Source organism: Vibrio viridaestus, assembly GCF_003856525.1.
Taxonomy (GTDB): domain Bacteria; phylum Pseudomonadota; class Gammaproteobacteria; order Enterobacterales; family Vibrionaceae; genus Vibrio; species Vibrio viridaestus.
This window is the reverse complement of sequence record NZ_RJVQ01000010.1, coordinates 1-57,671: the sequence shown is the minus strand read 5'-3', so window position 1 is coordinate 57,671 and position 57,671 is coordinate 1. Positions and strand designations below refer to the sequence as shown.

The following is a 57,671-nucleotide window of genomic DNA, read 5'->3' as shown; positions in this document are numbered from 1 at the left end:
CCTTTAACTCGGGGGATATCGAAACAGCTTGTTCCTATCTACAACAAGCCAATGATCTATTATCCGTTATCTACACTGATGCTCGCGGGTATCAAAGATGTATTAATCATAACGACGCCTGATGATAACAGTGCATTTCAACGGTTGCTTGGTGATGGCTCAATGTTCGGTATTAACATTGAGTACGCGATACAACCCAGTCCAGATGGCTTGGCGCAGGCTTTTCTGATTGGAGAAGAGTTTATTGGTGACGATTCTGTTTGTCTGGTTTTAGGCGATAATATTTTTTATGGTCAGCATTTTACCGGTCTATTAAAAAGTGCAGCCTCAAGAGAGGTTGGCGCAACAGTGTTTGGCTATCAGGTTAAAGATCCAGAGCGCTTTGGTGTTGTCGAGTTTGATGAGCAGATGCGGGCTATATCAATAGAGGAAAAGCCAGAGGTTCCAAAATCGAACTATGCCGTAACCGGATTATATTTTTATGATAATCGTGTCGTTGAGTTCGCTAAACAAGTGAAACCATCTGTTCGTGGTGAGTTAGAGATTACCACACTCAATGAAATGTACCTCTGTGATGGATCTCTGAATGTTGAGCTCTTTGGGCGAGGATTTGCTTGGCTAGATACAGGCACTCACGAAAGCCTTCATGAGGCATCATCTTTTGTTCAAACCGTTGAGCATGTCCAAGGTCTTAAAGTGGCTTGTCTAGAAGAAATATCATGGCGTAGTGGTTGGCTAAGTGATGAAGATGTATTAGAGCTCGCTAAGCCAATGATGAAAAACGACTATGGCCAGTATTTAGTGAGACTCATTACTGAATCACAAAGTAGAAAAGGTTTGTAATCGGATGAAAGTACTAATTACAGGCAGCAATGGCCAGGTTGGACACTGTCTCGTAGAGCAAGCCTTAGCCAAAGAAATTGACGTATTAGCTTTGGATCGTAAAACGTTAGATATATCAGACCAAGAGCTAGTTATGTCTAAAGTTATGTCATTTAGGCCCGATATTATCATCAACGCTGCTGCGTATACTGCAGTTGATAAAGCGGAAGATGAGGATAGCTTAGCATACGCTATTAACCGTGATGGTCCAAAGTATCTTGCTCAAGCCGCAGCATCCGTAGATGCGGCGATTTTGCATATATCTACTGATTATGTTTTTTCTGGCGATGCTGGAGGAATATATCAGGAGTCTGATAGTACCGAGCCTCAGGGGGTTTACGGGGCAAGTAAGCTAGCCGGTGAAGTAGCGGTAGCTGAGAATTGTAAACGCCATATTATTATGCGTACGGCATGGGTTTTTGGTGAGCACGGTAACAACTTTGTGAAAACGATGCTTAGGCTCGGATCTCAAAGAGATTCGTTAGGTATCGTTGCTGATCAATTTGGCGGACCAACCTATGCAGGTGATATCGCTGCGACACTTATCACTGTGGCAGAAAAAATAGTATCGGGTGAAGCTGTAGAGTTTGGCGTGTATCACTATTCAGGGCTTCCTCATGTGAGCTGGTTTGATTTTGCGAGCAAGATTTTTGAGGTTGCATGTGAAAAGGGGCTGTTAGAGACCATCCCTAAACTATCTCCAATCACGACCGATATGTATCCAACGCCGGCAAAACGCCCTGCCAACTCACGTCTTTCAACTAGCAAAATCGAAGAACAATTTAAAGTTAGAGCGAGTGATTGGCTAGAAGCACTAAATAACCTAGATAAATACTGTAGTTAAAAGGTTAACTATCATGAAAGTTATAGATACTAAAATTCCAGAAGTTAAGATTATAGAGCCGGCAGTTTTTGGTGACGAGCGTGGTTTTTTTATGGAAACCTGGCAGCAGAAAAAATTTGAAGAATTAGTAACTGGGAAGCCAACAACATTTGTTCAGGATAACCACTCAAAGTCTAAGAAAGGGATTTTACGTGGATTACATTATCAAACTGAAAATACGCAGGGCAAACTCGTTCGGGTCGTTTCTGGTGAGGTATTCGATGTCGCAGTAGATATACGTCAAAATTCGCCAACTTTCGGACTATGGGTCGGGGTTTACCTCTCCGCAGAAAATAAGCGCCAGCTTTGGGTACCAGAAGGATTTGCACACGGCTTTTATGTGACGTCTGATGAAGCGGAGTTTGTTTATAAATGTACTGACTATTACAACCCGAAGGCAGAGCACTCGATTTTATGGAATGATATTAGTATTAGTATTGAATGGCCTCTATGTAAAAACGAAGAAGTTTATTTATCTAAGAAAGATAAGGATGGTATGGATCTAGCAAACATAGAACCTCTATCAATTTAAATTATTTAAAAGAAATTTATATATGAAATTTATGCATACGATTAACTTGATTTTAGTTAAAGCTAGTTTGAATCTCAAATCTGAAGCATCGGTTAATTACTTAAGTTATACTTGGTGGGTAATAGAGCCTTTAATGCATATGAGTGTTTATTATCTAGTTTTTGCGTTTTTTTTGCAAAGGGGTGATGAAAATTATGTCGTATTCCTTCTTACCGGGCTCATACCTTGGCTTTGGTTCTCAAAAACTGTGAACCACGCAATGGGGAGTATTATTCAAGGACGTTTTCTTATGAATCAATTGTTTATACATAAGATATTTTTTCCTATGACTTTCATCATTCAAGATGCTTTGAAACAAATAATAGTATTTTTAATTTTAGTTTTATTCCTTATTGCGTATGGAATTGATATTAATACTGAATGGATATATTTATTGCTAATAATAGCTATACAATTTATTTTTACTACAGCATGTTCTCTTTTGGCTGCATTGATTACCCCCTTTATTAGAGATATGTCTTATATTATTCCAACGACTTTACAGTTTTTAATGTTCACATCTGGAATATTTTTTAATTACAAAGATATTCCAGTTCAATATCAGAGTTATCTTTTTTTTAACCCAATAGCCGTGCTTTTGGCGTGTTACAGAGATGTGTTGTTAGATAATAATATTGCACATCTATATGAGCTGATTTCAGTAGGCGGTGTGGGTGTATTATTAATATTAGTATCAATTGTATTGTATCGAAAACTAGAATATAAACTGCCAAGAGTTGTTTTGGAATGATTGAAGAAAAAATCTTAGAGATAAAAAACGTTGGAGTTGATTATAGAGAAAAAAAATCTTTATTCAAAATAAATAAATATTCAGCGTTAAAAAATGTGTCCTTTGATATTTATAAAGGCGAAAATTTAGGAATCATAGGACGAAATGGAGCAGGAAAGTCAACGTTGCTTAGATTACTCGCTGGCATTATAAAACCTGATAATGGAGAAATAGTATATCACACAAAAAGTATCTCATTAATGTCATTATCTGCTGGTTTTGATCCTAATCTATCAGGCAGACAAAATGCTATTATAAGTGGTATGCTAATAGGGTATAGTAAGCAATTCATATTAAGTAAAATTGAACAAATAAAAGAATTTTCAGAATTAAATGATTTTTTCGAAAAAAATGTCAAATCTTATTCTTCGGGTATGAGAGCTAGATTAGGATTTTCAATATCTATGTATGCCAGTCCTGACATTTTATTAATTGATGAGGTTTTAGGTGTTGGAGATATAGGTTTTAAAGATAAAGCGGAAAGAGAAATTAAGAAGAAAATATCATCCCAAATGACTATTGTTATTGTTACTCATTCTGAACGGCAGTTAGAAAAAGTAGTAGATAGAGTCGTCTGGATAAACAATGGTATCGTTCGTAAAGATGGTAGGAAGTCCAAAGTTTTATCTGAATATAATATGGAAATTAAACTTAATATGTTCCAGTTAACTATGGAGAAGTTTGAAATAATAGATGGTTTTATTTTAAATGTAGAAAAAATTACTATAGAAAACGGTAAAATAAATTTATCGATTATTATTATAAATGAAACAAGTAATGTTTTTGATAATTTATGTATTAATAATAAGAGTTTAGATGGTCCAATGAAGACTCCTGGATATGCTGAAAAATACCCCAAAAGTATAAATTCATCTGCAGCTAGATATTCCTGCAAAGGAATTGAGTGGGACCGAGATATAATATTATCAGCAGATTTTTCAAAAAATAAATCTTTTCGTATTGCAGAGTTTATAATTAGGGAACGATAAAATAAAAGGTAAGTTATGATTAATTTAAATGATGAAAAAGTTAGATATAAAGATATTAAAGACTTACTCAAAAAAAATCTTATTGAAGATTATGAGATTTTTGATAATGCTCAAATGAGTTTACAGCTAGCCTCAATGGTAAATTATAAGAGCATTCTGTTTCCTTTATTAAAAGCTATCACCCAGAAAGGAATTGTCGAAATTGGTGGATATCAAGGTAATCATTTGAGAGAGCTTGATACATTATGTTCAGACTTAGATGTCACATTACACTCTGTAGATCCTGCTTATCAGGAATTCGATGATAGTGATTTTGTTAAAGTAGAGTTTTTTAAGAAGACATCTATTGAGTATTTAAAAGAAAACAAAGATTCGTTACAAGATGTTTTTATTATTGATGGTGACCATAATTATGAAACAGTGATTGATGAGTTAGATGTGCTCTTTTCATCACCGAATCCTAAAATTATCATTATGCATGACACTTCTTGGCCATGTAATTATGTAGATACATTTTATAGTATCAATGATATGAAGAACAAAAAGGAAGTTGATATATCTTATATGAATTTAAGTAAGGATAGAAATGAGATTGATATGCCATTTTTTTGGCCAATTCATTATGACGTAAAATCATTCCATAATGATAGTTCATCTTGTAAAAGTGGTGTTTATAAAGCTGTGAAAGATACTATAAATGACGATTGGTCTTACTTAAATATAGCGTCATTGTTTGGCTTGACAATTATATATAAAAATGAATTAAATAAAAATGAATCGTTTTCAGATATAATTAAACATTTTAGTTTTTTTAAGCCATTTTTAGATCTACTTGAATTAAATAGATTAATGTTAATATCACAAACTCATAAACAAGGAATTATTTGGGAGCAGGATCAAGAAGAAATTAAGAATTTGTTAACACAAACTCATAAGCAAGGAATCATTTGGGAAAAAGATCAGAAAGAAATAAAAAGGCTAACTGATCTCCTTAATAGTAAAAATAAAAATCATGAGAATAAGTACTAATGAATAAAGTTTCTATTATTACTAGAACAAAAAATAGACCAATACTTCTACCAAGAGTTTTAGAGTCACTTGAAAATCAGAAGTATAAGAACTTTCAGTGGGTTTTGGTGAATGATGCTGGCATTAGGGAGCCAGTAGATCAAATAGCAGAATTGGCAAGAACTAAAGGTATTGATGTCGCTGTTATTCATCGAGAAAAATCTGTAGGTATGGAAGCTGCGTCAAACAATGGTATTGAACATGCTAAAGGAGACTATATTCTTATTCATGATGATGATGATAGTTTATATCCCGAGTTCCTAGATATTACTACCAAATACTTAGATTCTAATAATGATCAAGTTGGTGTTGTAGTTCAGTCAACGATGGTCATTGAGAAAATATCTGAAAAAGGTGTTCAAATCCTTCATAAAAGACCTTATAACAATGGGCTATTAAACCTTTGTATGTCTGATTTACTCATGCATAATCAATTTCCTCCTATTTCTTTTTTATTTCGAAAATCAGTATATGATGAAGTAGGTGGGTTTAATGAAGATTTACCAGTATTAGGTGATTGGGACTTCCATCTTAGATGTTTATTAAACGGAAACATTGGCGTAATTCCGATGGAATTAGCATACTATCATCATAGAGAAGATAAAAATAATAGCGTGTATTCTAATTCTGTTGTGGGTTCAATAGATAAGCATGCTCATTATGAAGCAATTTTTAGAAATAATTTATTAAGAGAAGATATTATTAATAATCAAATCGGATTAGGAGTTCTTCTTACCTTAGGCCGACAATTCCAGAGCATTCATCATAGATTTGGAGTGGTAGATATGTTGATTGGAAAGGCTAAGGCAGTTATTATTAAACTTAGATTAGGTAGGTTTATCAAATGAAGTGTTATGATGCATACTTCAGGGATAAGACATACGATATTTATTCTGTCGATATTTTTGATACATTACTACTTAGAAAATATCAATGTGAATACTATAGGTTTCTAGAAATTTCAAAGATTTTCAAAAGAAAATTAAATATTAAAAAGTGTGTGAATTCAATTTGGCTTGCGCGAATTGAAGCTGCTCGAATTGCATATTATACATTTGGTAATGACCAAGAGAAAGAACCAAATATAACATACATATATAAATTAATGTTTGATATTCTAGATGTGAATTATGATGATGATTTTTTACATAGTGCTTTAGAATTAGAGTTAAGCTACGAGTCTTCAGTATTAAGCCCTAATTCAAATTTAGTTAGTTTTTTGAGTGATAGAAAAAAGAATGGTAGTTCAGTTATTGGAATTTCTGATATGTACCTCACTTCAGATAGTATATCAAGACTAATTAGTAATATTCTTAGTGGATTTCAGCTAGACTATCTTTTTTCTAGCGCTGATTTGAACAAAAGTAAGAGAAAAGGTTCATTATTTCCTTACGTTATTGATAGACTCGGTATTGAAGATAAAAAAGTGATTCATTGTGGAGATAATTACCATTCGGATTACAGTATGCCAATTAAATTCGGTATTATAGGTATTTACACACCGCGTTCTAGATTATGGCAAGCTGCAAATAAATTGAGTAATTATAGAGTTATGAAAAGATTGGGTGTTTTATGATAGAACAGTATGCTTATCTATTTAAAATATATAACTCTTTTTTATATGCTACACTAAAAAGTAAAAATATCGATAATATACTATTTTTAGCAAGAGGTGGTATAAGATTACGAGCTGTTTTCTCTAAAACACATTCGGATTATCTTTTATCCGTCAAATCAAATGTTTGCTATACAAGTCGATTAGCTGCGATTAAAGCATGTTCTTATGTCGCACCTGATATTACATCATACGATTTAGCAAAAGAATACTATGGAATGAGTTTATATAGTATGCTTCAGTGTTTCTTAGGAAGTCATTCTTTTGGCGAGTATAAAGCTTGTACTAGTACAGATAAATTAGAGAGACTCCATAATACTCAGGTCTGTTATTCGAGTGTTAATGATCTATTGTCAATCGAGGATGGCGATCTTTTTTTAAGGGAGTATGTTTTTAATCAATATAATCTATTTTTTTCATATTGGAAGCAATTAGTAGATAAAAAAGATAAAATTGCATTAGTTGATACTGGCTGGTCTGGAAGTATTGTTTTTTATTTAAAAGTACTGTTCCCTAACTATAATATAAATGCATTTTTTGTTGGCAAAAGTACGTACGGAGGTCCTGAGTTTAACTTCCATAAATTTGTACATGGAATAATGTTCGATTCTTATCAAGAAAATATAAGTCAAGGATTTTCATATATAATCGAGAATAGACATATCATTGAAATGTTATGCGAACCTGAGCATCCAAGTACTGAGACATATATTAAAGTTGAAGGCCTAATTACCCCTGAATGTGGCTTTATCGACGATTCTAATGTGTTGGGTGATATATCTTCTATATTTTATCAAGTATATAATAAGATTGATGATATAGATGATGAGTTATCAACTTTATATCTTGGAAAATTAAGAAAACAAATATTGTGGCCTTCAAAAAATGAACTTTTCAATTATTTAAGTATATCTCGTAGTGCGGATTTTGGAAAAGACTTGAAAGTAAATATGATATTAGATAAAGAAATAAACTTGAAAGGAAAATATATTAATATAAAAAGATCATTATGGAAACAAGGACAAATTGTTCAGGAGTTTGGAATGTTGGGTAGATTTTATTTACGTTTTAAATACAATCTGAAAAAAAGAATTTTCGCGGTTATCAATATTATCTTATAACTTGTTAGTGATATGGAAAGAAGAAAGCTTTATATACATATAGGATTTCATAAGACTGGGACAACATCGATACAAACTTGGTGTTTCAATAATAGAATACTGCTTTTAAATTCTGGTATTGACTATGTTGATTGTCATTGTGTTGAGAAAAATCATGCGATGTTTGCATTGACTTTGAATCCAACCTTAGTCTCTAAATGCAGATCTAGTGGTTTTTTTAAGGGCCTTAACGAAGTAAATAGATATAAGTATGAAAATCAGGATAGTCAACAGGTCTATTCTGATTTGAAAAATTATATCAATAATAGTCCATTGAATAATTTCTTGATCAGTTCCGAATGCTTTCTCGAAGGTATTGACTATAACCACTTATATCATCATTTAAAAAATATAGATAATCTTGATATTAAAATTATAGTTTATTTAAGACCTCAAATATCTTGGTTGAAGTCTGTATATAAATACGTTGTTATGGATAAAGACCTTCGCTTTAGTGGACATGTAGGTGATTTGCCTCAAATCGAAATGTTAAACTATTTTAATACATTAGAAAATATTACGAGTGTATTCGGAGAAAAATCCTTAATAGTTAGAAATTATATTCAAGAGGAAAGTGGTGATTATCTAATTAAAGATTTTATTAACCATGCCTTAAATATTGATATAACGTTGTATAATGATAATGTTGTCAATGAAAATGCATCACTCAATGATTTTGAAATTTCTATTTTGAACTATTTATGGATGCTGGAAAAAAATACTGGGGTTAGAAGTTTTTTTATTGAGAATTTTATTTACTCTCGATATTTTAGTTGGTTATCATTTTTGAAATGTAACAAAATAAAACTAAGTAAAAAAATTAAGAATAATCTAGAATCATCAAACTTATTACTTTTTAAAAAATACCCAAATCTAAAAAAATTTAATTTAACTAATGTGATGGATGACAAATGAAATTGATATTTCATATAGGTACACACAAGACAGGAACATCTTTCATTCAAAGATATTTGAATTTAAATAAGTCAAAGCTAATGTCTAGCGGTATATTATATCCGACTTCAATTATTTCTGGTGACAACCATGGTGATTTTGCTAATAGTTTTAAATCTAGTGATGAGAAACTTTCTTTAAAAATGCTTTTAGACTTGAAGAACGAAATTGACACTTCAAAATGTGACACAGTATTAATTAGTTCAGAATGTTTCTTAGAAAATAAAATTATACCTTCAAATCTTAGCGTCAGATTATCAAAAGTTTTTTGTAATAAAGATTATGATGTGAGTTTTATAGCTTTTATTAGACCCCAGTTTGATTGGTTTACATCTTTGTATAATGAAATAATTAGAGATCCATATAGACGATTTACAGGAACAGTAGAGACCTGTCGTGAATTTGAGTTAAAATATTATGATTATGATAAACTTTTTGAACCTTGGAATAAAGAATTTCAAAAAGTAGATACGTTATTATACTCGTTAGATCATAATATAGAAATTGAGCTTTTAAAAAATTACTTACTTCTTACTGATGAAGATATTAGTTCTTTATCAAAGGTAGATGAACGTGTTAATACAACGTTGAAACCACCATATTTACATTTTCTAAGAAAAGTTAACCAAGTACCGATGTCTATTGATCAATATATACAACTTGTTAATTTTTTAAATAAGCTATCTAATAATGATGAAAACTATTATGGTGATTTATTGTCTGAATGTTTCTATAATTTATTATCAGATAAGTTGAAAAATTCAAATAATAAAATCCCCATAACCTATAGGAAGAAAATAAATTCTTATCAATATGATAAAGAAGTCGAAGATAGTATAATTATTCATATACCTGATAAAATAAAAACTATGTTAGTGCGTAATGCTAGTCTTATTGGTATTCAGATAGATAGTAGTCTATGCATACCTGATGTCCATCAAGATGAATATCAAAGAATATCAAATGTAAAAGATAGGCAATCAATAGAGATTTCTAAATTTTATAAATTTAAATTTAAAGATTTAATCGTGAGTGACAATATAAAACTTATAAATAGATATATAATTGAGCAAAGGGTTGCAATAAGATTAAATAGAAATACAAGGAATCACTTTAACTTTTTATTTAAATTTCTCCATATATTAACTGGCAAGTTTTATGGCTAAAGATATAAATAAGAATATTTCAGTATTATTGTGCACCTATAATCCATATATAAAATTTTTTATTAAACAGCTAGATAGTATAATCAACCAATCGATGAAGGTTAATTGTATTTTTATTTATGATGATAGTTGTGATGATAAATTGAAGAGATTCTTGGATGTAGAATATGAGCATGAAATAGATTCAGGTTTTATAAACTATAGATGCGGACCAAAGTCAGGTGTTACAGCTAATTTTCTTTCAGGTATAATGAATGAGAATTTCGATTGGTTATTTCTGTGTGATCAAGATGATATTTGGGATTATAAAAAAGTAGAAATTTATAGTAATAGTTTTATTGAATCTAATGAACCCATACTATATTTTTCTGATTCAATCCTTATAGATGAATCAGATAATATTATTGGGAAAAGCTTTTTCAAGTTTCAGAAATTGAGCCACACCGTACTGGGCGATGATTCAATTCTCGTACGTAACTGTGTTCAGGGAGCTACTATATGTATAAACTCAAGGGTAAAGGACTTTTTGTCTATTTGTGATATTACAAGCCCTAATATAATGATACATGATTGGTGGTTAGCGATCGTAGTCAAGTATTATGGCAGTGTTAAGATGATTCCGGGGCAATATTTATTGTATAGGCAGCATGAAAATAATATTATTGGAGCTGTTTCTTCTTCTGATTCTAAGTTTTTTAAGCTATTTCATCCAATTATTTTTTTTAAAAATATAATAAATATATCTAAACAATCTATATATTTTTTTAAAGTTTATATGAATAAGAATTGTTATAATTCATTTTGTTTTGATGGCTTTGGTTTTTTTAAAGGTAAATTAATCAACCTGTATTTCTTTATTTTAATGAAAATATTTAAGGGTGAAAGTGATAAAGCTAGTTAAGTAAATGGTAAAATTTTTAGATAATATTTTTCTATTTTTAAATCCACCTTTATGTATGGCGTAGATTTTAGGAATATAATATGTGTGGTATTTTCTACTTTTACCTCTCATGCATATATCTACGTCTTCAAAATACATAAAGTATCGTTCATCAAAACCATTGAGTTCTTCATAAACGCCAGAATTGAAAAGTAGAAGTGAGCCCGCTGCCCAGTCCACAGCGATTGGTTTATGAATAGAGTTTTTATCGTAATGATCGGTTCTCTTGAGTCTTAGCAAAGTCTTTATCGGATTCAGCGGAGAAGGAAAACGGCGTATCGAGTTATCATAAACTCTCATTTCTTTATCACGATAAAGATTTATCGTTGATATAGGATATTGCTCCTCTTGCACTACAGTCATTAAGCTTCGTATACTTTCTAATGTTACAGTTACATCGGGATTTAAGACCAAGAAGTAGTCGCTGTTCTGCATGTTGAGTTGCGTCTTTGCATAATTAAAGACTTCGTTGTTATTCGCACCAAATCCCTTCTTTTTATTACCTTGAAGTAGAATAATTCCCGCACCTTCACAGTAGTTACGCAAAATTTGTTTGGCAGGAGTATTAGCTTTAAGTATTACTGTGTAATCATGGGCTAAATTTTTTAGTGTAGGGTTTTCTACAATCATATCATCATGGTTATGACTAATGACCGAAATAAATAGGGCCACGATTAGACTTCCTCTTTTCTTGGGTTGTACCCGGTTGGTGCGGTAAGTAGAACTCTCTTAATGCATTCAGAATCAAAATTGTGGCAACAAATATCTAATTCTTGTAATAGTGTATTCATGCTATCCCACGACAATTTCTCTTCCATAGCTGTCATGATTTTTTGATGACTTGTACCCTCTACATTTTCCCCAATTAATAATTCTTCATAAAGCTTCTCTCCTGGGCGTAAGCCAGTAAATTTAATTTCAATATCACCACTTTCACTATGCCCATCGTAATATTCTTTCATCCCCATTAAATGAATCATACGTACAGCGAGGTCCATTATTTTTACGGGTTCTCCCATGTCGAGTACAAATACCTGGCCGTTCTTTCCCATCGCTCCTGCTTGAATAACTAGCTGAGCTGCCTCTGGGATAAGCATGAAATAACGAATGATATCTGGATGTGTCACAGTGACCGGGCCGCCTCTACGAATTTGTTTTTTAAACAGCGGAACGACGGAGCCTGATGAGCCCAGTACATTTCCAAAACGAACCATAGTGAAGGTGGTATTGCTACCTTTATCAGCAAGCGCTTGTAGCACCAGCTCTGCCATTCTTTTACTCGCGCCCATGATATTGGTTGGCCTGACGGCCTTATCAGTAGAGATAAGAGTAAAGTTTTTAACCCCTGCATTAATCGCTGCTGTTGCACAGGATAAAGTACCAAAGACGTTGTTCCTAATTCCTTCAATAATATTATCTTCTACTAAAGGCACATGTTTGTATGCTGCTGCGTGATAGACAGTTTCGATGTTATGCATTTCCATCAGCTTTTGTACTCGATTTTCTCGCTGTACCGAGCCTAATGCTGCCACAATTTTTGTATCATAGTCTTTACGGATAATTACAGCGTGTAGTTCTTGATCTATTTTATATAGGTTATATTCATTCAACTCAAACAGTACGATGGATTTAGGTTTTTGTCGTAATATCTGGCGACATAGCTCCGAACCAATCGATCCACCAGCTCCTGTTACCATGACATTTTTACCCAGTATATTTTTTGAGAGTAGTTGCGTATCTGGATCTACTGCGGCTCTCCCTAAAAGGTCGGAAACATCCAAATCTCGAATATCAGTTGCTCTTGCTCTCCCTGCGGCAATGTCCTCTACGCTAGGTACTGATTGTACTTCTATTGGCCAACCTGATAATTTTTCCAACAGCCTTAGTCGTTCACCTTTGCCTATATTATTGATAGCAAGAAGCAGTTTAACCGGCTCATAGAGAGACTTTAGGGATTCAAATTCACTACTGTGATGAACTCGGACACCAAACATAATTTGCCCAGTTTTACTTCTGTCATCATCTAAAAGTACAACAGGGTGATACTCATCTCCTTGAATTAGAGCATAAGCTAGATCTCTTCCTGTTGCTCCTGCACCATATATAAAGACGTTAGGTTTGTGTCTTTTGTAGTAGTGATAGTAAACAGTACGTATGAAGATTCTTGGCCCACCTAGCGTTAATATCGCTAAACCGGCATAAATAAAGGGCACGCTACGTGGTACAAAAGCATGGAAAAAGTAACTACTGAGAGCTAACGCGATGGAAGAAAGAAAAACAGCAAGAAAAATATGCCCGATTGCTGGCAGCATCATATACCTTAATACTGCACGGTACATTCCAAATTTGATGAATACCATTAAGGTAACGGCTAGAGTCAACAGTACACACATGACTTCAGCGTAGCCTATAGGAAAGTGCAGGCCATCAAGTCTCAAGACCATAGCAAAAAAGAGAGAAAGTAACACAGCACATATGTCGTACATGAGACTGATAAAACGTTTGTTTCTACGTTGCGCCTGTAATAATAATCGAATAGGAGTAAACATTGCTTTTAGTGCCTTTGAGAAAGACGAAATACCTTTATTTATTTTTAGCGGCTTGTATTTATAGTACTTTAATGCCAACGCTAGTCTAAGCCTTAATCTTTAGATAAATCAAATGTAAACTTTGGGAATTGACAGTAATGTATCATTGGATGGTGATTTTTTAACCATATAACACTTGAGGGCTTGAATGAATAAAGTATTGGTCACTGGGAGTAGTGGATTTATTGGAAGAGAACTTGTCAAGCAGTTACTTCAATTTGGAAAGACAGTTGTTGCGCACTCACGTAGTCATGTTATCGAACAATGCCAAAATGCTCATATCGAACTTATGCCGGATAGTTCGTGGATGCCAGCACTTGATAATGTAGATACCGTGATTCATTGTGCAGCTAGGGTACATCAGATGGACGAAACAGAGGAAGAAGCGCAGCGAGCATACGATATTGTCAATGTACAAGCCACGCTTAGCCTAGCTGAACAAGCGGTAAAAATGGGAGTAAAGCGGTTTGTTTTCGTTAGCTCGATAAAAGTTAACGGAGAATGGAATGCGCCTGATGTGGCATTTCAACACGATGATTTACCTCATCCAATTGACGAATATGGAAAGAGTAAATTGAGTGCGGAAGAGCAACTAAAAAATCTCTGCTTGGACTCTGATATGGAGCTTGTGATTATTCGTCCGCCACTAGTTTATGGACCGGGCGTAAAAGCGAACTTCTACTCTTTATTACGAGTGATTGATAAAGGGATACCGTTACCATTTGGCTGTATCAAAACAACCCGTAGCCTGGTTTTCGTGAAGAACTTAGTCGATCTTATTCTTGTGGTGTGTACACACTCCCGAGCTCCGGGGCAGACTTTTATGGTGTCTGATGATGATGATGTCACGGTCAGTGGATTATTCCGTGCCGTTGCAAAGCATATGAACAGACCTACTCGCCTTATTCCTGTTCCCCAAGAGCTTCTAAAGTTGATGTTGACTTTGATAGGGAAAAAGGCCGTTGCACAGAGACTTTGTTTACCTTTACAGGTTAATATTAGTCACACAAAATCGCTATTAAACTGGACACCACCTTATTCATTCTCTGAGGGTTTGAAGGAGACGGTTGACTGTTATCTTGAGCATAAAGGTTAAGCTGAACATGATTCGTTGTTTTGATTTATTTTTTTCGTTACTGGGCCTGCTTTTACTTTGGCCGGTGATGCTTATTGTTTGTATTTTGGGGTATTTTGATACGGGTGCACCGATATTCACCCAAGTACGGGTAGGAAAAAAGAAGCAACCTTTTACGCTAATTAAATTTCGTACCATGCCACCTCAGACTCAGTCCGTTGCGACTCATCTCGTGGGAGCAAGTTCTGTCACCAAATTGGGTGGCTTTCTAAGAAAAACGAAGTTAGATGAACTTCCACAGTTGATCAATGTGTTGAAAGGGGAAATGAGCCTAGTTGGGCCCAGACCTTGTTTATTCAATCAGGAGGAATTGATTGAAGAGCGTGAAAAATGTGGTGTGCTAGACGTTTTACCCGGAATTACAGGACTGGCTCAAGTGAATGAAATTGATATGTCGACGCCACAAAAACTTGCAGAGTGGGACCAGCGGATGATAGCAACGATGAGCTTAAAAAATTACTTTGTTTATATCGTGCAAACAGCAACTGGAAAAGGGTCAGGTGATAGGGTTAAGTAATAAATACTTAACCCTATGTATGTCTGATTAGATCTCAGCACAGCCCCATTCAGGGAAGTGTTTACGCACGTATGCGTTGAGCTCTTTTTCAGCTTCAGAATATTCACGAGTATCCAGTGAATCGATGTTTGTCACGTTATCAACCATACCCGCACCAACGGTGACGTTCGTGTGGCGGTCGATGATGATAAACGCGCCTGTTTTTGGTAGAGACTGGTACGCATCAATAGCGACTTCGTCTGTCAGTGAAATGCTGGTCAAACCTATTTCGTTCAGCTCGACGGATTCACTGTTTTTCGCATGCAGTTCCAATGTGTTCACATCGACTTTATGCGGAATCGCGCTAACACGACCAGAACACGACTTGGTTGCAAACTTAAACAGGTACTCTTTGTGCGTACGTAGCGGTGTTTCACTCATCCAAACAACGTGTGCATCGAATTTACGACTGATTTGTGGCTCGTGACCAGTGTGAACTAACATATCTCCACGTGAGACATCAATTTCATCTTCCAGTGTCAGCGTGATTGCCTGCCCTGGTTGCGCCAGTTCAAGATCACCATCGAATGTGTAGATAGATTTCACACGAGATTTCTTACCCGATGGAAGTGCCGTTACTTCGTCGCCTACCTGAATCAGACCAGAGGCCAGAGTACCGCAGAAGCCACGGAAGTTTAGGTTTGGACGGTTCACATACTGAACAGGGAAACGCATCTGCTGCATGTTGGTGTCTTTACCCACTTTCACTGTTTCCAGCAACTTCATTAACGTTGCGCCAGGGTACCAGTCCATATTCTCGCTTGGTGTAACAACGTTGTCGCCTAGCAAAGCTGAAATTGGCACAAAACGAATATCATCAATGTTCAGGTGTTTAGCCATCTCACGATAATCTGCTTTGATCTTCTGATACACGTCCTGGCTGAAGTCCATCAAATCCATTTTGTTGATCGCAACAATCACATGCTTGATACCAAGCAGGCTGCAGATATAACTATGGCGGCGTGTTTGAGTTTGGATACCATGACGTGCATCCACCATCACGATGGCAAGTTCACAAGTAGAAGCACCTGTTGCCATGTTACGAGTATACTGTTCGTGTCCTGGAGTATCCGCGATAATGAACTTACGTTTATCGGTTGAGAAGTAACGGTAAGCTACGTCAATCGTGATGCCCTGCTCACGTTCAGACTGCAGGCCGTCCACCAACAATGCCAGGTCAAATGCCTGATCGGTTGTGTTGAATTTCTGCGAGTCTTTCTCGATAGCGGCCATCTGATCTTCATAAATCAGCTTGCTATCATAAAGCAGACGTCCAATAAGAGTGGATTTACCATCGTCGACGTTACCACAGGTGAGGAAACGTAACAGGTCTTTGTTTTCATGAACCTTTAAGTAGGCTTCGATATCTTTTGCAATCAAATCAGATGAATGCGACATAATCAATTTCCTTATCAGGATTCAGGGTTAAACGTTTAGGGGGAACTCAATGTCCCACGCCCTATAAGAGACGTTTGTTCAACTAAACCCTGTAGTAATCATTTAATGTTTGGATAAATTTTGCTTTTTCGCTTACTGGTAAAGCATTAATTCCAGCTGCAGCTTTGCGTCCACCGCCTGTAGCAAATTGAGTACAGACGTCATCGGCACCGACTCTATTACGAAGAGGTGCACGAACACTAACGGTGTAGTCTTCGCCATTGCTATTTAGTGTCATGACGGCATGAGCGAGCTCGGGGGACTGATTTGCCAGTTCATTTCCATATACACCGCTAATACGTCTTGCCCAGCGTTCACATGGCAGTTCGAAAACCCGACTGACTGAATCGCTGTGCACAGGCTCGATTTGAGCGACGTTTGCGTAATCTTGCTCATATCCCACTTTAAGCTGATAGTAAGGCGAGGATTTATCCTCTCTCAGCTCAAAAGGCGATGGGTACCGTTTCAATTGCAGAAATAACTCTGCTGGTGGAATATGCAAATCATCAAGCGAAGCACCATAGCCGTTGTAGTTAATCAAGGTACCTAACTCACATAAAAAATCGATATCAGTTTGGTTTAACCCTTGTTGCTCACCCATAGCTTGTGCACGTTGGTTAAGGTTATCGCCAAAAGCGGCAGCGATAGCCCATGAGCTGTATTTACCCTGTAGCTTTTGGTTGATTAGCAGACTAGTACAGACTTCCGCATCGAGATTTACCAGAACATCTAGTGAATCTGATTCGGGAATGTCGCCAGTACGATGATGATCACAATAGAAAACCGGCACCTTGCTATCGAGTAAACTGTGTAAGGCGTCCTGATTTTTCTCCATCGAGATATCCAGAGTCGTCACTGAAGTGGCATCGCCTGCTTTAACGACCTGAGACAATAGTTTGATATCGCGCTTCACACCGGTCACAAGGATGCTGTCCTTGGGAGCGTCTAAGCGAAGCTGTAATAAAGCGATAATACCGTCAGCATCTCCGTTAAATACATCGTAGTGCATGGTTATTTATCCCCCTGCAGATAGCCTAGTGCATCCAGCTTTTGTACGATTTGCACCGCACACTCTTCAATCGAAGCATTGGCCGTTTCAACATGAATCTCAGGTTGTTTTGGTGCCTCGTATTCAGAGTCAATACCTGTGAAGTGTTTGATTTCTCCTGCACGTGCTTTTTTATACAGACCTTTAGGGTCTCGCGATTCGCACACATCCAGAGGAGTATCAATGAAGACTTCTAGGAATTGTTCTGGTTGCAAAAGCTCTCGTACTTGCTGGCGATCCGCAATAAATGGCGAGATAAAGGCAGTCAGCACTATTGAGCCAGAATCAACAAATAATTTGGCTACTTCACCAATACGACGAATGTTTTCTACCCGATCAGCATCGCTAAAACCAAGATCTTTGTTTAATCCATGACGAACGTTATCACCATCCAGAAGGTAGCTGTGCTTGCCTTTTTCAAGTAACAGACTCTCTACCGCGTTTGCGATAGTGGATTTACCCGATCCACTTAATCCTGTAAACCACAACACAACTGGCGTTTGCCCTTTCTGTTTAACCCTATCTTGATGGGTAACCGTAGAATGGTGCCAGACGACGTCGCCTCCTGCGCTGTCATGCTGCTTTCTTTCGTAAGGAGATGTCATTTAGAAATATCCTTCGCGTTTCTTTTTCTCCATTGATGCTGAGCTGTCGTGGTCAATCGCACGACCCTGACGTTCTGATGTGGTCGTCAGTAGCATTTCCTGAATAATTTCAGGTAGTGTTGTTGCTTCTGACTCGACCGCTCCTGTTAGTGGGTAACAGCCGAGAGTACGGAAGCGCACCATTTTCTCTTCGATTTTCTCACCTTCGCGCAGCTTCATACGATCATCATCAACCATGATCAGCATGCCGTCGCGTTCAACAACTGGGCGTTTTTTAGAGAAATACAGCTCAGGAATTTCGATGTTTTCCAGATAGATGTATTGCCAGATATCTAACTCTGTCCAGTTCGAAAGAGGGAATACACGGATACTTTCGCCTTTATTTACGCGACCGTTGTAGATATTCCATAATTCAGGACGTTGGTTCTTAGGATCCCAGCGATGGTGTTCGTCACGGAATGAATAAACACGCTCTTTGGCACGTGATTTTTCTTCGTCACGGCGAGCGCCACCAAAGGCCGCATCAAACTGGTATTTGTCTAACGCTTGCTTTAATGATTGAGTTTTCATTACGTCAGTATGCTTTGAGCCATTATCAAAAGGACTGATGTTCATTTCCAGGCCTTCCTGGTTTTGGTGAACCAGTAGTTTCATACCTACTTTTTCCGCCATGTAATCGCGGAACTGAATCATTTCTTTGAATTTCCAGGTCGTATCCACATGCATTAATGGGAATGGAGGAACGCCTGGAGCAAAGGCTTTCTTCGCTAAATGAAGCATAACTGACGAGTCTTTACCCACCGAGTAGAGCATGACCGGGTTATCAAATTCCGCTGCTACTTCGCGAATAATATGTATCGATTCAGCTTCAAGCTGTTTTAGGTGCGTCATACGCGCAGGAGTTAAAGTCATTGTCACTTCCTAGCTTAACTTTCTTTTATTCGTAACGATCACAAGTAGAGATATCCCAACATAGCGACCACTACGGTTCCATAAATCACACTGATCGGTAAACCGATCTTCACAAAATCTTGTAAACGATAGTTACCAGCACTGTAGACCATTAAATTTGTTTGATAGCCATAGGGGCTAATGAAACTGGCACTGGCACCAAAGGCTACCGCGAGTACATAAGGCTCAGGGTTCACTCCCAGACTTAGAGACAAACTATAAGCTAGCGGGAATACTAATGCCGCTGCCGCATTGTTCGTCATGAGTTCGGTCATTAGCCAGGTAATTACATACACGACTATCAAACCTAGTATAGGAGTGAGATAGCCACTTTGACTGACCAACCACCCCTTAAATTGCTCTAGTACACCAGCATTTTGTAGAGCATTAGAAATAACGAGCGCCGAGCCAATAATGATCCAGATATTACGCGGCAGACGATGCATTATCTCATTACTAGTGAGACAGCCAGAAAAGATCAGTGCCGTCAGCAAAACAATAAGACCATTAAATAATGAAGTGAGACCACACGCTGAGAGCCCGATGGTAAGCACAAAGCCCCAGATTGCGATGGTTTCTTTGCTGCCAGTCAAAACTTGTTCTGTTTCAACATTACTTGATATTACATAAAAGTTCTTACTGATATTTTTTCTGTACTTAAAGTCTTCACCGGTTGCCAAAATCAGGTAATCGCCTGCTTTGAGTACCACATTTCCTAACTTACCTGAGACTTTTTCTCCGTCTCTTTTGATGCCAACCACCGCTGCATCAAACAGAGCACGAAATCCACTGCGTTTTAGCGTTTTGCCCACGAGTACGCTTTCTGGGCGAATCAAAACTTCGGTTAGGTTACTGACGGGTAAACCATTTTCCCCAGCAAAGGAAAAAAGGCCATCGAGCTCTAATAATCGTTGTATTTGAGAAATATCACCACTGAACAACAGCCTGTCGTGAGCTTCGATCGTTTGTGAAGGGGAAACCGGAGAAATAAGGCGGTTGTCGCGATAGATTTCGACAAGAAACACATTCTCCAGATTACGCAGACCGTTTTCTTCTATGCTTTTACCAATCAGCTTTGAGTTCGCATTAACTTCCAAATCAATAAAGTAGTCAGCGGCCTGAACAGTCTTGTGTTCCACATCAGGCAGAAATTGACTCATGACGCGCAAAGCTATACCACACGCGATAAATACACCGATGCCGATAGCCGTAAAATCAAAAAATCCGAGACTGGGGAAGCCGCTTTCGATCGCCATGCTATTAACGATCAAGTTGGTCGATGTCCCAATCAAAGTCAGTGTGCCGCCGAAAATCGCGGCATAAGATAACGGAATGAGCAACTTACTGGCGTTATGGTGCGAGTTGTTTCTAATCGGAGATAAAAGCGTTGCGACAACGGCGGTATTATTTAAAAAAGCAGAAGTAATCGACGTTAGAAGATAAAGACGCAGCCAGGTTAAGTTGTAGTTTGGCGTGATAATTTGCCGCGCCAGTTTTCTCAACAGAGATGTTTTTTCCAGTGCGAGAGAGCACACCATGAGCAGAATTAAGGTTAAAAGACCGACATTAGAAAAGCTTGAAATGATTTGTTGAGTGGTGACCTGGCCTGTTAGCACGAGAGCAATAAACCCAACACCGAATACTCGGTGGGAATCATTTTGAAATTTAATCAGGCCTACGATTACCAGTATAAATACTGCGATGACCACAATTGAGTTATCGAACGTCATTATCATTTTTGACCATTTCTAGGAATGGGCAAACACCCTCCTAAATTTGAGCAAGCTCTCATCCTGTTATGATTTTGATTCACGAGTATAACTTACGGCTTTAGCATTGCTGTAAGACTATATATTTCTAACTAATAATTTTTTGAACCTGTCATGCTAAATCTCATTCACCATGGCGCTAAAAATGGCGTAACGGGCTCGTGTCATGAATTGAAATTTATTCGATCGAGCATTTTGTTCGACTGCGGTTTATTTCAGGGTAACGATTATCGCTCTCCTGAGATAGACTTTTCCCTCAGTGCGATTGAAGCCGTTATTCTTTCGCATGCTCACAGTGACCACATTGGTCGTTTACCTTGGTTATTAGCCAAAGGGTACACAGGCAAGATTTACTGTACACCAGCCACTGCCGTTATTCTCCCTCTGGTCCTTCGCGATAGTTTACATTTGACTCTCGGTCTGGCAAGTAGCCAGATTCAGGTGATTATCGAGCGCCTCAATAAGCAAATCATAACCGTTCATTTTGGTCAATGGAATCGTCTGCGGTTAAATAAAGATAAAACATACTGTTATCTACGTTTTAGCCCTGCAGGGCATATCTTGGGATCGGCCATCACCGAAATTAAGCTATCCGATGGTCAGGTTATTGTTTTTACCGGGGACCTCGGACCTTCAAATACACCGCTCTTACCTGATCCTATTCCCCCCAAACGCGCAGATTATTTGATTATGGAGTCAACTTATGGCGACAAACACCACGAAACGATCAGTCAAAGAACGTCACGACTCGAGGAGATCATTCATCGTTCGCTAAACGATGGTGGCACGATTATCATTCCGGCGTTCAGTATTGGTCGTACGCAAGAGCTGCTTTACGATATTGAATCATTACTTTTCCAACATGAGATATCCGATAAATTGCCGATTATTGTTGATTCCCCAATGGCGATTGATATTACTCGCGCTTACCGACAATTTCGTAAGTTATGGGGGCAGGAGGCGCAAAAGAAAGTGAGCTTTAATCGGCACCCATTAGCTTTTGAACAGTGCATTACAGTCGGCAGTTTCAAAGAGCATCAACGTATCGTCAATCGGTTGGCACATGCGGGTGAGCCTGCTATTGTAATTGCCGCCTCGGGTATGTGTCAGGGGGGACGGGTAATGGATTACTTAGCTAAGTTGTTACCAGATGAGAAAACGGATGTGCTGATGGTTGGTTATCAGGCAGAAGGAACATTGGGGCGAGAATTACAGTCTGGATATAGCCAAGTTCAGATTGATGGTTCAATCATCGATGTCAGAGCGAAGATACGTACAATTTCCGGATATTCTGCTCATGCTGATCAAGAGGATTTGATTCGGTTTGTCACCAATATCTCTGAAAAACCGAAACATATTCGGCTGGTTCACGGAGATATAGCTGCTCAAAATGCGTTAAAAGAAAAGCTTACGGCACTGGAATATGATGTGAGTGACTCTTACGCAGCTAAAACCGATGCCACTCTTTTCTGAAGATATTCTATAACCTCTTCCTCAAACCAAGGATTGCGCCGTAGCCACATTGTATTGCGAGGTGAAGGGTGAGGTAAGGGAATATAGGATGGCGACCACTGACGCCAGTTTTTGACTGTTTCTGTCAGTGTTTTAGGGCGATCTTTTAAATAGTATTGCTGAGCGTATTGACCAATCAGTAAAGTCAGTTGGATATTGGGCAGTTCATTCCAAACACGTTGGTGCCATTGTGGCGCACACTCTTTTCTTGGCGGTAAATCGCCGCTATGACCTTTGCCTGGATAGCAAAGCCCCATAGGCATGATAGCGATGGATTGTTCATCGTAGAACTGCTGTTTATCTAAATTAAGCCACTGTCTTAACCGGTCACCACTCGGGTCGTTCCAGGGAATAGATGTGTGATGAACTTTGGTGCCAGGAGCCTGGCCAATGATCATAATTCGAGCGTTTTGATGTGCCCGTATAACCGGATTAGCGCCCAGTGGTAAATTAGGTTCACATAATCGGCACTGCCTGATGTCGTGAAGCAATACATCTAACATTAATAGCCTTTATCGAAATCGATGAGAAAATTCAGTGGTTCATCTTCTTGCCATAAATCTAAGTTGTCTAAAAAGATGTCGACTATCTGTTCCGGAAAACTGACCGCAGCAATATGAGGCGTTACTGTAATCGAAGGGTGCGACCAGTAGGGGTGGTCTTCAGGTAGTGGCTCCTGTTCAAACACATCCAGATAGGCGTGTTCAATTCGACCAGTATCTAGTGCATTCAGTAATGAGTCCGTATTGATAGCACTTCCGCGACCGACATTAAACAGTAGGGCATTTTCGCAGGATGATAACAGTTCATCATCAAAGATGTGATAGGTGTTTTCGGTATGCGGTAGCGTATTGACGATAATATCTGCGTGACTTAGCGCTGCGCCTGCTTCATTGATGTGAAATACCTGAGAAAAGGGTGAGTTCTTGGGGGGAATACCGCGAGTATTGACTCCGGACACGCACATCCCTAGAGCACTCAGCTTTTCGGCTATCTCTGCTGCGATTGTTCCGGTACCAAATGTAACAACATGTTTTCCAACAATACTTTGGTAAGAGTGTGGCAACCATTGGTGGCTGGTTTGCTGTTGTGCATAAGTCGGAAAATGACGCAAATGAGAAAGAGTGTAGCCCAGAACATACTCGGTAATTAACTGACCAAAAGGGCCTTTAATGTTGGTCAGAAAGTAATCATGACGCAAGTGGGGCTTTATCAGGCTATCAATACCGGCATAAGTTGATTGCATCCATTCCAATTGAGGAAAATCCTCCAGACATTGGCAGGCAATAGGTGGATCGGCCAGTAAAACAGTAGCCTTATTTTTATCAGATGTTATCTGTAATCTGTTTTGCTGAATGGCTTCATCCAGAAGAGCGAGATACTTTTCATTATCTGTCGTCAGCAGATAAACAGAGTGTGGTGAATTGTTCATAAACGGTGCTTTTTTCCTCTGCTGATATACAGTACACTGCCGCTGTGTTTTCATTACAACGACTGATTATGCTGCAAAATCCAATTCAACTTCGCCTGGAAAAACTACAGTCCTGGCAACATATTACCTTTATGGCTTGCCTTTGTGAGCGTATGTACCCTAATTATGCCGCATTTTGTCAGCATACTCAGTTTGGCTCAGAAAGAGTCTATCGCGATATTCTTGATGCGGTATGGGAAACGTTGACGGTCAAAACGGCAAAAGTCAACTATGAACGTCAGTTAGAAAAATTGGAAGAGTTGATTCCACTCGCTGAAGAATTTGACTTTTATGGTGTATATCCTGCGATAGACGCATGCGAAGCATTATCTGATCTTCTCCACGGTATGTTAGATCGCGATGAATTATTAGAAGCTGCGTTAAAGGTGAGTGCGGTTTCTGTTACTACTGTCGCACAGCTAGAAGAAGCTCAAGGCTCTGATGAAATTACCAATGAAAATCAGAAAGAAAATGAAGCGGTTTGTGAGGAATGGGATGTCCAGTGGGCTATTTACCGTCCATTAAAAGATTGTGCAGAGCGTGATATCGACATGATTCGCGATCTTAAAGAAGAAATCAGACAAGGTAATGTCTCTAATATCGGGCTCAGCGCTTAAGTTATAAAGTATTTAAGTCAGATAAAGGTTTAATTATTTTTATCTGACTGATTTCCATCCTCTTCATCTTTACTTTCTATTACACCATGTTTTTTCTTCCATTTTTCCCAGCGTTTGAAAGCCAGAACCTGCATGTCGGTAGTATTGTCAGCTTCGTCAATAATTTCTTCTCCGACCAAATACTCAAAAATATCTTCCAGTGTCACAATTCCTTTCACTGAGCCGTATTCATCTACGATGACAGTAAGTTGCAGGTGTTCGCGAAGCATCTGATTAAACGCATCCAGTAGGGATAGGTTGTCTAGCATGACATAGATAGGACGCATAATCGCCCCGAGCTGTTTATCGCCATAGCCTTGCTTTTGTAGCTTAAATAGCTCTAAACGATGAGTGAAGCCAAGGATATTGTCTGTAGACTGGCTATAAATCAGAGGGCGTGAGAATGGTGTATCCATATGTTGGCTGAGAAAGTCGTTGACGGTCATTTCCGCATCTACACGGAATAATACGGTCCTTGGGGTCATGACCTCTGTCACTGGAAAGGTGCGTAAGGTAAAAAAGTTGGCCAGAAGTTTCGATTCTCCCTCATCAAATTCTTCTGATTCATGGGCCAATAAACTCATGGCATAGATTTCGTCGCGAACTTTTAGTGGTTCTTTCTCTTTAGAAAATGGCTTAGTAACTAATTCACACAGCCAGACTAAGGGAAACAGAACCTTAACCATCGGGTCGAGCACATTGACCGTAAAAGGGGTTAAATGTCGCCAAAATGTTGCGCCAATAGTTTTAGGGATGATTTCTGACAGAAGCAGAATTCCCAGAGTGAGAATGGCTGAAAACAGTCCTACCCATCTATTACCAAATACGACAGCCGCTTGAGCACCAGCTCCTGCGGCACCAATAGTATGAGCAATGGTATTTAGCGTTAAGATAGAAGCCAATGGGCGGTCGATATCTTGCTTTAATTTAACCAGCTTGTCTGCAGTATGGCCGCCTAAGTTTTGTTGTTGAGCAACGTAGCTGGGTGTGATGCTTAGAAGTACCGCTTCTAGCACCGAGCAGACAAAAGAGACAAAAATGGCTAACGCAACATAGAGTGCCAACAACAACATAAATATAACCTTACATTTTTATTTCTGTGACAATTCATCTCATAAATGCTGCTTCAAGCCCCGAATTACAAGGGTTCAGAAGTGAGATGGGTGTATAAATTGTGAGGCATAACCCACTTTATGGTTAAAAAATAGTCATTAGAGCGAACTTATGACGACAAACCTTTGCCAATCAGGGGCTTTTTGCTTTAGAGTGGTTTTAGTTCGATAACATATTAGAAGGGAAACCTAATGAACAAGACCCAATTAATCGACTTTATTGCAGAAAAAGCAGATCTTTCAAAAGTACAAGCTAAAGCAGCTCTTGAAGCAACTCTAGGCGCTGTAGAAGGTGCACTTAAAGAAGGTGACCAAGTTCAGCTAATTGGTTTTGGTACGTTTAAAGTAAATCACCGTGCCGCTCGCACTGGTCGCAATCCTAAGACTGGTGAAGAAATTCAAATTGCTGCAGCAAATGTTCCAGCATTTGTAGCAGGTAAAGCACTGAAAGACTCAGTGAACTAATCTATACTACGCCAAGACGATATGACTCTTGGCGTAGTTTTTTATGAAGCAATTTATACCCTCCCTGATTTTAGCCTTTGTTTTAACCGCTTGTTCTTCAACTAATACTTCTCTTGATACGGCTCAGATAGATCGATTTTCTGGTGGGCAAAGAGCTGGCGACTCTATCTCTTTGTTTTGGTATACCGAAAAAAACAGTACCGCATTCCAAGCTGCCGACACCGTGTTTTCTGGCGAGGATGGCTCATATCGTTCGACTTATTATTGGAGCCAGGGAAAGTTACAGGAAATCCTACGCTATGGGGAACAGCGCAATACGGCTGGAGAATTAGTGCCTTTTTCAGTACAGATTCGATTCTCCCAGGATGGCGAAGCTGTGTTCCAACGCTATCGTATCGATAAGAAAGTTCTTCCTCTTCAAGCGAAGCAGCTCGATCATTATCAGCAGCAAGCTTTTGATATCGCAAAAATGACTCGAGAGCAAAACAATAAAGGAAAACAGCTCTTCCAAGGTATTTGGAATGGTGAAACATTTGAGAGCTGTAAAAACCGTGAGTTTACCTCTATTGAGTTTAATCAGACCCTTCCTAGCTTTGTTATCCAGCGTTTATCTTCTCTTAATAACTACTTAGCTGTGTTAGGTCGAGCAAAAGGCTCAACACTGTATATCGATGAGCTATTGATTATTGATAGTGACGAGCATGGCTGTGTAGTTGAACCGGATCTGAAGCAGTAAAAAAGGGAAGCATGTGCTTCCCTTTTTAAATGATGTATCGGCAACAGAATCAAATGGTTTATTTGTTCTGCTCGCGAGCGATAGCGCGGTAGCCTATATCGGAACGGAAGAAAACCCCATCCCAAGTCACTTTTTTCGCCAGTTCATAAGCACGTTGCTGAGCTTCAGATACTGAGTTACCCAGAGCTGTTGCACAAAGAACTCGGCCGCCATTAGTCACAACCTGACCATCTTTGTCTGTAGTTCCTGCGTGGAAGACTTTCTCACCTTCAACATCTGTTGTTGGTAGGCCAGAAATGACGTCACCTTTGTTGTAACTACCAGGGTAGCCACCTGCAGCAAGTACGATACCGATTGATGCGCGGGGATCCCATTTCGATTCAGCTTGATCCAATTTGCCAGCAAGTGCGGCCTGACATAGTTCAACCATATCTGATTGCATACGCATCATGATAGGTTGAGTTTCTGGATCGCCAAAACGACAGTTGTATTCAATTACCTTTGGATTGCCTTCTCCATCGATCATCAGACCTGCATATAGGAAACCAGTATATGGGTGACCTTCTTTTGCCATGCCTTCAACGGTAGGGTAGATAACCTGCTCCATAATGCGGTCGTTCACTTCTTGAGTGACGACTGGGGCTGGAGAATACGCACCCATACCACCAGTGTTAGGACCAGTATCTTTATCGCCTACACGTTTGTGATCTTGACTGGTTGCCATTGGCAATACGTTTTTGCCATCAACCATAACGATGAAGCTTGCTTCTTCGCCTTCAAGGAACTCTTCGATTACCACGCGATGACCCGCGTCACCGAAAGCATTACCTGCCAGCATATCTTTTACTGCGTCTTCTGCTTCTTCAAGGGTCATTGCAACAATAACACCTTTACCAGCCGCTAAACCGTCAGCTTTAACGACAATTGGTGCACCTTGTTTACGCAGGTACTCAAGAGCCGGCTCTACTTCAGTAAAGTTAGAATAGGCTGCAGTAGGAATATTGTGACGAGCGAGAAAATCTTTAGTGAAAGCTTTTGAACCTTCAAGCTGAGCTGCGCCTTTAGTTGGACCAAAGATAGCAAGACCTGCTTTTTGGAAGGCATCAACCACACCAATAACTAATGGTGCTTCTGGGCCAACAATCGTTAGCTCAATCGCATTTTCTTGTGCGAATGCCAAGAGTCCATCGATATCTTCAACATCGATATTCACGTTCTTTACTTTTGTTTCCAGAGCAGAACCTGCGTTACCTGGAGCAACAAAGATAGTTTCAACCTGAGGGTTTTGTGCCACTTTCCAAGCTAGAGCGTGCTCGCGGCCGCCAGAACCAATAACAAGTACGTTCATAGGATGAGTTCCTTAATAGTATTCAGTGTTTCAGAATTCGTTTGAGAGATAAGAGTCAGAAGTCGATATTGTACTTCTGACCACTTAAAACTCGTTAACTTGGCTTATTAGTGTCTAAAGTGACGCATACCGGTGAAGACCATTGCCATACCGTGCTCGTCGGCTGCTGCAATAACTTCGTCATCACGCATAGAACCTCCTGGTTGGATAACACAGGTGATACCCGCTTCAGCCGCTGCATCAATACCATCACGGAATGGGAAGAATGCATCAGATGCCATTACCGAACCTTCTACTTTTAGACCTTCGTCTGCGGCTTTTATACCCGCAATTTTAGCAGAATAAACTCGGCTCATTTGGCCTGCACCCACACCAATTGTCATATCACCTTTAGCATAGACAATCGCATTCGATTTTACGTATTTTGCTACTTTCCAGCAGAACAGAGCATCTTTCAACTCTTCTTCTGATGGTTGACGTTTTGTCACGACTTTCAGATCGTCCAGAGCAACCATACCTTGGTCGCGGTCTTGAACGAGCAGACCACCGTTAACGCGTTTCACGTCAAAGCCAGTTGATTTTGCAGTCCATTCGCCACATTCAAGTAAACGAACGTTTTTCTTCGCTGCAACAATTTCAATGGCTTCTGCTGTAACTTTAGGAGCAATGATGACTTCAACAAACTGACGGTCAACAATCGCTTTAGCCGTTTCAGCGTCAAGCTCGCGGTTGAATGCGATAATACCGCCAAAGGCAGACGTTGGATCAGTCTGGAAAGCGCGGTTGTAAGCTTCTAGTATGTCGCTACCCAGAGCAACACCACAAGGGTTAGCGTGTTTTACAATAACACATGCTGGTTCAGCGAACTCTTTCACACACTCTAGAGCTGCGTCAGTATCCGCGATATTGTTGTATGACAGAGCTTTACCCTGAATTTGTTTTGCTGATGAAACGGAGCCATTTGCCGCATCACTTTCAACATAAAACGCAGCAGCCTGGTGACTGTTTTCACCGTAACGCATGTCTTGTTTTTTCTCGAATTGCATGTTGAATGTGCGAGGGAATTCAGACTCTTCGTCACCTTCTTTGTTCTCACCGTAAGATGGAACCATGGTGCCAAAGTAGTTTGCAATCATACCGTCGTAAGCTGCAGTATGTTCGAATGCTGCGATAGCTAAATCAAAACGAGTTTCCAGCGTTAGCGATTTATCGTTAGCGTCCATTTCGGCAACAACGCGATCATAGTCAGAGGCATTAACGACAATCGTTACGTCTTTATGGTTTTTCGCTGCAGAGCGGACCATTGTTGGACCACCGATATCGATGTTTTCAACCGCATCTTCTAGCCTACAACCTTCTTTCGCAACCGTTGCTGCGAATGGGTAAAGGTTAACAACAACCATGTCAATCGGTTGAATACCGTGTTTTTCCATGACGTCATCGTCCTGGCCACGACGACCTAGTACACCACCATGCACTTTAGGATGAAGCGTTTTTACGCGGCCATCCATCATTTCTGGAAAGCCTGTGTAGTCAGATACTTCAGTTACTGCGATGCCTTGCTCTGCTAAAAGACGGGCTGTACCGCCAGTAGATAGGATATCTACACCACGTTGAGTAAGTGCCTGGGCGAATTCTACAATTCCAGTTTTATCTGATACGCTGATCAGCGCACGGCGAATAGGACGAGCGTTATTCATGCTACGATGTTCCTCACATTCACGGAGTTAGTGTTAAAAAGTACTAAGCAAAAATCAGTGGCGCGTATTCTAACGAATTAATCACAAAAAAGCTCGCGCAATCGTTTGGCATCGGGAAAATATTTCCGAATTAGCGTATTTTAAATCATAGTTGTTATTAAATTGTATAGGATTTCAGATGTTTCAGATCGGGGAATTGGCGAAGCGCTGTGGGGTGACAACTGAAACTCTACGGTTTTATGAAAAGAACCAGCTTATCACTCCGGATAGTCGGAGTGAGTCAGGGTATCGGCTTTACTCAACAGAGAGTGAAAAGCAGATTAAGTTTATTCTAAAAGCAAAATCCCTTGGACTGTCTTTAGATGAAATTCGAGAGCTGCTCGGTATCCGGCTAGAAGCAACTGAACATAGTTGTGCGGAAGTCAAAGCTATTACAACTGCAAAATTGTCGGTGATTGATGACAAAATCAAAGACCTGCAACGAATTCGCCAAGCGCTGAAAAAAATCAACGACGCCTGCTGTGGAGAAGCCGATGATGACGCTAGTCATTGCTCCATTTTAGAAGCGTTGGAGCAGTAAACCAAACACTTACTGGGGAATATTCGCAAATTTGATATGAAAGTTACATCTTGAGATGTCACAATAGAAAGCGTGTATTATCAAAAGATAAGGATACTCCGGTTCTATGAATACATCTCAAACATCAAATCAAGATGCGAAACAAGCTCAGTGCGACATTCGGCCGCCTTTAGAAAAATCGTTTAGCCATTATGTCAGGCAGCCCTTTCAGAATTTTGTCTCTAATCAGACGACGGGAGCCATGCTGCTTCTCGCTGCAACCATTCTTGCGCTTTATTTGTCTAACTCAGAGTTTTCTCATGCCTACCATGCGCTAGAGGATATTAAGCTCGGGTTCTTTGCGGATAATACTAGTTTTGAGCTCAGTGCGCATGAATGGATCAACGATGGCCTGATGGTGTTGTTCTTCTTTATGTTGGGCTTGGAAGTTAAACGCGAGTTCATTGCCGGAGAGCTGAGTTCCATCAAAGCGTCGTCCGCAGTTATCATGGCTGCTATCGGGGGGATGGTATGTCCCGCTTTGATATACAGTCTGCTCAATTTTTCCGGTGAGGGAAGCGGCGGTTGGGGTGTGCCTATGGCAACTGATACTGCGTTTGCTCTTGGGGTAATGGCATTACTCGGTGGAAAGGTTAATCCCAGTCTAAAGATTTTTCTGGTCGCTCTTGCTATCGTCGATGATATTGGCTCCGTTATTGTCATTGCTATCTTTTACACCGATCAGATTATGTGGAACTCGGTCGCAATTGCTGCAGTATTTCTGGTCGCTTTAGTTTTGCTAAATCGGTTCGGTATTCGTGGAGCCATTTGGTATGTTATATGCTCATTGGGGCTGTGGTATTTTGTCCTCGAATCAGGGATTCACGCGACAATGGCGGGTGTCTTGGCTGCGCTGACGATTCCGGCTCGTCCGACTGTTCATCCTGTGCACTTGGCGAAGTCGATGCATCACGCCGCGGGAGATATTGATAAAAGTATGCAAGACTCTCCAATCGAACCTCAGGAAATTCTTGGTGATGAGGAAAAAGACTCAAGATTAAGTCACATAGAACGTAAAGCTCGTTTAACCAGAACGCCGTTAAGAATCTGGGAAGACTTGCTCGATAAACCCGTGAGTTTGTTTGTTGTACCGATTTTCGCTTTCTTAAATGCGGGGACAACCGTGAGTCAGAAAGCCATTGAAGATATGAGCAGCTCTCCCATCGCATGGGGTGTCATTCTCGGTTTAGTGGTTGGCAAGCCGATAGGGATTTTCTCTCTTACTTGGCTGTCTGTGAAAACAGGAATAGGGCAGCTTAGTAATTCATTAACGTTCAAGGAAATCTTTGGTCTCGCTATACTGGCAGGAATGGGATTTACGATGTCGATGTTTGTTGCATTATTAGGCTTTGAGTCTAGCCAAGAACATTTGATTAGCGCGAAGCTGGGCATTATGTTGGCGACGGTTATTGCGGGGGTTTTAGGCTATCTATGGCTGCGGTTTGTTACGCCTTACCAAGAGGAATCTAACACCTGATTATCAACGATGCCCGGACAAACGCTACCGGGCATCTCTTATCTGTTAACGCATCCAGATCCGCAGCCGCTCAAGCATATCAGTACAACGATTAAGCTGCTCAACGGTAACGAACTCATCGGGTTTATGTCCTTGCTCCATACTGCCAGGCCCACACACCAGTGTTGCAATACCAGCTTCATCAAAGAGTCCTCCTTCAGTACCGAAAGCAACGGTATCGAAATCATCGCATTGGCTCCACTGTGCAATCAGCTGAGCGAACTGCTATTGCGGGTCTGTAAGTAACGGCGGGTATTCTGCCAGAGTCTCAATCTGAATGTGGGCATTAGGATGAACTTCTTTCATTACGGGCTGAAATTTACTCTCAGCGTAATCCTGAAGGCTATTGAAGGTATCAGCGGCATTGTTGCCTGGTAAATAGCGCATCTCAATATCAAAATAGCAAAACTCGGGAACAATATTAAGCGCACTGCCTCCCTGGATTACCCCCGTTTGTAACGTACTATAAGAGGGAACGAATCGCTTATCCTGCTGTTCTTTTAATGGCTCAGCAAGCTCATTCACCTTACAGATAAGTTTTGCGGCGTATTCGATGGCATTAACTCCTTCAGGCGCGTAAGCCGAGTGGCAGGCGTGGCCGTGCACTTTACAGCGCATAGCGGCTTTTCTGGAGAAGAGTACCACTCAGTATTAAACCACTATTTAGAGCCTCAATATATTGATATTGAGGTTTTTATTTTCCATCTAGGTTGAACTTAAATACTTTTAAATAAATAATAAAAATAATTAAAAATAAAATGATATTGTTTTTTATAAAACAAAAGTAGCGGTGTGTAAGGTTCAATGAGAAAACTGATTCTGAGTATTAATCAACGAAAGCAGCTCTCTCTCAATAATATAACAGTGAAGAGAAAGTGGTGGAAAAAACTACGGTGCGGCGACAAGCCAATCGAAATCGAACCGTATTGTAATTTTGAAAGAAGTAGTACTGTTTGGGAAATGGGCGCATTTTCTTATTCACACTCTGCTTTACCTGTCGATGCTACTGTTGGGCGTTATTGTTCTATCGCATCTGATCTTTGGGTAATGGAACATCAGCATCCAACAGATCGATTTACTACCTCACCAATTAGCTATGAGCGTAATGTCTTTGGGTTGGATGGCCAGCTTAACTCTGTAGATATGCAGTCTACAGGGCCAATTACTATTAAAAACGATGTTTGGATCGGAAGGTTTGTTACATTAAAACCGGGTATAACCATTGGCAATGGGGCAATTATCGCTGCTAATTCAGTTGTAACGAAAGATGTTCCGGATTATGCAATTGTTGGCGGTGTACCTGCGAAAGTAATCAGGTTCCGATTTGAGCCGTCAATAATAGATGAGCTATTAAAGCTGGAGTGGTGGAAATACTCATGCCTTGAGTTCGCTGATTTGAAAATGGATACGAATATCTTAGACTTTATTGAGCAAATAAAAACACGGGTAAGGAATAGTGAACTAGAGCTTTTTCAGCCTAATCCTGTTGTGATTTAGATGATGAGAACGAATTTACTTGTGTGAAATAAAAAAGACTTAACATATCAATGTTAAGTCTTTTAGATCAATAGCTTAAAAACTAAGTCTTAGTTCATGCCGTATTTCTTTAGCTTCTTACGAAGCGTACCACGGTTGATACCCATCATGTTAGCAGCACGAGTCTGGTTACCACGAGTGTATTGCATGATGGTATCTAGCAGAGGTTGCTCTACTTCAGCTAGAACTAATTCGTATAGCTCTGTTACTTCTTGGCCATTTAATTGAGCAAGATAGTTTTTAAGAGATGCTTTAACGGAGTCACGTAAAGGCTTTTGCGTGATTTGATCTTGTGAAGTTACTGTTGTTACTGTTAAAGCTTCTGAAGTCAGATTTTGTTCGAACATATTCGGTCTAGCTCTTCTCTTAATTATATGATGCAACTTTATCAAAATAACCTTCGAGTGCTTCCAGTTGTAGCTCTGCTACTTCTATGGCATTGAAGGTACGGCGAAACTCACTTGCCTGTTCATGCTCTTTCAGATACCAACCAACGTGCTTGCGCGCAATTCGTGGTCCCAGAAACTCTCCGTAAAACCCATGGAGAGCGTGAACATGCCCAAGCAATATTTCCTTCACCTCCGATATCGGAAGTGGCGGCATCGTGATGCCGTTTTCCAAAAAATGATGGATTTCATTAAAAATCCATGGACGTCCTTGTGCAGGTCGTCCAACCATTAAAGCGTCAGCGCTGGTGTAATCCAGTACATACTTCGCTTTCTCAGGACTGTCGATATCGCCATTAGCAATAACCGGAATCGAGATCGCTTGTTTGACCGCTTTAATGCTGTCGTATTCTGCCTCTCCCTTGTACATACACGTACGGGTTCTACCGTGTAGAGCCAGTGCCTGTATGCCGCAGTCTTCGGCTACTTTAGCAATGTGGACACAGTTTTTATTGTCTGTATCCCATCCTGTACGGGTTTTTAACGTCACAGGGACATCAACGGCATTCACTACTGCTTTTAGAATATCTTCTATCAGCTCGGGATAACGTAGGAGTGCTGAACCCGCCAGTTTTTTGTTCACTTTCTTTGCGGGACAACCCATATTGATATCGATGATTTGCGCACCGTTCTCAACACTGAATTGTGCGGCCTCTGCCATAAGCTGAGGATCGCTTCCTGCAATTTGTACAGAGCGAATACCCGATTCGGCCTCATGTACCATGCGCTGTTTCGATTTAGATGTTTTCCAGAGTGCTGGATTGGATGACATCATTTCACTGACAGCCATTCCGGCACCGTATCGAAGACACAACTCGCGAAAGGGTCTATCCGTTACTCCCGCCATTGGGGCAAGGATAAGCTTATTCTTAAGTTGGTAGTTTCCGATCTTCAAAACGTCTTAAATGTTCTTTAACAGCAAGGGCGCGCATTTTACGCATTTTTTCGCGCCCTGAAAAGACTATTATTTGAGCATTTACAATTTGTTTTTGTAAATTGTTTATTTTTCAGTCAATTAGAAAATAAACTGATCAAACTTTATTCTTTATGCCTGAAATACGGCACCATTCGCTCTGCTCTACGATAGGATCAAGCGTTAGTTCGTCACTGTAGTACGTCGCAACATCTTGCGCCTGAGTATCGAGTACGCCAGACATGGCTAGCATACCTGAAGGTTTCAGTAGTCCTTTAATCACTGGAGAAAGTTCACGCAAAGGTCCGGCGAGGATGTTTGCTACAACCACATCGGCTTGAAGGTTCTCTGGCTGAGCTTGCGGTAAGTACACTTCAAGTAGCTCTTCTACACCATTACGCTGAGCATTATCACGTGATGCGATTAATGCTTGAGGATCGATATCAATACCGATGACTTTAGCTGCTCCGAGCTTAATGGCCGCGATCGCAAGAATGCCAGAACCACAACCAAAGTCGATTACCGTTTTACCTTGCAGGTCTAATCCATCTAACCATTCAAGACAGAGCGCTGTTGTCGGGTGAGTGCCTGTACCAAATGCAAGACCAGGGTCGAGCATGACATTAACAGCATCAGGTTCAGGAATTTCTCTCCAGCTAGGACAAACCCATAGGCGCTGACCGAACTTCATTGGGTGGAAGTTATCCATCCATTCACGTTCCCAGTCTTTATCTTCAATCTGCTCTACTTTATGAGCGAAATCATCAGCGAGTAGACCGAATTCCTTTATTTGTCTGAGGATGAGGCTAGTATCGGCCTCTGCGTCGTATAGCGCTAAAATGTCAGTATCACCCCATAAACGAGTTTCTCCAGGCAGAGGCTCAAATACAGGTGTATCTTTGGCATCAAGAAAGGTGACCGAAAGGGCTCCAGTCTCTTCCATCAACTTATCACCGATAATCTCGGCGTTTTCATTGGTTGCATTAAGCTTTATTTGTATCCAAGGCATAGCTGTGACCTGTCTAAAAAGTGATTTGGCGCAGAGTGTAGCAGATGTTATTGCGTTTGTCTGATGACAAAAAAGCCTGCTGGAAGCAGGCTTTTGGCATGCAATATAATAAAATCTATGTTACTGCAGACCGAGTTTCTTCTCTAGATAGTGGATATTCGCACCACCATGCTGGAAGTTTTCGTCGTTCATGATAGATGACTGTAGTGAAATGTTGGTCTTGATACCGTCAAGAATCATTTCGTTCAATGCATTTTTCATTCTGGCAATCGCTACATCACGGTTTTCACCGTAAGTGATCAGCTTACCGACCATTGAGTCGTAATACGGCGGAACGGTATAGCCAGTGTAGATGTGAGACTCCCAACGGACGCCCATACCACCTGGAGAGTGGAACTGAGTGATCTTACCTGGCGATGGAAGGAACTTCTCTGGATCTTCTGCGTTGATACGACATTCGATAGCATGGCCGCGAATTTTGATATCGTCCTGAGTGAACGATAGTGGCTGACCTGCTGCAATACGAAGTTGCTCTTTAATGATGTCAACACCGGTAACCATTTCAGTTACTGGGTGTTCAACCTGAACACGGGTGTTCATTTCAATAAAGTAGAACTCGCCGTTTTCGTATAGAAATTCAAAAGTACCCGCACCGCGATAACCGATCTCGATACACGCTCGTGTACAACGCTCACCGATGTACTTACGCATTTCTTCAGTAATACCAGGGGCCGGAGCTTCTTCAACTACTTTCTGGTGACGACGCTGCATTGAACAGTCACGTTCACCTAAGTGAATTGCATTACCTTGACCATCAGCAAGAACCTGAACTTCAACGTGACGAGGGTTTTCAAGGTATTTCTCCATGTAAACCATATCATTGTTGAATGCCGCTTTTGCTTCCGCACGTGTCATGCTTATGGCGTTGACCAGTTCGCCTTCGTTACGAACAACTCGCATACCACGACCGCCGCCGCCGCCAGAGGCTTTGATAATAACCGGATAGCCGATGCGTTTTGCAAATGTTTTGTTCTTAGCTTCATCATTGTCCAAAGGACCGTCAGAACCTGGTACGCAAGGAACGCCTGCTTTTTTCATTGCATTGATCGCTGACACTTTGTCACCCATCAGGCGAATAGTCTCAGCACGAGGACCAACAAAAATGAATCCTGATTGCTCTACTTGCTCAGCAAAGTCAGCATTTTCAGACAAGAAACCATAACCAGGGTGAATTGCAATTGCCCCTGTGACTTCAGCAGCAGAAATAAGACGTGGAATATTCAGGTAGCTATCAATACTGCGTGGTGGACCAATACAGATAGATTCGTCTGCCAACAGTACGTGCTTCAGATCACGGTCAGCAGTCGAGTGTACTGCCACCGTTTTAATGCCTAATTCTTTACATGCGCGAAGAATACGAAGTGCGATTTCACCTCGGTTCGCGATGACTATTTTATCTAACATGGTTAAAACCCCGTTTATTCGATAACAACTAGTGGTTGGTCGAACTCAACAGGTTGGCCATCTTCAACAAGAATCGCAGTGACAACGCCTGCTTTGTCTGCTTCGATTTGGTTCATCATTTTCATCGCTTCAACGATGCAAAGAGTATCACCAACTTTTACACTTTGACCCACAGCTACGAACGGTTTTGCGTCAGGACTTGGAGCTCCATAGAAAGTACCTACCATTGGAGAGAGTACTTTGTGCCCAGCAGGAGCTGCCGGTGCTGCAGGTGTCGATTCAGCAACTGGTGCTGCTGGCGCCACAGGTGCAGCTAGAGGAGCAGGAGCTGCGTATTGAATTGGTGCTTGGGCTACAGGTGCAGTGCTGTTGCGACTGATGCGAACCGACTCTTCACCTTCAGAAATTTCCAGCTCAGCGATTCCAGATTCTTCAACTAATTCGATAAGCTTCTTGATTTTACGAATATCCATTGTGCTCATTTCTCTATTTTTATCTCATGACTAGACAGTCTCAAAAGAGACTGTTCATTGTTTTAGTTAGTGACTGCTCTTCAGTGTAGTCACAGCTGAAGACAGTGCAAATTCGTATCCTTGCGCACCCAAGCCACAGATGACCCCCTTCGCTTTATCCGAAAGATAGGAGTGATGGCGAAAATTTTCTCTGGCATGAATATTTGATAGGTGCACTTCGATAAAAGGAATGGCGACACCGAGCAATGCATCCCGAATGGCGACACTGGTATGAGTGAACGCGCCCGGATTAATAATGATAAAATCCACTTTCTGGAAAGCACTGTGTATCGCTTCGATGATTTCGTACTCACGGTTTGACTGAAGATGTTCCAGTTCAACGTCGGCCTTTTTTGCCTGTTCCTCAAGAGTTGAAACGATGCTCTCTAAAGTTTGTGAACCGTAGTGAGCAGGCTCTCTTAGTCCTAGTAAGTTCAAATTTGGACCATTAAGGACAAGGATTCGGAATTTTGCTGACATTGTGCTGTTATCTTCCTCTATTGTGGTACCTAAACATCATAATCACTTATTTTCCAAAATGACATAGCATTTTTGTCAAAAAATAGGCGAAAAATAATGAAACCTTCAAGATTATAGCTAATTCAATACAAATAGCAGCAATTTACTGGTCTTATCACCGATAAATCTCACACTGTTAGTGTGATCTTTCATTGTTGAATATGTGCGGGATTATTATCTTAAATTGGACAAATATAGGTAGAGAGACCACTATTTGAGCTGTTTGTTCCCTGAAAATAATAAAAATGTGAAGGTTATTACGCTGATGAAAAAAAGCCTCCAGTAAATAACCGGAGGCACTCTTTTTACTGGAGGTTCAAATTGTAAGCAGAGTTTACTTACCCAACTCTGATTTCTCGGAGATAAGTTTATCGACCACGCTCGGGTCGGCTAGGGTGGAAGTATCACCTAAGTTACTGGTATCTCCCGTTGCGATTTTACGTAGAATTCGACGCATAATTTTACCTGAACGCGTTTTAGGGAGTGCGTCGGTCCAGTGCAGAATATCCGGTGTTGCGATCGGACCTATTTCCTTCCTGACCCAATCTTTCACTTCTTTATGTAATTCAGTCGAAGGATAGACACCATCGTTAAGAGTAATATACGCATAAATCGCCTGACCTTTAATATTGTGCGGGATACCAACGACAGCAGCTTCGGCTATCTTATCAAAGGCGACCAGAGCGGATTCGATTTCGGCGGTACCCATTCTGTGTCCTGATACATTCAGTACATCGTCAACACGGCCCGTGATCCAGTAGTAGCCATCCTCGTCTCGTTTTGCGCCGTCACCTGTAAAATACATACCTTTGAAGGTGGAAAAGTACGTTTGCTCAAAACGTTCGTGATCGCCATAAACGGTACGCATCTGGCCCGGCCACGAGTCTAGAATGACCAAGTTTCCTTCGTTTGCGCCTTCGACCAGATTACCTGAGTTATCGACTAATGCAGGTTGAACGCCGAAGAAAGGTCTCGTTGCTGAGCCTGGCTTTAAATCTGTCGCGCCAGGGAGAGGGGTAATAAGAATACCGCCAGTCTCTGTCTGCCACCACGTATCAACAATGGGGCACTGTTCGTTACCAATGGTGCGATAATACCATTCCCACGCTTCGGGATTTATCGGTTCTCCAACGGAGCCCATGACTCTCAGCGTACTGCGGGAGGTTCCTTGTATTGCTTCATCGCCTTTGGCCATTAGAGCTCTAATGGCAGTTGGTGCGGTATAAAGCAGGTTTACCTGATGCTTGTCGATAACTTCGCTCATTCTGCTAGTGTTAGGGTAATTAGGTACACCTTCAAATAAAATTGTTTTTGCCCCATTCACCAGTGGACCATAAACCATGTATGTGTGTCCGGTGATCCAACCAACATCAGCAGTACACCAGTACACTTCACCTGGCTGGTAATCGAAGATGTACTTGAATGTCATTGCCGCGTATACCAGATAACCGCCAGTGGTATGAAGAACACCTTTGGGTTGCCCTGTTGATCCTGATGTATAGAGAATAAATAAGGGGTCTTCCGCTTTCATTTCTTCAGGAGCACATGTTGAAGACATGGTTGATACGGCCTCGTGCCACCAGACATCCCTATGCTCATGCCAGGCAACTTCAGCTCCGGTTCGTTTGAAAACGAATACACTCGATACGGTTTTTACTTTAGGATTCGTTAGTGCCTCGTCGACATTTTTCTTAAGAGGAACGGTTCGTCCTCCACGAACACCTTCGTCTGCGGTGATTACCATTTTCGCGTCTGAGTCGACAATACGCCCAGCAAGCGCTTCGGGAGAAAAACCACCAAAAACGACGGTATGTACAGCGCCGATTCTCGCACAAGCCAGCATAGCAACGGCTGCTTCTGGAACCATTGGCATGTAGAGGCAGACTACATCACCCTTTTTGATTCCTTGCTCTTTAAGGGCGTTGGATAATTTACAAACATCGTCATGAAGTTCCTGAAATGTTATCGTTGCATCATCATTAGGGTCGTCACCTTCCCAGATGATCGCCACGTCATTCGCGTGTTTTTCAAGATGGCGATCAATACAATTAGCCGCTACGTTCAATGTACCATCTTCAAACCAACGAATATCGACATGGCCTGTATCGAACGATGTGTGTTTCACTTTGGTAAAGGGCTTGATCCAATCAACGATTTTTCCGTGTTCAGACCAAAATCCTTCTGGGTCTTGAACGGACTGCTTATACATAGACAGGTATGTGTCGTTATCCGCGTGAGCATTAATTTTGATCTGTTCTTTAACCGGATATACGTGTTCACTCATGACATCTTCTCCTTATGAAAACCCGATATTGGCGCTGACGATGATGTATTTTTTAGTGTGTGAGTCAGTGTCATTTATTGATATTAACTGTTGTTCAGATGAGCCGATTCCTCAATTAGACTTTTGGCTAAGTGCTCGAGATCACTAAAAAAGTCATTTGAAATTGAGTGCTTTCTGATTAATGACTGATGAGAGTGCTAGGGAGATCACCTTTGGTCAGGCGAACAAAAATAAGTGCGGCGGCGATGGCGTCTTGTAATGCATCGTGTTTATTGTGATGCGGTAAATCTAGGTGTTTACAAATGGCTTCAAGGCTTAGATCGAAATAGGCATTTGGTAACAATCTCTCCAATTGGTCATGATAGATCTGACTGACTTCTATTAGTTTGTTGGGTAGAGGAAACCCCAGTTGACGCTGACAAGCGATATCAAGAATCGATTTATCATAACGGATATGATATCCAACCAACGGGCGGTTGCCGATAAATTGTAATAGTTGAATTAACGCCTCTTTTTCGGATACACCATTGGTTAAATCATTATGTCGGATATGATGAATTTTGACCGAGTCTTCATTGAGAGATTGGGGCGCGGCTAAGCGAATCTCAAATGACGAGCTGATTAAAATCCGGTTATCGACAATTTTTGTCGCAGCGATCGATACCAGTTCCGCTCGCTGAGGGTTAAGACTGGTGGTTTCACAATCGAGAGAGACTAATTCCTGACCTCTATAGGGCTTGAACAAGTCGCGATAAGCTGAATTAGCGAGCTTGTAATACCAGTACTTTCGTCTTAGTGGATTCATGATTACGCCCTTTAATCTCTTATCTGATAGTGGTAACTCAGCCATTCTTTGAATTTTTTGACGACATGAAGACCATGACGAAGTAGGTCGCGCTCCATTCGCTCCATTCTTTCTATCTGGATCTGATTTGTTTGAGTCGGGTTATCAATCTGCTGAGCTAAACGAAATTTAATGAACAGTTTTAACGCCTCACTAAGGTTATCTGCAGTTTCCTGCTCAAGTACATGAAGTTCGACTAAGGTATTGAGACGATCAAACGTATTGGTGGCCTGGATACCATAATCGAGGCTTAGCGCTCTTACTCCGTGAACGATAGGAAAAATGCCACCTTGTTTGATGTCTATTCCTTCTTTTGAACTTTTGACGTTGCCGAACAGAGTTAATGGCAACGAGAAATTTAATGCAGGACGAGTGAATTCACTTAATAACGCTTCTTTACCTTTGGTCAGTGTAATTAAAGCCTGTTTGACAGCTGAAAACATACTTTCATTTCCTGCGATGGGAGCGGCGTCGGTCAGAATCGCTAATTTCATCATATTTTCTCCAGAAGGCTTTTTCACCCACTGAGTGACCGAATTGACCCAACCTGCATTTGTTTTTACCCATTCTCTATTGCTGACCATAATATTGCCTGGACATGGAGGGTAACCAAGCTGAAGTAGAGTATGAGTAAATTTCTCTACGATAGGCCGGAGTGTATCCCATGTTAGGTTTTCATCTATGATTAGGGCGTTATCCTGATCGGTTTTTAGAATTTGCTCTCCGCGACCTTCGGAGCCTAATACCATTAAGCAGCATTGCTCTTGTATTTCTGGGGGAAAAACTAATTCAAACGCTTTTTCTATGATTTGTTCGTTAACCGTAGCGATCAGTTCGACCATAAAGCGGGTACGAATGCCATTTTTAATCAGGTTTCGCACTAATTGTTGCTGTTGATGGGAGGCAATAATCAGTTCTTCAATACTGGATGAGCGAGCAATACTGAGAGTCAGAACATGGGAATGTGTCGAGAAACTGCTCAATACCTGAGTCATATCCAATAGACCAACTGCGTTGTTGGCTTGTGTGACCATAAGCCTTTTAACCTTCGAACGCAGCATGGTAATCAGTGCATTAAATAGAAAATCCCCTTTTTCTATAGATTGAACGGGTGCGGTCGCAATATGGCTAACGCTTTCGTCCTGAGTCATTTGGTTGATTACCAGAGCATGAAGCATATCGGTTCGGGTAATGATGCCGTAGCTTGGATAGTATTGAGGTTCATTCTCTTTAAGACGAACTAATGCCGCGTCTACGTTATGCTCTTTCATCATAAGAGTTGCTTGAGTCAAAGTGCAATCAGGATCAAGTATTGTGGGCGGATAATAAATAGAATCATCGACCTTCGTTAAAATAAACTCCGCAAGGTTTTGCTGCTGATGGGCTGCGTCCAGTAGGACCTGACGATTGGCGAGATTATTGTCAAAGTAAGCCGCAAACTCTCCATTTTTTTTATAGAGTGATAAGAAAATAGTTTTGGGTAATAAATAGGTTAAGGTATCTTCCAGAGCGATATAATCATGTTTGCTATGAAGGTCAAACATAGCTCGTACATCAAATAGGTCATCATTGGTATAGTGTGCAAAGACCTCTTTTTTATCTTCAGATCGCTCTTCCACAACTCCTTTTATCAGCAGAAAAAGGTGCGTGCTGGACTCGTTAGCATTGAGCAACTTTTGTTGGCTGCGATAATAGGCAACATCGAGAGAACTCCGCAGAGTTTTCTGTTCTTCATCAGACAACCTGTCAAAAGGTGGAGATTGCATATTAAATTTGTCTGGCATCGGCAAATAATCCATCCCTAACTAAACTCTGATGAATTAATTGTGGCTAACTTTATCGCTATCTCCAGACGACTTTGGTCGTAGAAATACCGAGCAGAATTGCTGTTACCAGAGATTGTAGAAAATAGGGAAACGTTGAATTGCTCGAATAGCCCTTTTTCCCAAATGCTGAGAAGAGCATAATAGGGCAAATTATAAATAGGCTGAATGAGAACACTATGTTGCAAATCTCGCCATTTCGTTGGGCGTCACAATTCTATGTTGGATTCTTTTTTGTTTATGGCGTGTATCTTCCTTTTTGGGCATTGTGGCTTGAATACAAAGGCATGGATTCAGCACAAGTCGGTATTTTAGTCGGTCTGGCCTTTGCGACTCGTTGCGGTGCCAATCTTCTTCTTACACCTAAAGTTAATCAGGCAGAACAATTACTCCCTGCTTTACGCTGGATAAGCTTATTTATGATTGCTTGCCTGGCATTGTTTGCTGTTGATGACAGTTTTTACTGGCTTTGCTTTCTGACCATCTTATTTAATTTGGGTATCGGTCCGACGTTGCCTTTATCTGATGCGTTCGCAAATCATTATGCGAAGCGCAAGTTGTTGGATTATGGCCGCTCACGTCTGTGGGGCTCAGCTGCGTTCATTGCTGGCTCGACACTAGTGGGGTGGCTGGCACTGCATCTTGGCAATCAGGTTATTCTCTACACGGCGTTTGTCGGCGCCTGTGTCATGCTGCTTTTTTCTTTACTGAAACCTAATCCAGAACCCAAAGGTGATGGACCTTCGACGATGGAGAAAAAGGAGTCACTCGTTGCGCTACTGAAAAATAAATCCGTCATACTCTTTTTACTTATGGTGGCGTTTATTCAGGGAAGCCACGCAGCGTATTACGGCTTCAGTTCAATTTATTGGAAATCTGTCGGGTACAGCGAAGAAACTATCGGCTATTTATGGAGTCTAGGTGTGATTGCTGAAATTCTGGCTTTTGCTGTAAGTAAGTCAGTATTCGCGAAACTCTCTATTCGTACTCTGTTTGTGATTGCTTCTATCGCTGTGATGTTTCGCTGGGGAGTGACTGCTTTAACTACTGAACTTTACGCGCTTGTTTTTGTTCAGTTATTTCACAGTATGACGTTTGCTGTTGCTCATATCGCGGCAATTCGATATATCCAGTGTGCGCCTGGAAGGCTAATGGTGCCATTACAGGCTCTTTATAATGCTTTACCTTTAGGGTTGGTGGTTGCAGTACTAACGCCGATTTCCGGCTGGGGGTTCTCTCATTGGGGAGGACTAGTCTTCTTCGGTATGTCCGTTATGGGATTACTGGCTCTATTTGTTCCTGTACGCCTGTTAGGTTCTGATGTGCAGGAAGAGTCAAAGCAACAAAAAACTTCTGCTGAAGCACATAATTAATAGATTGAATTTGCAGGAATAAACGATTCTTTCTTTAATGAGAGGGTAGATTTCTCTTTTATATTTGAAAGGATCGTTTATGGATGCATGGATTGTGATCCCGCTGTTGTTATTTTACCTGAGCATACTGTTTTGTATTGCCTGGTATGGGGATCGTCATATCCATTGGCTCGCGAAATACCGCCCCTGGATTTATAGCTTATCTATTGCGGTATATTGTACTTCCTGGACGTTCTATGGAACTGTCGGTCAAGCGACATCGGACCCTTGGTCTTTTCTTCCTATCTACGTTGCTCCTATCTTAGTTTTTACTTTTGGCTGGCGCTTACTCTCTCGCTTAATGATGACAGCCAAGAGAGAACATATTACTTCCATCTCCGACTTTATTGCTGCTCGTTATGGAAAATCACAAGGCTTAGCGATTCTCGTTACGTTAATTGCCGTGATTGGTATTTTGCCGTACATCGCATTGCAATTGCGCGGGATCACTATGGGGGTGCAGGTATTATCGCCAAAATTGGCGGGAGCTTCCGGAGAGAATGTCGACCAAATTGCTTGGGCTGTGGTTGTCGCTCTGGCACTGTTTACGATGTTGTTTGGTACTCGTCATATAGACAGTACAGAGCATCACCGCGGTATGATGATGAGTATTGCATTTGAGTCTATAGTCAAACTGCTCGCCTTTCTAACCATTGGTTTATTCATTATCTACATACTTTTCAGCGATAGAGTTTCTGGACTAGATACTATCATGTCGAGTTCTCTTCGAGCGCCTAATTGGGCGACATTGAGCATTCATATTGTCATGACGGTATTTGCGATAATTTGCCTTCCTCGCCAGTTTCACACCATGATTGTTGAAAACGAACAGCCCAAAGATTTGCGTAAAGCCCGTTGGGTATTTCCTATCTATTTGGTTTTGATGGGCTTATTTGTACTGCCAATCTCCTGGATTGGACAAGGTTTAATGGAGCCGCAACTAGCAGATACGTATGTCATCAGTATTCCTAAAATGCTCGGATCCGACTGGATCGCAATGATCGCATTTTTGGGGGGCGCATCAGCAGCAACGGGCATGGTGATCGTTTCAACAACGGCACTGACGATCATGATTTCGAACGATATGGTAGTGCCAATATTACTGCGTCGCTTGCGTATATCTCATCAGAGCCACCGTCATTTTTCTGATGTGCTCGTCATAATTCGCCGCGCTTTGATTTTGGTACTGCTGATATTGGCATACGGCTACTATCGGGCGCTAGACTCTATACCTTCTTTGTCCACGATTGGGTTCCTTTCTTTTGCTGCCGTTGGACAGTTTGCTCCTGCGTTGATTGGGGGAATGTACTGGAGAGATGGCAATAAGAAAGGTGTTTATGTTGGTCTGACCATCGGAGTCACTATCTGGCTAATCACACTAATGTATCAAACGCAGATCTTAGCGGGTGATGCTCATAGCAATCCTCTCCTGTGGATAATTACTCCACCAGTGTTTCTGCATTCTTTGCATATCGGGATTTCAGACTGGGGCATGATTCTTAGCATTATCCTGAATACTTTTTGTTACTGGTGGGTTTCTGTCCTGACCTCATCTAGCCTGACAGAGCGTCTACAGGCTGCGTCTTTTGTTGGTATTCCGCTTCCTGATAACGAAAATGTCAGTTTATATGAAAGTAGAGTTACGGTAGCTGAATTGGAAATGCTTGCCTCGCGCTTTGTTGGGCGTTCTCGTATGCGCTCTGCTTTTGATTTGTATTGGAAGCAGCAGGATGTGGAGTTAATGCCTAACCAGCAAGCTCCAGCAACGTTAATTCGTCATACTGAGCGCGTATTAGCGGGTGTTTTCGGTGTTTCCTCAGCTAAGTTAGTTTTGTCCTCTGCGTTACAAGGAAAAAACATGCAGTTGGAGGAGGTTGCCACGATTGTGGATGAAGCCTCGGAACTGTATGACTTTAGTCGCACACTTTTACAGGGCGCTATTGAACATATTGGACAGGGAATTTCGGTTGTGGATAAGCAGCTTAGACTTGTCGCCTGGAATCAACGTTATCTTGAGTTATTTCATTTTCCTCCGGGATTAATTCAGGTGGGACGGCCGATTGCCGATGTTATTCGGCATAATGCCATGCAGGGCTTGTGTGGGCCGGGCGATATTGAAGAGCATGTTAGGAAACGACTTTATCACCTCCAGCAGGGCTCGCGGCATACATCCTCAAGGCAACGTAGTGACGGAAGGGTAATTGAGGTTCAGGGTAATCCGATGCCCGGTGGTGGCTTCGTTATGAGCTTTACTGATATTACGGTCTTTCGTGAGGCTCAGGATGCGTTAAAACAAGCAAATGAATCTTTGGAAGAACGAGTTCACAAGCGAACCGAAGAATTGGAGAAACTGAATCGCCAAATGGTTGCTGAGACTCAAAGGGCGGAAAGAGAGTCCCGTTCCAAGTCCAGATTTCTTGCTGCGGTAAGTCACGATCTTATGCAGCCTTTGAATGCCGCGAGGTTATTTGCATCTTCTTTGGCTGAAGTGGCGAAAGAAAATGAGTCTCGGGAATTGGCCACTCATATAGAAAGTTCATTAAGCGCAGCCGAAGAACTCATTGGCGATTTGCTCGATATATCCCGATTAGAATCCGGTAAACTTGATACAAATATTCATCGCTTTGCTTTGAATGATGTACTGTCGCATTTGAGTGCTGAGTTCAGTGTCATCGCGGAACAACAGGGTATCGAGTTTGCTACAGTTCCTTCTTCAACTATCGTCGTATCCGACCCTAAGTTTTTACGTCGGATTATTCAGAATTTTCTCACTAACGCATTTCGTTATACGCCCAGAGGCAAAGTGATTCTCGGGGTAAGGCGCGCTGGTGCTCACGTTCGTATTGATGTCTGGGATAACGGTTCGGGTATTGAAGATGATAAACAGAAAATTATCTTTGATGAGTTTACACGTGCCAGCACGATTCGTTCTGACCAAGGTTTAGGTTTGGGGTTAGCGATTTCGAAAGGTTTAGCACAGGTTCTGGGGCACCGGATTGAGATGCGCTCTTGGCCGGGAGAGGGCAGTGTGTTCTCTTTAGTTTTACAGAGAGCATATGAGATAGATAAACCTGCCACAGTCATTGAACCGTCTTCGCCTCAATTGGATCTTGTTGGGTTAAAGGTACTGTGTGTGGATAACGAAGAAGATATTCTGATTGGAATGAGTCAGTTACTCAATAGGTGGGGGTGCGATGTCCGTTTAGGTAAGGATTTAGTGTCTGGACTTAAGTGTATTGATGAGCAATGGACGCCAGAAATAGTATTATCGGATTATCGTCTCGATCATGATCGTACTGGTCTTGAAGTATTACAGCAGTGCCGTTTGCGTATGGGAGCTCAATTTGAGGGAGTCATCATTAGTGCAGACCGAACTCAGGAAATGATGGAAGCCATTCGGTCAAATGGATTCCACTTCTTAGCGAAGCCGATAAAACCACTCAAGTTAAGAGCGGTTTTGAATCGGAAAAGAGCGTAATTAAGCCGAAATGGAAAGTGGCCATCCTATGTCTGTCTGACGATGGGCTTCGATTTCTATCTCAGCGTTTGTCAGAGGGTTTTCGGTCAGCCATTCTTTATCCAGCTTAATGGTCAGATTGTCACCTTCCGCTACCAGCACGATATTGGGTTGTAAATCCTTGCTACGACGATGCGTAAGCAATATTGCTAAGCGCAGTAGTCTAAGTACTCGTTTACCGCTTGCTGCAGACAATGCATACTGTTCTGGCAATGCAGTCAGAGTTTCGCGATAACGTCGGGTTAATTCACTTAAAAAGTGCTTCTGTGCTCGGGTATAGCCGGGTAAGTCCAAATGTTGGAGGAGATAAGCGCCATGCTCGCCACCTTTTTTGAAATCGATAGAAAGACCGATTTCGTGCAGTTCAGCAGCGGTACACAGCAGCATTTCGCCTTGTGGTTCAGGAATCCACTCAGAACCTCCGCATTGCTGTAAAAGATCACTAGCTAGCTCTGCCACTTGCTTAGCATATGGCTGATCAATCTGATATCGGGTTTGAACACTCTTTATCGTTCTTGCGCGGATATCATTTTGTCGCAGTTCATTAACCATTTCATAAACTAAACCTTCACGCAGAGCGCCACCGGCCAGAGTCATTGCATCAATGCTAAGTGATTCGAAAATAGCAATCAAAATCGAAAGACCACTCGGAAAAACGAGTGCTCTTTCTAACGTTAATCCTACAATTTCCAGCTCTTCTAAATGATCAGCCATCATTGCCTGTTGTTGTAAACGTTTTAGTTTAGATAGGGTAATGACCTCATCCATTCCTTGCGCCAACATTATTTCCTGCAGTGCCTGGACCGTACCACTGGCTCCAACACATACATTCCATCCCAGAGATTGATACTGTTCAAGGATTGGAAGCAACGTCTGTTTTGCTGCCTCTATGGCATAACGAAAGTTTGCTTCGGTGAGCTGCCTATCTTTGAAATATTTTTCTAACCAGGTAACGCAACCCATCTTCAAGCTGGTGAGTGCTTTAGCTTCAAAGCCCTCACCGATGATAAGCTCGGTACTGGCTCCACCAATATCAACCACTAGACGTCGTCCCATACCACCAGAAGTGTGAGCGACTCCTTTATATATAGTGGCTGCTTCTTCTTCACCCGGAATGACATTAATGTCATAACCCAAAATACGATTCGCTTTAGACAGAAACACATCAACATTTACGGCGGTTCTTAAAGTGGCCGTACCCACAATACGGATGTTTTCTTGAGGAATATCCTGTAATCGCTCTGCAAAAAGTGCCAGACAATCCCAGCCTCTTTGCATGGCTTCCACACTCAGCTCGTTGCGTTCATTCAGACCTGCAGCTAAACGTACCTTACGTTTAATCTTTGCCATTGTCTGTACGCTACCATCAATATGCCTGACAACAAGCATATGAAAGCTGTTCGATCCGAGATCAATTGCAGCGTAAAGCGGTGAAGGTTGGTTAGAGCTCATATACGACGTCAGCTTCCTTAATTGCTTGGTGTTGTGTTCTTATTATTTGGATATGGCTTTCTATTCTTATTTGACGAACGACGATTATTTGAATGAGAACCACCAGTATTTGTTCTACGCGATTGACGGGGTTGTCGCTGTCTCATTTTTAGGGGAGCCGGTAAATCTTCCAGTAATGCAGTCGAATCATATTCTGATACTGGAATTGAATGTGCAATATATTCTTCGATTGCAGGTAGATTAATTGCATATTCCTCACAAGCAAAGCTGATTGAACTACCGCTTGCACCTGCGCGACCTGTACGTCCAATGCGGTGAACATAATCTTCACAGTCATCAGGTAAATCGTAGTTATACACGTGAGTCACTTCAGGAATATGTAAGCCGCGAGCTGCAACATCTGTCGCTACTAAAATATCCAGAGAACCTTGTGTAAACTCTTCTAGAATACGTTCGCGTTTCTTCTGTGGAACATCTCCAGTAAGAAGACCCACACGGTGACCGTCTGCGGCTAAGTGGCCCCAGATTGACTCGCATTTATGCTTCGTATTGGCAAAAATGATGGCTCGATCTGGCCACTCTTCCTCGATGAGAGTTTGCAGTAACGCCATTTTGTGTTCGTTTGATGGATAAAACAGTTCTTCTTTAATGCGGTGACCTGTTTTTTGTTCCGGTTCAACCACGATATGTTCTGGTGATGTCATGTGCTCAAATGCCAGTTCCTGAACACGATAAGAAAGTGTTGCTGAAAATAGCATATTCAATCTATCTGCAGGTGCAGGCATACGACGGAACAAGAAACGGATGTCTTTAATGAAGCCTAAATCGAACATTCTGTCCGCTTCATCCAGCACGACAACTTGAATATCATTCAGGTTAAAGACTCGTTGTTTATAAAAATCGATGATTCTTCCAGTTGTTCCAATCAGAATATCAACGCCTTTTTCTAATTTTTTTAATTGCTTATCGTAACTTTCGCCACCATAAGCCAACGCTGCGCTTACACCGGTTGATTGAATCAAAGGTTCCGCATCATTAAAAATTTGTATCGCTAACTCTCGAGTTGGTGCCATAATAATAGCTCGAGGTTGGATGGAACTTCTTCCTTCTCGTACCGGAGTTGTCAGTAAGTGGTTAAAGGTCGCAGTGAGAAACGCGAGCGTTTTACCAGTCCCTGTTTGGGCCTGGCCTGCAATATCACGGCCGGAGAGCAGTACCGGCAACGCCAAAGCTTGAATTGGGGTGCAGAATTCGAACCCTTTTTGCTTCAAACCTTCAGTAATTTGAGGCTCTAACCCCAAATCGGCGAAATTTTGCTCTGTGATGTGTGTCTTTTTCATTGCTATAGAATATCAGCTTAGGCTTGCAATACGAAAGTAAATACATTCCAATAGAGCATCTAATTACTGATTGTTATGCAATCAGATCAGAAAAAACAGATTGGAGTCGAAGATGAGTGATAAATTTTTGCAGCTGACTGATGACAGTTTTGAAAGTGATGTGATCAAAGCTGCAGGCCCTGTTCTTGTTGATTTTTGGGCAGAATGGTGCGGTCCATGTAAAATGATTGCTCCAATTCTAGATGAAATCGCGGATGAGTACGAAGGCAAACTCACTATCGGTAAGTTGAACATTGACCACAATGCAGGAACACCGCCAAAATTTGGTATTCGTGGTATTCCTACGTTGTTACTGTTTAAAGATGGTAACGTTGCTGCTACTAAGGTTGGCGCGTTGTCTAAAACTCAACTAAAAGAGTTTTTGGACGCAAATCTTTAATTAGAAATTAAACCGTACATTGATCAATGTACGGTTTTATTTTTAGAATTAAAACAAAACCTAGACTAGACTTACTTTTAGTGCTAGTTTATCGAGCGTTAATTAAACAAGTGTTCACTTCTTGGTCAATCCTTAGACCAAAATCTTTCTTAATTTATTTACTAGCAAACAGATCCTATTTTGACTAAACAAGTATCCACCACAATGAACCTAACAGAATTAAAAAACAGAGCTGTTTCAGATCTCGTCAAGCTGGGAGAATCCCTAGGGCTTGAGAACTTAGCTCGTCTACGTAAACAGGACATCATCTTTTCTATACTAAAGGCGCATGCTAAAAGTGGAGAGGATATTTTTGGGGATGGGGTGTTAGAAATCCTTCAAGATGGTTTTGGTTTCTTACGTAGTGCTGACAGCTCGTACTTAGCGGGTCCTGATGACATTTATGTGTCTCCGAGCCAGATTCGTCGTTTTAACTTGCGAACAGGAGATTCTATCTCCGGTAAAATTCGCCCACCGAAAGAAGGCGAAAGATACTTTGCTCTTCTCAAAGTGAACTCTGTCAACGATGACAAACCTGATAACGCTCGCAACAAGATCCTTTTCGAAAACTTAACCCCTTTACATGCTAACGAACGCATGAAGATGGAACGTGGTAATGGCTCAACGGAAGACATTACAGCGCGCGTTCTTGACCTTGCTTCACCAATTGGTAAAGGTCAGCGCGGTTTGATTGTTGCTCCGCCTAAAGCGGGTAAAACAATGCTTCTGCAAAATATTGCTCAAAGCATCGCCCACAACCATCCCGAATGTGAGTTAATGGTACTTCTAATCGATGAACGTCCTGAAGAAGTAACAGAGATGCAGCGTTTGGTAAAAGGTGAAGTGATTGCTTCTACCTTTGATGAACCAGCATCTCGCCATGTTCAAGTTGCTGAGATGGTGATTGAGAAAGCGAAACGTTTGGTTGAGCATAAGAAAGATGTGGTTATCTTACTCGATTCGATTACTCGTCTTGCTCGTGCCTACAACACAGTTGTTCCATCATCGGGTAAAGTACTGACTGGTGGTGTGGATGCAAACGCATTACATCGTCCAAAACGTTTCTTTGGTGCTGCACGTAATGTAGAGGAGGGCGGTAGTTTAACAATCATCGCAACTGCTCTTGTAGATACTGGTTCGAAAATGGATGAGGTTATCTACGAAGAATTTAAAGGCACAGGTAACATGGAACTGCACCTGAATCGTAAGATTGCAGAAAAGCGTGTCTTCCCTGCTATTGATTTCAATCGCTCAGGTACTCGTCGTGAAGAGCTTCTTACTAAGACTGACGAGCTACAAAAAATGTGGATCTTACGTAAAATTGTTCACCCTATGGGTGAGACTGACGCGATGGAATTCCTCATTGATAAGTTGGCTATGACCAAAACCAATGATGAGTTTTTTGATGCGATGAGACGTCAATAACAAAATAGATAAAGAAAAGCGCCATCGACGGATACGATGGCGTTTTTATTTGCTTTACGCTTTATCTATAACCACAATCTAGGAAAAGGAATCCTTAGGAGAGGTGTATGCAACAAGGAATGTTGTCATCATTACTTCTTTCTTTTTCGTTGCTGGCACCTTTTAGTGTGTCCGCCGCCGATATTTCTATGACTGAGAGAAATCAGCTGCTGCAGGATAAGCAGTTGCAGAATAAAGTCTCAGAGTTGATGGAATACGTAAAGAAAGACGATATAGACTCGCTCGAGTTCGCTCTTGATCAGCTAGCATTTCCTCAGCAGGAATCGCTTCGTTATATGCTGATAAAAAAACTGTACGATGAAAATGCGGTTCTTTCAGTGCAAATGAAGCATTTCGTCGTCGAACAGAGGTCGTTAAAGCCTGTTTATTACGTCCTGCAAAAGGGCGATGGTTATGAGTTTACGTTACCCGCATTTGATTACCCCAATATCGCTAACCGTATCTTAAAAGCTTGGATTCAAGACAAGAGTACGTTGGACTTCATTCTAAAAGCCGAACACAATGAGTTGAATTTACGCGACTGGTTATCCGGTGATGAACAGTTCGTTCATGAACATGAAGCATTACTTAATCGAGAAATCGACAGTTTAACCGATGAAGCCGTTCATTCTCTTGTTGCTCAGATTACAGAAACGAAAGTGACGACTTGGTTACCATCTTCTGCCGCAATGGCAACCTTAGTACGGGCGAGCAACGATCCAAAGCTGTATAAATTATTTTGGTTGATGAAAGCGGATATCAATATGGAAAATGAGCTCACTCGGTTAAGTAATCTCAAAGACGATAGCTTTGCTATCAATCAAATTATGTTGGCCAGTAAAAACCCGAGATTGAAGCAGCAAGCATTGGTCGCTCTGACGCGGATTCAGCCATTACCCGATCACGTAAAAAACTACTTAATTACTCAGATGAAAGACAGTGATCAGGCTTATTATGTAGCAAGTGCGCTAAAGGAGCAGGGTTATAGGACGTTATTGAGTGATTTGATTGCGACTAATGTGAAGGTGAATCATAAAGTACTGCAACAAGTTTTGGATAACTAATTAAAATCGAAACTCGATTTACGATGATTTTTGGTATACTGCTCTAAAGTTCATCATAGGCAGTACCCTCATGAAATTTAAGGATATGCGCGGATTTCTGGATTATCTGGAAGAACATGGTCAGTTAAAGCGTATCAAATATCCCATCGACCCTCGTTATGAAATGACAGAGATCAGTGATAGGACCCTCAGAGCGGGAGGGCCTGCTCTATTGTTTGAGAATCCAATCGGTTACGATACCCCCGTCCTTACTAACCTTTTTGGTACACCCAAAAGAGTTGCAATAGGTATGGGAAGAGAAAATGTTAAAGAGCTCAGAGAAGTCGGGAAACTTCTTGCCTATTTAAAAGAGCCAGAGCCGCCGAGCGGTTTTAAAGATGCCATCGATAAACTTCCTGTATTTAAACAGGTTCTGAACATGCCTGCGAAGCGACTGAAAAAGGCACCGTGTCAGGAGATTATCTTGGAAGGTAGTCAAGTCGATTTAGATAGAATTCCCGTGATGAGCTGTTGGCCTGGTGATGTTGCCCCGTTATTAACATGGGGACTTACAGTCACAAAAGGCCCAACTAAGAAGCGGCAGAACATTGGTATTTATCGCCAGCAAAAATTATCCAAAAATAAGATTATTATGCGCTGGTTGGCTCATCGTGGAGGAGCTCTCGATTTTCGAGATTGGATGGAATCGAATCCAGGGGAACCTTTTCCAGTGTCCGTCGCATTTGGCGCTGATCCTGCCACAATATTAGGTGCAGTGACTCCGGTGCCTGATACTTTGTCTGAGTATGCTTTTGCTGGATTATTACGCGGTAGTAAAACAGAAGTGGTTAAATCAATCAGTAATGATTTAGACATACCGGCGAGTGCGGAAATTGTACTTGAAGGCTTTATTGATCCTAATGAGTTAGCTGATGAAGGTCCTTACGGCGACCATACTGGTTACTTTAATGAAGTCGAAAAGCATCATGTTTTTACCATTACACATATTACAATGCGTAAAGACGCTATCTATCATAGTACCTACACAGGACGTCCACCTGATGAGCCTGCAGTCTTAGGTGTTGCTCTTAATGAAGTATTTGTTCCTATATTGCAAAAGCAATTCCCAGAAATAGTGGATTTTTATCTCCCACCTGAAGGCTGTTCTTATCGTATGGCCGTAGTTACGATGAAAAAACAATACCCTGGGCATGCGAAGCGCGTCATGATGGGGGTATGGTCATTCTTACGCCAATTCATGTATACCAAATACGTGATTGTATGTGATGAAAGCGTCAATGCTCGAGATTGGGACGAAGTCGTTAAAGCCATGGTCGACAATATGGCGCCGGTAGCTGATTCTCTGTTCGTCGATAACACTCCGATTGATTCGCTAGATTTCGCTTCTCCTGTCGTTGGGCTTGGTTCCAAAATGGGGTTAGATGCCACCATAAAATGGGAGCCAGAATTAGCGATGACAGGAATGAATGACGTACTTGAATACAAGAGTTTTAATTCGACAATCGTCCCTGAATGGAAGACGCAATTCAGTAATATAGTTGATATCTATCTACCACAAACGACAGGCCATCGGTTTATCCTTGCTAGTATGAAGAAAGACGCAGCAGGACAAGCTAAGGAGCTTCTGCAGTATATGATGAAAAATCTTCAACTAGTAAGTGACGCAAAGTTCATTGCTTTATTTGAAGAAGATGTAAATATTCGTGATTGGAATGACGTGATTTGGGCAATCACAACCCGAATCGATCCAACCAGAGATATTCTTAAAGTTGAAGGCTCATCTGACAAAAGCAGTTTGTTAGCTTTTGATGCTACGAATAAATGGCCAGGTGAAGTTCAACGAGAGTGGGGCAACCCCATCAAGAAAGATCCTAAATTAGTGGTTAAGATTGATGCAATTTGGGATGAGTTAGATATTCTATGAGCCATACTGTTTTATTACTACCTAGTAAAGTGCAGTTTACGGTTTCGGCGGGACAGACAATATTAGAGGCTGCGCTCAACCAGCAGATCTCTTTCCCCAACCGTTGTCGTGTTGGCGCTTGCGCGGCATGTATGTGTCGTAAGCTTGAAGGTGATGTCGATTATCATCTGGAGCCTGTATTAACAAAAGATGAAATTAAATATGGGTGGATATTTCCTTGTCAGGCATTCGCAAAAAGTAATTTGATACTTACTTTTGAAGAGTAAGTTAGAGGTATAAAAAATAAAATGACGATCAAATGTAAAGTAAAGTCTATTACACCTTTAGCGTGTAATACCTATAAGGTTCTGCTTCAACCTTCTCAGAGTATTCCTTTTAAAGCGGGCCAGTATTTAATGGTAGTGATGGGGGAAAAAGATAAACGTCCTTTCTCTATTGCGAGTAGCCCTTTCCGACTTGAAGGTGAATTAGAACTTCACATCGGTGCTGCGGAGCACAACGCTTACGCAATAGAAGTGGTCGATCTAATGAAAAAATCGTTGGCTGAAGGTGAAGAAATCGAAATCGATGCACCTCATGGTAACGCTTCATTTAAAGAGGACAGCGATCGTTCTATCTTACTTGTCGCTGGTGGCACTGGCTTTAGTTATGTGCGTTCTATTTTAGACCATTGTGTTGAGCAAAAAGTAAATCGCCCTGTGCACTTGTACTGGGGAGCGAAGACTGCAGACCAATTATATGCAAAAGAAGAGTTGGAACTATTGGTTCAGAACTATTCTAATATTTCATTCGTTCCTGTTATCGAACAAGCTGAAAATAATTGGACAGGTAAGCTCGGTAATGTTCTTGAAGCAATAGAAGAAGACTTTGCAACGCTCGAGAACTTTGACATTTATATCGCTGGACGTTTTGAAATGGCGGGAGCCGCGAGAGAACGCTTCACGCAACATAAATCAGCAAGAAGTGAATGTATGTTTGCTGACGCTTACGCATTTATTTGATTTATGCTTCATGAAAACCAGGAAATGGTGAATTATTCGTCTATTTTCTGGTTTTTCTCCATTATTAAGCTAAGAAATAAAATAATTTTAGTTTTTCTTAAAAAATGCTTGCGCTTATTATCGAACTCCCTATAATGCCGCCTCACTGACACGGCAGATGAGTTCTAAGAACTTTGAAGCAGTGAGTATGAGGTGAGAAATAAAAGTAACAAAAAGTGTTTGACACTTCCTTTTATCTCTATACAATGCACCTCCACTTCACGGAGTAATCCTGAAGTTAGCTCTTTAACAATATAAACCTATCAATCTGTGTGGGCACTCGTCGGATAAACATCCAAAAGATTTTATCAATGATACGAGTGACCAAATCGAACAGGATTTCTTTTTAAGAATGAATGTTTGGCACAGTCAATTCAACATTACATTA

Annotated in this window: 54 protein-coding genes and 1 pseudogene (1 of these 55 running past the window's edge); 30 read left to right on the top strand and 25 right to left on the bottom strand. The window is 40.9% G+C overall.

The features are described from left to right. The 12 genes in view from rfbA to EES38_RS17710 are tightly spaced (at most 22 nt apart) and all read left to right on the top strand, a layout consistent with a single transcriptional unit that may run on beyond the window. On the top strand, positions 1 to 843 hold the 3' portion of the coding sequence (gene rfbA / locus EES38_RS17765) for a glucose-1-phosphate thymidylyltransferase RfbA (RefSeq protein WP_124938569.1). Its footprint begins 45 nt before the window's first position; the window shows 843 of its 888 coding nt (coding positions 46-888); the start codon falls outside the window, past its left edge; it ends in the stop codon at positions 841 to 843. Between the two features lie 4 nt (positions 844 to 847). Further along, a complete protein-coding gene (rfbD, locus tag EES38_RS17760) occupies positions 848 to 1,726 on the top strand; it encodes a dTDP-4-dehydrorhamnose reductase (protein ID WP_124938568.1) in 879 nt (292 codons plus the stop codon). 13 nt (positions 1,727 to 1,739) lie between these two features. Then, positions 1,740 to 2,297 carry a dTDP-4-dehydrorhamnose 3,5-epimerase gene (gene rfbC / locus EES38_RS17755; protein ID WP_124938567.1) on the top strand — a complete coding sequence of 186 codons (558 nt, stop codon included), beginning with the start codon at positions 1,740 to 1,742 and terminating at the stop codon, positions 2,295 to 2,297. Positions 2,298 to 2,319: 22 nt separating this feature from the next. After that, positions 2,320 to 3,087, top strand: a complete 768-nt coding sequence (locus EES38_RS17750; RefSeq protein WP_124938566.1) for an ABC transporter permease — start codon at positions 2,320 to 2,322, stop codon at positions 3,085 to 3,087. Further along, positions 3,084 to 4,115 carry an ABC transporter ATP-binding protein gene (locus EES38_RS17745; protein WP_124938565.1) on the top strand — a complete coding sequence of 344 codons (1,032 nt, stop codon included), beginning with the start codon at positions 3,084 to 3,086 and terminating at the stop codon, positions 4,113 to 4,115. The genes EES38_RS17750 and EES38_RS17745 overlap by 4 nt, the downstream gene beginning before the upstream one ends. A 15-nt stretch (positions 4,116 to 4,130) precedes the next feature. Then, positions 4,131 to 5,144, top strand: coding sequence for a class I SAM-dependent methyltransferase (locus EES38_RS17740; protein WP_124938564.1), 1,014 nt, complete (start codon positions 4,131 to 4,133; stop codon positions 5,142 to 5,144). Then, positions 5,144 to 6,031, top strand: a complete 888-nt coding sequence (locus EES38_RS17735; protein ID WP_124938563.1) for a glycosyltransferase — start codon at positions 5,144 to 5,146, stop codon at positions 6,029 to 6,031. The genes EES38_RS17740 and EES38_RS17735 overlap by 1 nt, the downstream gene beginning before the upstream one ends. Beyond that, positions 6,028 to 6,759, top strand: a complete 732-nt coding sequence (locus tag EES38_RS17730; protein ID WP_124938562.1) for a hypothetical protein — start codon at positions 6,028 to 6,030, stop codon at positions 6,757 to 6,759. Before EES38_RS17735 ends, EES38_RS17730 begins: the two co-directional genes overlap by 4 nt. Beyond that, positions 6,756 to 7,919, top strand: a complete 1,164-nt coding sequence (locus tag EES38_RS17725) for a hypothetical protein (RefSeq protein WP_124938561.1) — start codon at positions 6,756 to 6,758, stop codon at positions 7,917 to 7,919. The genes EES38_RS17730 and EES38_RS17725 overlap by 4 nt, the downstream gene beginning before the upstream one ends. 12 nt (positions 7,920 to 7,931) lie before the next feature. After that, entirely contained in the window at positions 7,932 to 8,873 is a 942-nt protein-coding gene (locus tag EES38_RS17720; protein ID WP_124938560.1) for a hypothetical protein, read from the top strand. After that, complete coding sequence (locus EES38_RS17715) at positions 8,870 to 10,078, top strand: hypothetical protein (RefSeq protein ID WP_124938559.1); 1,209 nt, start codon at positions 8,870 to 8,872, stop codon at positions 10,076 to 10,078. The genes EES38_RS17720 and EES38_RS17715 overlap by 4 nt, the downstream gene beginning before the upstream one ends. After that, positions 10,071 to 10,979: a glycosyltransferase gene (locus EES38_RS17710; RefSeq protein WP_124938558.1), complete on the top strand. Its 909-nt coding sequence runs from the start codon at positions 10,071 to 10,073 to the stop codon at positions 10,977 to 10,979. Before EES38_RS17715 ends, EES38_RS17710 begins: the two co-directional genes overlap by 8 nt. On the opposite strand, the gene EES38_RS17705 is transcribed toward EES38_RS17710, so the two are convergent. Next, positions 10,938 to 11,690 (bottom strand): glycosyltransferase, encoded by a 753-nt coding sequence (locus EES38_RS17705; protein ID WP_124938557.1) that lies wholly within the window; start codon positions 11,688 to 11,690, stop codon positions 10,938 to 10,940. The two genes, EES38_RS17710 and EES38_RS17705, sit on opposite strands and share 42 nt — an antisense overlap. 2 nt (positions 11,691 to 11,692) lie before the next feature. Beyond that, positions 11,693 to 13,567 carry a nucleoside-diphosphate sugar epimerase/dehydratase gene (locus EES38_RS17700; protein WP_124938556.1) on the bottom strand — a complete coding sequence of 625 codons (1,875 nt, stop codon included), beginning with the start codon at positions 13,565 to 13,567 and terminating at the stop codon, positions 11,693 to 11,695. A gap of 187 nt (positions 13,568 to 13,754) precedes the next feature. Between EES38_RS17700 and EES38_RS17695 the strand changes: the two genes are divergently transcribed. Continuing rightward, entirely contained in the window at positions 13,755 to 14,702 is a 948-nt protein-coding gene (locus EES38_RS17695) for a UDP-glucose 4-epimerase family protein (RefSeq protein WP_124938555.1), read from the top strand. Between the two features lie 7 nt (positions 14,703 to 14,709). Further along, on the top strand, positions 14,710 to 15,258 hold the full coding sequence (locus EES38_RS17690) for a sugar transferase (RefSeq protein WP_124938554.1): 549 nt from the start codon (positions 14,710 to 14,712) through the stop codon (positions 15,256 to 15,258). Positions 15,259 to 15,285: 27 nt separating this feature from the next. Here EES38_RS17690 and cysN read toward each other — a convergent pair whose 3' ends face one another. The 5 genes from cysN to EES38_RS17665 form a co-directional block, all read right to left on the bottom strand. Then, complete coding sequence (cysN, locus tag EES38_RS17685; RefSeq protein WP_124938553.1) at positions 15,286 to 16,695, bottom strand: sulfate adenylyltransferase subunit CysN; 1,410 nt, start codon at positions 16,693 to 16,695, stop codon at positions 15,286 to 15,288. 82 nt (positions 16,696 to 16,777) lie between these two features. Beyond that, a complete protein-coding gene (locus EES38_RS17680; RefSeq protein WP_124938552.1) occupies positions 16,778 to 17,743 on the bottom strand; it encodes a DHH family phosphoesterase in 966 nt (321 codons plus the stop codon). Positions 17,744 to 17,745: 2 nt separating this feature from the next. Beyond that, a complete protein-coding gene (cysC, locus tag EES38_RS17675) occupies positions 17,746 to 18,387 on the bottom strand; it encodes an adenylyl-sulfate kinase (RefSeq protein ID WP_124938551.1) in 642 nt (213 codons plus the stop codon). Further along, positions 18,388 to 19,299: a sulfate adenylyltransferase subunit CysD gene (gene cysD, locus EES38_RS17670; RefSeq protein ID WP_124938550.1), complete on the bottom strand. Its 912-nt coding sequence runs from the start codon at positions 19,297 to 19,299 to the stop codon at positions 18,388 to 18,390. It lies immediately after the preceding gene. A 38-nt stretch (positions 19,300 to 19,337) separates the two neighbouring features. After that, positions 19,338 to 21,074 (bottom strand): SLC13 family permease, encoded by a 1,737-nt coding sequence (locus EES38_RS17665; protein ID WP_208020479.1) that lies wholly within the window; start codon positions 21,072 to 21,074, stop codon positions 19,338 to 19,340. Positions 21,075 to 21,221: 147 nt separating this feature from the next. Here EES38_RS17665 and EES38_RS17660 point away from each other — a divergent pair, with 147 nt between their 5' ends. After that, positions 21,222 to 22,580: an MBL fold metallo-hydrolase RNA specificity domain-containing protein gene (locus EES38_RS17660; RefSeq protein WP_124938548.1), complete on the top strand. Its 1,359-nt coding sequence runs from the start codon at positions 21,222 to 21,224 to the stop codon at positions 22,578 to 22,580. Here the strand turns inward: EES38_RS17660 and EES38_RS17655 are convergent. Beyond that, positions 22,547 to 23,122: a uracil-DNA glycosylase family protein gene (locus EES38_RS17655; protein ID WP_124938547.1), complete on the bottom strand. Its 576-nt coding sequence runs from the start codon at positions 23,120 to 23,122 to the stop codon at positions 22,547 to 22,549. The two genes, EES38_RS17660 and EES38_RS17655, sit on opposite strands and share 34 nt — an antisense overlap. Continuing rightward, a complete protein-coding gene (locus EES38_RS17650) occupies positions 23,122 to 24,051 on the bottom strand; it encodes a D-2-hydroxyacid dehydrogenase (RefSeq protein ID WP_124938546.1) in 930 nt (309 codons plus the stop codon). Before EES38_RS17650 ends, EES38_RS17655 begins: the two co-directional genes overlap by 1 nt. 68 nt (positions 24,052 to 24,119) lie before the next feature. Between EES38_RS17650 and EES38_RS17645 the strand changes: the two genes are divergently transcribed. After that, on the top strand, positions 24,120 to 24,707 hold the full coding sequence (locus tag EES38_RS17645; RefSeq protein WP_124938545.1) for a YjaG family protein: 588 nt from the start codon (positions 24,120 to 24,122) through the stop codon (positions 24,705 to 24,707). Between the two features lie 29 nt (positions 24,708 to 24,736). Here EES38_RS17645 and EES38_RS17640 read toward each other — a convergent pair whose 3' ends face one another. Continuing rightward, positions 24,737 to 25,819 (bottom strand): CNNM domain-containing protein, encoded by a 1,083-nt coding sequence (locus EES38_RS17640; protein WP_124938544.1) that lies wholly within the window; start codon positions 25,817 to 25,819, stop codon positions 24,737 to 24,739. A gap of 231 nt (positions 25,820 to 26,050) precedes the next feature. Between EES38_RS17640 and hupA the strand changes: the two genes are divergently transcribed. Further along, a complete protein-coding gene (gene hupA / locus EES38_RS17635; protein ID WP_124938543.1) occupies positions 26,051 to 26,323 on the top strand; it encodes a nucleoid-associated protein HU-alpha in 273 nt (90 codons plus the stop codon). A gap of 43 nt (positions 26,324 to 26,366) precedes the next feature. Beyond that, positions 26,367 to 27,059 carry a DUF1481 domain-containing protein gene (locus EES38_RS17630; RefSeq protein ID WP_124938542.1) on the top strand — a complete coding sequence of 231 codons (693 nt, stop codon included), beginning with the start codon at positions 26,367 to 26,369 and terminating at the stop codon, positions 27,057 to 27,059. A 58-nt stretch (positions 27,060 to 27,117) separates the two neighbouring features. On the opposite strand, the gene purD is transcribed toward EES38_RS17630, so the two are convergent. Together purD and purH are read right to left on the bottom strand one after the other, a co-directional pair. Beyond that, positions 27,118 to 28,407, bottom strand: a complete 1,290-nt coding sequence (gene purD, locus EES38_RS17625) for a phosphoribosylamine--glycine ligase (RefSeq protein WP_124938541.1) — start codon at positions 28,405 to 28,407, stop codon at positions 27,118 to 27,120. Between the two features lie 107 nt (positions 28,408 to 28,514). Beyond that, positions 28,515 to 30,107, bottom strand: a complete 1,593-nt coding sequence (gene purH / locus EES38_RS17620) for a bifunctional phosphoribosylaminoimidazolecarboxamide formyltransferase/IMP cyclohydrolase (RefSeq protein WP_124938540.1) — start codon at positions 30,105 to 30,107, stop codon at positions 28,515 to 28,517. Positions 30,108 to 30,285: 178 nt separating this feature from the next. On the opposite strand from purH, the gene zntR reads away from it, so the two are divergent. Together zntR and nhaA are read left to right on the top strand one after the other, a co-directional pair. Next, complete coding sequence (gene zntR / locus EES38_RS17615) at positions 30,286 to 30,687, top strand: Zn(2+)-responsive transcriptional regulator (protein ID WP_124938539.1); 402 nt, start codon at positions 30,286 to 30,288, stop codon at positions 30,685 to 30,687. A gap of 106 nt (positions 30,688 to 30,793) precedes the next feature. Next, a complete protein-coding gene (gene nhaA, locus EES38_RS17610; protein WP_124938538.1) occupies positions 30,794 to 32,203 on the top strand; it encodes a Na+/H+ antiporter NhaA in 1,410 nt (469 codons plus the stop codon). 45 nt (positions 32,204 to 32,248) lie between these two features. Here nhaA and EES38_RS22720 read toward each other — a convergent pair whose 3' ends face one another. Together EES38_RS22720 and EES38_RS22345 are read right to left on the bottom strand one after the other, a co-directional pair. After that, a complete protein-coding gene (locus EES38_RS22720) occupies positions 32,249 to 32,452 on the bottom strand; it encodes a M20/M25/M40 family metallo-hydrolase (protein WP_369333386.1) in 204 nt (67 codons plus the stop codon). A gap of 15 nt (positions 32,453 to 32,467) precedes the next feature. Beyond that, positions 32,468 to 32,860, bottom strand: a complete 393-nt coding sequence (locus EES38_RS22345) for a peptidase dimerization domain-containing protein (RefSeq protein WP_208020478.1) — start codon at positions 32,858 to 32,860, stop codon at positions 32,468 to 32,470. 186 nt (positions 32,861 to 33,046) lie between these two features. On the opposite strand from EES38_RS22345, the gene EES38_RS17600 reads away from it, so the two are divergent. Next, on the top strand, positions 33,047 to 33,739 hold the full coding sequence (locus EES38_RS17600) for a CatB-related O-acetyltransferase (protein WP_124938537.1): 693 nt from the start codon (positions 33,047 to 33,049) through the stop codon (positions 33,737 to 33,739). An 89-nt stretch (positions 33,740 to 33,828) separates the two neighbouring features. Here the strand turns inward: EES38_RS17600 and fis are convergent, their stop codons facing one another. The 9 genes from fis to EES38_RS17555 form a co-directional block, all read right to left on the bottom strand. After that, a complete protein-coding gene (gene fis, locus EES38_RS17595; protein WP_073585509.1) occupies positions 33,829 to 34,125 on the bottom strand; it encodes a DNA-binding transcriptional regulator Fis in 297 nt (98 codons plus the stop codon). Positions 34,126 to 34,144: 19 nt separating this feature from the next. Continuing rightward, positions 34,145 to 35,119: a tRNA dihydrouridine synthase DusB gene (gene dusB, locus EES38_RS17590; protein WP_124938536.1), complete on the bottom strand. Its 975-nt coding sequence runs from the start codon at positions 35,117 to 35,119 to the stop codon at positions 34,145 to 34,147. Between the two features lie 136 nt (positions 35,120 to 35,255). After that, positions 35,256 to 36,146 carry a 50S ribosomal protein L11 methyltransferase gene (gene prmA / locus EES38_RS17585; RefSeq protein ID WP_124938535.1) on the bottom strand — a complete coding sequence of 297 codons (891 nt, stop codon included), beginning with the start codon at positions 36,144 to 36,146 and terminating at the stop codon, positions 35,256 to 35,258. Between the two features lie 120 nt (positions 36,147 to 36,266). Beyond that, complete coding sequence (gene accC, locus EES38_RS17580) at positions 36,267 to 37,610, bottom strand: acetyl-CoA carboxylase biotin carboxylase subunit (protein WP_124938534.1); 1,344 nt, start codon at positions 37,608 to 37,610, stop codon at positions 36,267 to 36,269. 14 nt (positions 37,611 to 37,624) lie between these two features. Continuing rightward, the gene (gene accB / locus EES38_RS17575; RefSeq protein WP_124938533.1) at positions 37,625 to 38,083 is read right to left on the bottom strand and encodes an acetyl-CoA carboxylase biotin carboxyl carrier protein; all 459 of its coding nucleotides are present in this window, start codon (positions 38,081 to 38,083) and stop codon (positions 37,625 to 37,627) included. Positions 38,084 to 38,149: 66 nt separating this feature from the next. Beyond that, the gene (gene aroQ / locus EES38_RS17570) at positions 38,150 to 38,602 is read right to left on the bottom strand and encodes a type II 3-dehydroquinate dehydratase (RefSeq protein ID WP_124938532.1); all 453 of its coding nucleotides are present in this window, start codon (positions 38,600 to 38,602) and stop codon (positions 38,150 to 38,152) included. Positions 38,603 to 38,975: 373 nt separating this feature from the next. After that, on the bottom strand, positions 38,976 to 40,925 hold the full coding sequence (acs, locus tag EES38_RS17565) for an acetate--CoA ligase (RefSeq protein WP_124938531.1): 1,950 nt from the start codon (positions 40,923 to 40,925) through the stop codon (positions 38,976 to 38,978). A 178-nt stretch (positions 40,926 to 41,103) separates the two neighbouring features. Beyond that, a complete protein-coding gene (locus tag EES38_RS17560) occupies positions 41,104 to 41,730 on the bottom strand; it encodes a 3'-5' exonuclease (RefSeq protein WP_124938530.1) in 627 nt (208 codons plus the stop codon). Positions 41,731 to 41,741: 11 nt separating this feature from the next. Next, a complete protein-coding gene (locus EES38_RS17555) occupies positions 41,742 to 43,553 on the bottom strand; it encodes a DUF294 nucleotidyltransferase-like domain-containing protein (protein WP_124938529.1) in 1,812 nt (603 codons plus the stop codon). A gap of 218 nt (positions 43,554 to 43,771) precedes the next feature. Between EES38_RS17555 and EES38_RS17550 the strand changes: the two genes are divergently transcribed. Together EES38_RS17550 and EES38_RS17545 are read left to right on the top strand one after the other, a co-directional pair. Next, positions 43,772 to 44,965 carry a 3-phenylpropionate MFS transporter gene (locus tag EES38_RS17550; protein WP_124938528.1) on the top strand — a complete coding sequence of 398 codons (1,194 nt, stop codon included), beginning with the start codon at positions 43,772 to 43,774 and terminating at the stop codon, positions 44,963 to 44,965. 79 nt (positions 44,966 to 45,044) lie between these two features. Next, positions 45,045 to 48,482, top strand: coding sequence for a PAS domain-containing hybrid sensor histidine kinase/response regulator (locus EES38_RS17545; RefSeq protein ID WP_124938527.1), 3,438 nt, complete (start codon positions 45,045 to 45,047; stop codon positions 48,480 to 48,482). On the opposite strand, the gene gppA is transcribed toward EES38_RS17545, so the two are convergent. Both gppA and rhlB read right to left on the bottom strand, forming a co-directional pair. After that, the gene (gppA, locus tag EES38_RS17540; protein WP_124938526.1) at positions 48,483 to 49,973 is read right to left on the bottom strand and encodes a guanosine-5'-triphosphate,3'-diphosphate diphosphatase; all 1,491 of its coding nucleotides are present in this window, start codon (positions 49,971 to 49,973) and stop codon (positions 48,483 to 48,485) included. A gap of 17 nt (positions 49,974 to 49,990) precedes the next feature. Continuing rightward, positions 49,991 to 51,313 carry an ATP-dependent RNA helicase RhlB gene (gene rhlB / locus EES38_RS17535; RefSeq protein WP_124938525.1) on the bottom strand — a complete coding sequence of 441 codons (1,323 nt, stop codon included), beginning with the start codon at positions 51,311 to 51,313 and terminating at the stop codon, positions 49,991 to 49,993. A 112-nt stretch (positions 51,314 to 51,425) separates the two neighbouring features. Here rhlB and trxA point away from each other — a divergent pair, with 112 nt between their 5' ends. The 7 genes and pseudogenes from trxA to fre all read left to right on the top strand — a co-directional run bounded on the left by trxA (position 51,426) and on the right by fre (position 57,244). Next, on the top strand, positions 51,426 to 51,752 hold the full coding sequence (gene trxA / locus EES38_RS17530) for a thioredoxin TrxA (protein WP_124938524.1): 327 nt from the start codon (positions 51,426 to 51,428) through the stop codon (positions 51,750 to 51,752). A gap of 204 nt (positions 51,753 to 51,956) precedes the next feature. Continuing rightward, on the top strand, positions 51,957 to 53,216 hold the full coding sequence (rho, locus tag EES38_RS17525) for a transcription termination factor Rho (RefSeq protein WP_124938523.1): 1,260 nt from the start codon (positions 51,957 to 51,959) through the stop codon (positions 53,214 to 53,216). A gap of 107 nt (positions 53,217 to 53,323) precedes the next feature. Further along, on the top strand, positions 53,324 to 54,319 hold the full coding sequence (locus EES38_RS17520) for a hypothetical protein (RefSeq protein ID WP_124938522.1): 996 nt from the start codon (positions 53,324 to 53,326) through the stop codon (positions 54,317 to 54,319). A gap of 70 nt (positions 54,320 to 54,389) precedes the next feature. Beyond that, positions 54,390 to 55,776 (top strand): annotated as a pseudogene (gene ubiD / locus EES38_RS17515) (4-hydroxy-3-polyprenylbenzoate decarboxylase); the annotation flags it as partial. After that, entirely contained in the window at positions 55,773 to 56,243 is a 471-nt protein-coding gene (locus tag EES38_RS22945; RefSeq protein WP_439333273.1) for a UbiD family decarboxylase, read from the top strand. The pseudogene ubiD and the gene EES38_RS22945, both read left to right, overlap by 4 nt. Further along, positions 56,240 to 56,509: a 2Fe-2S iron-sulfur cluster-binding protein gene (locus EES38_RS17510; protein ID WP_124938520.1), complete on the top strand. Its 270-nt coding sequence runs from the start codon at positions 56,240 to 56,242 to the stop codon at positions 56,507 to 56,509. The genes EES38_RS22945 and EES38_RS17510 overlap by 4 nt, the downstream gene beginning before the upstream one ends. Positions 56,510 to 56,530: 21 nt before the next feature. Continuing rightward, positions 56,531 to 57,244, top strand: a complete 714-nt coding sequence (fre, locus tag EES38_RS17505) for an NAD(P)H-flavin reductase (RefSeq protein WP_124938519.1) — start codon at positions 56,531 to 56,533, stop codon at positions 57,242 to 57,244. Positions 57,245 to 57,671: the final 427 nt, after the last annotated feature.

Coding starts and splice junctions, on each gene's coding strand:
- rfbD (WP_124938568.1), top strand. CDS start 848: ATGAAAGTACTAATTACAGGCAGCAATGGCCAGGTTGGACACTGTCTC.
- rfbC (WP_124938567.1), top strand. CDS start 1,740: ATGAAAGTTATAGATACTAAAATTCCAGAAGTTAAGATTATAGAGCCG.
- EES38_RS17750 (WP_124938566.1), top strand. CDS start 2,320: ATGAAATTTATGCATACGATTAACTTGATTTTAGTTAAAGCTAGTTTG.
- EES38_RS17745 (WP_124938565.1), top strand. CDS start 3,084: ATGATTGAAGAAAAAATCTTAGAGATAAAAAACGTTGGAGTTGATTAT.
- EES38_RS17740 (WP_124938564.1), top strand. CDS start 4,131: ATGATTAATTTAAATGATGAAAAAGTTAGATATAAAGATATTAAAGAC.
- EES38_RS17735 (WP_124938563.1), top strand. CDS start 5,144: ATGAATAAAGTTTCTATTATTACTAGAACAAAAAATAGACCAATACTT.
- EES38_RS17730 (WP_124938562.1), top strand. CDS start 6,028: ATGAAGTGTTATGATGCATACTTCAGGGATAAGACATACGATATTTAT.
- EES38_RS17725 (WP_124938561.1), top strand. CDS start 6,756: ATGATAGAACAGTATGCTTATCTATTTAAAATATATAACTCTTTTTTA.
- EES38_RS17720 (WP_124938560.1), top strand. CDS start 7,932: ATGGAAAGAAGAAAGCTTTATATACATATAGGATTTCATAAGACTGGG.
- EES38_RS17715 (WP_124938559.1), top strand. CDS start 8,870: ATGAAATTGATATTTCATATAGGTACACACAAGACAGGAACATCTTTC.
- EES38_RS17710 (WP_124938558.1), top strand. CDS start 10,071: ATGGCTAAAGATATAAATAAGAATATTTCAGTATTATTGTGCACCTAT.
- EES38_RS17700 (WP_124938556.1), bottom strand. CDS start 13,567: ATGTTTACTCCTATTCGATTATTATTACAGGCGCAACGTAGAAACAAA.
- EES38_RS17695 (WP_124938555.1), top strand. CDS start 13,755: ATGAATAAAGTATTGGTCACTGGGAGTAGTGGATTTATTGGAAGAGAA.
- EES38_RS17690 (WP_124938554.1), top strand. CDS start 14,710: ATGATTCGTTGTTTTGATTTATTTTTTTCGTTACTGGGCCTGCTTTTA.
- cysN (WP_124938553.1), bottom strand. CDS start 16,695: ATGTCGCATTCATCTGATTTGATTGCAAAAGATATCGAAGCCTACTTA.
- EES38_RS17680 (WP_124938552.1), bottom strand. CDS start 17,743: ATGCACTACGATGTATTTAACGGAGATGCTGACGGTATTATCGCTTTA.
- cysC (WP_124938551.1), bottom strand. CDS start 18,387: ATGACATCTCCTTACGAAAGAAAGCAGCATGACAGCGCAGGAGGCGAC.
- cysD (WP_124938550.1), bottom strand. CDS start 19,299: ATGACTTTAACTCCTGCGCGTATGACGCACCTAAAACAGCTTGAAGCT.
- EES38_RS17665 (WP_208020479.1), bottom strand. CDS start 21,074: ATGATAATGACGTTCGATAACTCAATTGTGGTCATCGCAGTATTTATA.
- EES38_RS17660 (WP_124938548.1), top strand. CDS start 21,222: ATGCTAAATCTCATTCACCATGGCGCTAAAAATGGCGTAACGGGCTCG.
- EES38_RS17655 (WP_124938547.1), bottom strand. CDS start 23,122: ATGTTAGATGTATTGCTTCACGACATCAGGCAGTGCCGATTATGTGAA.
- EES38_RS17650 (WP_124938546.1), bottom strand. CDS start 24,051: ATGAACAATTCACCACACTCTGTTTATCTGCTGACGACAGATAATGAA.
- EES38_RS17645 (WP_124938545.1), top strand. CDS start 24,120: ATGCTGCAAAATCCAATTCAACTTCGCCTGGAAAAACTACAGTCCTGG.
- EES38_RS17640 (WP_124938544.1), bottom strand. CDS start 25,819: ATGTTGTTGTTGGCACTCTATGTTGCGTTAGCCATTTTTGTCTCTTTT.
- hupA (WP_124938543.1), top strand. CDS start 26,051: ATGAACAAGACCCAATTAATCGACTTTATTGCAGAAAAAGCAGATCTT.
- EES38_RS17630 (WP_124938542.1), top strand. CDS start 26,367: ATGAAGCAATTTATACCCTCCCTGATTTTAGCCTTTGTTTTAACCGCT.
- purD (WP_124938541.1), bottom strand. CDS start 28,407: ATGAACGTACTTGTTATTGGTTCTGGCGGCCGCGAGCACGCTCTAGCT.
- purH (WP_124938540.1), bottom strand. CDS start 30,107: ATGAATAACGCTCGTCCTATTCGCCGTGCGCTGATCAGCGTATCAGAT.
- zntR (WP_124938539.1), top strand. CDS start 30,286: ATGTTTCAGATCGGGGAATTGGCGAAGCGCTGTGGGGTGACAACTGAA.
- nhaA (WP_124938538.1), top strand. CDS start 30,794: ATGAATACATCTCAAACATCAAATCAAGATGCGAAACAAGCTCAGTGC.
- EES38_RS22345 (WP_208020478.1), bottom strand. CDS start 32,860: ATGCGCTGTAAAGTGCACGGCCACGCCTGCCACTCGGCTTACGCGCCT.
- EES38_RS17600 (WP_124938537.1), top strand. CDS start 33,047: ATGAGAAAACTGATTCTGAGTATTAATCAACGAAAGCAGCTCTCTCTC.
- fis (WP_073585509.1), bottom strand. CDS start 34,125: ATGTTCGAACAAAATCTGACTTCAGAAGCTTTAACAGTAACAACAGTA.
- prmA (WP_124938535.1), bottom strand. CDS start 36,146: ATGCCTTGGATACAAATAAAGCTTAATGCAACCAATGAAAACGCCGAG.
- accC (WP_124938534.1), bottom strand. CDS start 37,610: ATGTTAGATAAAATAGTCATCGCGAACCGAGGTGAAATCGCACTTCGT.
- accB (WP_124938533.1), bottom strand. CDS start 38,083: ATGGATATTCGTAAAATCAAGAAGCTTATCGAATTAGTTGAAGAATCT.
- aroQ (WP_124938532.1), bottom strand. CDS start 38,602: ATGTCAGCAAAATTCCGAATCCTTGTCCTTAATGGTCCAAATTTGAAC.
- acs (WP_124938531.1), bottom strand. CDS start 40,925: ATGAGTGAACACGTATATCCGGTTAAAGAACAGATCAAAATTAATGCT.
- EES38_RS17560 (WP_124938530.1), bottom strand. CDS start 41,730: ATGAATCCACTAAGACGAAAGTACTGGTATTACAAGCTCGCTAATTCA.
- EES38_RS17555 (WP_124938529.1), bottom strand. CDS start 43,553: ATGCCAGACAAATTTAATATGCAATCTCCACCTTTTGACAGGTTGTCT.
- EES38_RS17550 (WP_124938528.1), top strand. CDS start 43,772: ATGTTGCAAATCTCGCCATTTCGTTGGGCGTCACAATTCTATGTTGGA.
- EES38_RS17545 (WP_124938527.1), top strand. CDS start 45,045: ATGGATGCATGGATTGTGATCCCGCTGTTGTTATTTTACCTGAGCATA.
- gppA (WP_124938526.1), bottom strand. CDS start 49,973: ATGAGCTCTAACCAACCTTCACCGCTTTACGCTGCAATTGATCTCGGA.
- rhlB (WP_124938525.1), bottom strand. CDS start 51,313: ATGAAAAAGACACACATCACAGAGCAAAATTTCGCCGATTTGGGGTTA.
- trxA (WP_124938524.1), top strand. CDS start 51,426: ATGAGTGATAAATTTTTGCAGCTGACTGATGACAGTTTTGAAAGTGAT.
- rho (WP_124938523.1), top strand. CDS start 51,957: ATGAACCTAACAGAATTAAAAAACAGAGCTGTTTCAGATCTCGTCAAG.
- EES38_RS17520 (WP_124938522.1), top strand. CDS start 53,324: ATGCAACAAGGAATGTTGTCATCATTACTTCTTTCTTTTTCGTTGCTG.
- EES38_RS22945 (WP_439333273.1), top strand. CDS start 55,773: ATGACAGGAATGAATGACGTACTTGAATACAAGAGTTTTAATTCGACA.
- EES38_RS17510 (WP_124938520.1), top strand. CDS start 56,240: ATGAGCCATACTGTTTTATTACTACCTAGTAAAGTGCAGTTTACGGTT.
- fre (WP_124938519.1), top strand. CDS start 56,531: ATGACGATCAAATGTAAAGTAAAGTCTATTACACCTTTAGCGTGTAAT.